Genomic DNA, 57,671 nt, shown 5'->3' with positions numbered 1-57,671 from the left:
ATTCTGTCGTGCCAAACAAAGCTGTGCCTTCCAATGTATCAAAGGTCAAAGCCAGGAACGTATTGGTGTAATCTGCACTACGCTTCTCCATAAGTTCAAGAAGATCCTTAATCAACGCTTCATCTTCGGCCTCTTCATCCAACAAGCCCAGTTTGGCACGCATTCCCTTGAGCCAATCATGATGGTACAATTCAGAAAATTGTGCGATAGCATCCTGAGCGAGTTGCACGGCCTGTTCTTCATCTTCATGCAACAACGGCAGAAGCGTCTCGGCAAAGCGAGCCAAATTCCACCCGGCAATATACGGTTGATTACCATAAGCATAGCGACCTTGTCTGTCAATGGAGCTGAATACGGTTGAAGGATTGTAAGCATCCATAAAGGCACACGGACCATAATCGATGGTCTCACCACTGATTGCCATGTTATCCGTGTTCATCACGCCATGAATGAAACCAACACGCTGCCATTGGGCAATGAGTGCCGCCTGCCGTTTAATAACTTCCTGAAGGAGCAAAAGATAACGATTCTCAGCTTGAGCAACCTCAGGGAAATGTCGATTCAACGTGTAATCAGCCAACGCCCGAAGATCTTCAATAGACCCCCATCTTGCTGCGTACTGAAAGGTTGCTACCCGGATATGACTGGAAGCCACACGCGTTAAAATGGCACCTGGCCGCTCTGTTTCGCGGATAATGTTTTCTCCTGTTGATACCACAGCCAGACTGCGTGTTGTTGGGATACCCAGTGCATACATCGCTTCACTAATAATATACTCTCGCAACATGGGCCCTACAGCAGCACGTCCATCTCCTCCACGAGAGTACGGTGTTCTCCCTGAACCTTTCAGCTGGATATCCACTCGCTCGCCCTGTGGCGTAATCTGTTCACCCAGCAGCAAAGCACGCCCATCTCCAAGCATGTTAAAATTGCCGAATTGATGCCCTGCGTAGGCTTGAGCTAAAGGCTCGGCCCCTTCCGGAATCAGGTTACCTGCAAAAATTTCCGCTCCTTCCTCACTGTCAAGAGACTCCACATCCAGACCCAAGCTGGATGCAAGCAGTCTATTGAAAATAATCAGCTTTGGTGATTCAACAGGCACTGCGCCCTGACTTGTAAAAAAGGGTTGCGGCAACTGCGCATAACTATTCTCCAAGTTCCAACCTTTGTTCAACGTTTCTTGTTGCATGGTGATCACAACTCCTTTTCTGCACCAGGGATATCCCTTGGTTATATTGTAGCCTTGTGAACCAATGCTCATTTATGTAGTCGCATGGAAATTCAATTCAAGAGGTTGTTGACTTAAACGAACATATTAAATGTTCTTGATGAAACTTTAGCATATTTGCATGTCTTTTGCATTCCTCATGAATCGTAAGCACCAAAAAATCCAAGAGGTTTCTTTGCCAAGTGGGGTCATTCCCTTTCACTCCACTTCCCAGAAAACCGTCTTGGATCTATTCCGCTTACTTACTACTAGATGACACGTCTGTTATTACAAGGATTACGTGTGTGCTTCTTGAGCCTGTACAGGCTGTACTGGCAAGCTCTCTTTTTTCAGAGCAAGGTTAAAGAAGACATTAAGCAGGATCGCTGACAGGCTTCCCGTAATGATACCATCGCTAACAATAATCCGAATACTTTGAGGAAGCTGGGCAAACAGATCGGGTACAGCAGTAACACCGAGCCCAAGTGAAACGGAGCAAGCCACGATCAATAGATTGGATTGTTTGCCAAAGTCGACGTTTTGCAGCATTTTGATCCCGGATGAGACGACCATTCCAAACAGGACAACAGTTGCTCCTCCGAGGACAGCACTTGGAATAATGGTTGCAAAAGTAGCTACCTTCGGAATAAGTCCGAGAAAGACCAGTATACCTCCGGCTGCAACAACAACATTGGTCGTTTTCACTTTGGAGAGCTGAACCAAACCGACATTCTGAGCAAATGTATTATATGGAAAAGCATTAAAGATGCCACCCAGAACAAACGCGAGACCTTCTGCGCGATATCCCCGTGCCAGATCTTTTTCGTTGATCGGTTGATCACAGATTTTGCTCAAAGCCATAAATACACCTGTTGATTCGATGATAACCACCGTACCTACAATAATCATTGTAATAATGGGGCCGATTTCAAAGGTAGGCCATCCAAAGTAAAAGGGTTGAGGTAAATGGAACCAGGAGGCTTCCTGTACAGAGGCAAAATTCACTTTTCCCATGATGGCTGCGATGAGGGTGCCCACGATAATACCAAGGAGAACAGCCAGGGATTTAACAAACCCGCGAGCATATCGATTCAGGATTAGAATGAACAGTAATACACCAAATGAAAGCGCCAAATTGTCCAAACTTCCGAAATTCTCACTGTTTGCTCCACCCGCCATGTTTTTAATTCCCGTTGGAATCAGCGCAAGACCGATGATGGTTACCACTGTACCGATCACAACTGGTGGAAACAATTTGACAATTTTGCTGAAAAATACGGCAAAGATGACGATAAATAACCCGGCTGCGATGATCGACCCATAAATGGCGGGAATTCCGTACTGCGATCCAATTGCAATCATCGGTGTCACCGCTACAAAAGAACTTCCGAGCACCGCTGGCAAACCAATACCCAAATACTTCCCTTTCCGAGCCTGAAGCCATGTTGCAACCCCACACGTTAACAGGTCAATGGATACCAGATATGCCAACTGCTCTGCAGTCAGATTTAGTGCTCTGCCCACAAGCAAAGGCACCAGAATTGCTCCCGCATACATCGCGAGTACGTGCTGAATCCCCAGTGAAAAAACTCTCATCTTTTTGGTTTCTTTCATCCCACGTTGCCCCCCTGAAATTAGAATCAACCAAACCGCTGCAAAATCATATTATGTTGATTCACATTATATAAACTATTCAGGGAAGTTCCATGATTCATAACATAGAATTGTGATAAGAGATAAAGAGCCCAACTAAAATTGGGCGCGTTATACAAAAGGTACTCTTAAACGGTTTATGTCGCGTTAAATTAGTTGACACAGAAAAACGAAAATACTCTTCACACTCAGAAGAAGAGAAACATGAACTTTGGATTTAACTTCAGTGATTCATGTAAATTCATGTTAATGCATAATGTTAGAACATCATTTCTTTCATATTCTCAGCTTGTCGAGTTAAGAGGCTTGATGTTAAAACGTTGCTCCATTACCTCTCCGTTCTGGTGAACCCTCTCCGTAAAAAACACTTCTTCTCTGTTCATCAGAACAACGGATGAAGCTCTGGTCCCATAGTCGAATTTCTCACTTCTAACAAAGATGGGAGAAAGCAAACGTTCCCACTCCAATGGAACACCTGTATGGGGCAAAAGCTCATCCACTGAAGGGTCTGCCATTTGCAGCAAACCTAATATTTGTTCTGTCAGGGTAGCTTCGTCCTCACCAAGGATGATTTTCTCCAGCCCTTCTTTCCCACGTTTCACCTTGGGCCAATCTGTATTAATCAAGTGATTACTAATCCCGTATATTCCCGGTTTCAACTTCATCACAACATTACCCACATTAGAATAATAATAGAGGTCGTCAGGATCACCTACTAACAAATTGTAGCCAGGATAATCATTGCGACTTTGCTCCGCATGTTGCATATATTGCTCAGGTGTGGACGTCCCCTTTAAAAAATCAGCAACCAGATCTCCTCTTGAGCCCTTGGCATGTACCTCTTCATTTGGATCCCGATAATTCGTGATAGCAGCCAGACGCCCCTCTGTGGTTACGCCCATCCAGGTTCCCATTTTCGACAAATCCCGCCCAGCCAATATATGAGGATGATCTTCCCAATAGTGTGCTTGAGCCGTAGGTCTGTGATAGAATTCATCCCTATTTGATCCCAATATAAGCGGATACTTTGGATGCATGTTGTAAGCAAATAAAATTAAACACATGGGAATCTTCAACTCCTATATTGGTTAAACCTCTGATTTCGCGCCTTTAAATAGCATAGTCAACTACAATTACATCTTCCACCCAACCATCGAGGGAAGCTACAAATGCCTGATGAGCAGGATGTGGACCATAGGCGCGCAATGCCTCCTGATCTTCAAACGTCACTCTCAATCCAATCGTGTAACCTTGGATACGATCCGTTTCTTCCGTTGCATTGATCCCTGCGGTCAGCCCGACAATCCCCGGTATTTGTTCCTGTAACGCGAGCAATTGATCCACCCATTCCTGCTGTTTAGCTAGTGTGGTTTTATCGCTAAATTTAAAAACAACCAAATGTTCAAACATCTTGTTTTTCCTCCTATGTCCATTCGAATAGTAATGCAATTCCGTTAAATAAAGTTAATTCAACAATTCCAATCCACCCATCATATAAGGGACCACTCTGTTGGCTAATTCAGCCGGAGATTCCTGCCCGCCTTCAATATTCCATCGATATGTCATGCCATAGATCGACCAACTTAGCGTGGTTGCCGTAATTTTCAGCGTTTTGGGATCTACATCACCCGCTACTTTGCTCAATAATTCAAGAAGGAATTGCTCCAGTTGAGTCTTGATGTTCTCTTCAATAATTGGTGCAACTGTCTCATATTTTTTGATGCAACCATTACTTGAGACGTGATAATCACATAATGAAAATATAAGTTGCTGTATGGTTTCGGCTGATAACCGGGCATCCGGGTCCACTCTTTTCGTCACATATTCCATAAAAGCATCCGCTAAAAAGGCTTCAAGCAGTGCATATTTATCCTGAAAATGGGCGTAGAATGTAGCCCTGTTAATTGTGGCTTGTTCTGTAATGTTTTGAATCGTAATACTGTTGAAATTTTTAATATTCAATTGGTTTATAAACGCATCAAGAATTAATTGACGCGTGCGGATTACACGCGGATCATTCGAGTTTGGAGACAATACACCAGACATGTCCCAATCCTCCTTTGTACACAAAATATTTGGTTAGACTCCTTCATTATAGATAAGTGTTAATTGTTCAACAAGTGAAAGTAAGTGCAAAGACACCATACAATAATCCGTGTCTTTCGCTTAAGCAACAAAATGCTTCGATTGTTGGTTGAGCATGCCTATACACCTTGTTAAGATTGCACTTGTACCCGCTTGAAGGTGCATAATAATGGAGGTGCTTAGTTTGAGTAATCAACAACATAACGTTATTTCTACGGAGCTTCTGTTCCAACCATACACTGTTCAAAAGTTAACCCTATCCTCGCGCATCGTCATGTCCCCCATGGCTCGTGCCTTCTCCCCGGATGGTGTGCCAGGTCCCGATGTAGCTGCATATTATCGCCGTCGTGCCGAGCATGGTGTTGGACTCATTATTACAGAGGGTGCAACTATTGAGCATCCGTCCGCATCAAGTGAGCCTAGGCTCCCTCATATGTATGGAGAAGCAGCTCTTCACGGCTGGGCTGAAGTAGTCAAACAAGTCCATGAAGCTGGCGGCAAGATTTTCCCGCAAATTCTGCACTTGGGTATTACCCGCCCTTCTGGATCTCAACCTCACCCAGAAGCTGAATCTCTTAGTCCATCGGGAGTTGATATGGAAGGTACTCAAGTAGGTGCGCCCATGACGGAGGCAGAGATCGCAACTGTGATTCAAGCTTATGCAGATGCAGCAGCCAATGCACAAAGCATTGGTTTTGACGGAATTGAGCTTCACGGTGCACACGGTTTTCTGATCGATCAATTTTTCTGGAAAACAACGAATAGGAGAACAGACCGCTATGGCGGTGACCTACAGAAACGAACTCAATTCGCGGTTGAAGTTGTAATGGCAGTTCGTGCTGCGGTAGGTCCTGATTTCCCTATCGCGATGCGGATTTCCCAATGGAAGATGAATGATTATCAAGCCAGACTGTTCGACACCCCCGAACAACTGGAACAATTCCTTCATTTGCTGGTTGACGCAGGTGTAGATATCTTCCACTGCTCGACACGACGCTTCTGGGAGCCCGAGTTTGAAGGATCTGAGCTTGGATTTGCAGGCTGGGTGCGAAAGCTAAGTGGTCAAACCACCATTACCGTCGGTTCTGTGGGTATGCCAGATGAGCCTGAAGCAGGAGCAGATAAAGCAACACATCCAGGTATGAGCGAGCTTATGAAGCGTTTCGATCAACAGGAATTTGATCTGGTGGCTGTGGGACGTGCGCTTCTTGGTGACCCGGCATGGGCAGTTAAAATACAGGAAGGCCGCGTATCTGAAATTCACCCTTTTACACCTGAAATACTCGCTACGTTACACTAAGAACAATTACTTATTGTTCCAGAGATTTTTTCTCCACTATATATAGGTTTGAACTCATGAATCAACTATACTTAGCAAAGGGCTCGCTTTCCCTCCGGGATTGCGGGTATTTTGTTTTTAGAGATATCTGTCCGACCAAACACTTCGAGCAATAGCAATATCGTTCAAGAAAATTCCTTCTTTGCAACCTATAATGACGTTAACATACCAGAAAGAAGGTGCATCATGACTCGGGAAGTCCGGACTGTCGTATTTGATACCGATCTACAGCTAGAAGCTTATCAATTTGAAGGCATTATGCAGAAGTTTCCCAATCATTTTCATGACTATTACGTCATTGGATTCATTGAACAAGGCAAGCGACACCTCGTCTGCAACAACGAAGAATACATGCTGAATAGCGGAGATATGATTGTCTTTAATCCACATGATCCTCATGCCTGCGAACAGGTCGATGGCAGAACCCTCGATTATCGCTGTATCAATGTCCAGCCTGAGGTTATGCGAGAGTATGTGAGAGAGATTACTGGACAAGCTTACTTGCCACGGTTCACATCCCCCGTTCTCTATCAAAGTGAACTTGTGGGTTCCCTGCACGAGCTACATCAGATGATTCTGGAAGAGCAATCCGATTTCTGCAAAGAAGAATTGTTACTCTTACTACTGGATCAATTGCTGCGAGATTATTCGGATGCTGAACCACCTGTTTCCACACAGGATGTGACCACAGAGATCAGACGCATATGTGATTACATAGAAGCTCATTACATGGAGAGCATCTCACTGAACGAGTTAGCCGATTTGACGGAGATGAGCAAGTACCACCTGCTGCGTTTATTCACGCGCCAGAAAGGGATATCACCTTACCGTTACCTGGAAACGATTCGCATTAATCAAGCCAAACGTCTGCTGGAACAAGGTCTGCTTCCGATTGAAGTAGCCGCACAAACAGGATTCAGTGACCAGAGCCATTTTACGAATTTTTTCAAAAAACTGATTGGCCTGACACCCAAGCAATATAGACGTATTTTCAATCATGATTCGGAGTTGAAACGAACCACCACTAACATCATATGACAAGTCATCTTGGTCATCAAAACACTAAAGCCTCTACCGGACATTTACTCGCTTTGTTTACTATACTGATCTGGGGAACTACCTTTGTCTCGACGAAGGTTCTGTTGATTGACTTTACTCCAGTGGAAATTTTATTTTTCCGTTTCCTGATCGGGTATTTGGTACTGTTATTGATCTATCCACGTTCACTGCGGATCGCCTCATTCAGAGAAGAATGGTTATTTATTGGAGCAGGACTATGTGGGGTGACGTTATATTTTCTTATTGAAAATATTGCTCTGGTGTACACAACAGCTTCCAACGTGGGTGTTATTGTCTCCATTGCCCCGTTCTTCACTGCCGTGCTCGCACATTTCTTCCTGGATGGTGAGAAGTTAACGCGCCGCTTTATCATCGGATTCGGGATTGCCTTGAGCGGCATCCTACTTATCGCACTGAACGGCAGTTTCATTCTGCAACTGAATCCGATAGGTGATCTGCTTGCTTTCATAGCACCTGCGGTATGGGCGATCTACTCTGTGTTAATGCGGAAAATTGGCCAGCTTCGTTATCACACCATTGGCGCGACTCGCAAGGTATTCTTCTATGGCCTGATCTTCATGCTGCCAGCTCTATTCGTGTTTGAATTCCACTTGGAACTCGGACGCTTCACAAACATGACCAATCTCTCCAATATTCTCTACCTCGGTCTGGGTGCCTCCGCGTTGTGTTTCGTGACCTGGAACCGGGCCGTGAATCTTCTCGGAGCTATCCAAACGAGCGTATATATCTATCTGGTGCCTGTCATTACTGTTGTGTCATCTGCACTGATTCTTCAAGAGCAGATAACCTGGGTGATTGTACTCGGTGCGTTCTTAACCCTATTTGGCTCTTACATTTCAGAACAAAAAGGACACAAGCTTAACAACAAAAACACTAATCCACATAGGGGTTAGTGTTTGCTTCATTTTTTACTGATATAACTGGACATCATGGTTGACCACCGTTGACATGCAGCAGAAGTCATTCATTTTATCTCATTCAATTGAGACAGCAGAATCTCCAGTTCCTCTTGCTCCAGATGACGCCATTGCCCCCGCTCCAGTTGATCCAGCGTAATATTCATAATTCGCACGCGCTCCAGCTTCAGGACTCGGTACCCCAAGGCTTTGCACATTCTGCGGATCTGCAGGTTGAGACCCTGTGTCAGAATAATACGAAATACATTGTCACTTTGCCTATACACTTCGCAGGGCTTGGTCACCACGTCCAGAATTTCAACGCCATCAGACATGGACTTTACGAATTCGTCAGTTATGGGTTTGTCTACAGTCACTACATATTCTTTATCATGATTATGCTCCGAACGCATCATCTTGTTCACAATGCCTCCGTCATTCGTAAGCAAAATCAACCCCTCAGATGCCTTATCCAGCCTGCCTATCGCAAATATGCGAGAAGGATAATTCATATATTGAATGATGTTCCCCTCCACATGTTCTGCTGCTGTGCAGACAATACCAATGGGTTTATTCAGAGCAATGTAGACAGGTTCGCTGTCATTACGAGGAATCTTCTTCCCATCAATAAGTACCACATCGTGAGGTTCAACTTCCGCCCCTTTTTCACATACCCTCCCATTGATCGTTATTCGTCCAGCCGCAATTAAACGGTTCGTTTCCCTGCGGGAGCAGAATCCCGTTTCACTTATGTATTTGTTAATTAACATGTGTCACCACTTCTCATCTATAGTATTGCCACTGGTGCTTAGAGTGCTGGTATGTTCATTCGCATCGTGCAATGAGTTAGTACCTTGTACTGATTTTCATTCCACATCATCTCATTTATACTGAAACGAAGCAATAAATTGTTATATAAAAACACATACAACGCTATATATGAATGCCAAAATACACTCTGAAAGGAGCCTCTCATGTACAAAGTTACTCGATTTACAGTTGACCCCAATGATCCAAACCAAGACTCTGGCATGTGGATTGGTGGAGAAACTGCATACGTTTCCGACTGGCCGCTCAACCCTGAGGGTCAGCCTTTATTACATCTGTTCTCCATCAATTGCAATACACTTTCACAGCAGGTCCATATCCCTTCCTTACCAAAAGATAAATATATCTCGGTCTTCTCGACCTACTCCGCCTCCGAATACTTTCTGGATCTGGTAACCTATACGGGAGATGAGCTGGAATGGAACGAGAATATTCTTGCCGGGTGCACTTATGTCACAGTATCTTCGCATCCACTCACTTCCGTATGTCCCGTTCCACCCATTCCGCTAAGTGGCGTACGTTTGATTGAGATGGAATTAGACGATCAGGAGTTCCCTGCATTTTCATTTTTCTCTCCCACTTTACCAAACGGTGTGAAAGGAATTGACCATTTGCTAGAGGAACATCAACTGGTGTGTCAAATATATTCCGGAGATTTTCCTGAGCCTTATCGGGATATATTGGGTCTTCCCGATGCAAACGGTTATTTATTTTTGCGAAGTGGTCCCGCGTCTGCGCACGCACCATTCGATGGGATTTTCTTTGTGCAAACTGCTTAATGGCGATACGTTGAGGTCAGGTATCATCATATAAAACGGTTAATCAGAACGTTTCCCGTCTACTCAGACAGGGAACGTTTTTTTATATATGCACGTTTTACTATTCTCGATCAATATAGATGCCAAACCTTGTTAAAAGGTCATATGGATTGGCTCATATTTATCCTTTCGACACGAAATCGTTTTAGAAAAAATTTAGTACGATAAATATTTCTCTTCATCAAAATTTAACATTATTTTACAACAAAAAGCATGTACATTTGGACAATTATGGTATACGTTATATATGAAATAAACATAAATTACATAATATAAAATTTATATCCAACTAGGAGGCGGGCTTTTGAAAAGAATATTCGCTCTAAGCTGCGGTTTTTATCTGTTAATCGGCATAACCAGCGTTGTGCTCGGTGCACTTCTTCCTGTTTTATTGTCACATTATGAGCGCAGTTACAGTGATGGCGGATTTTTGTTATTTCTGCAGTTTCTTGGATTTCTTGTCGGTGTAATCGCAGCTCCTGCCCTGACAGCCCGTATCGGAAGAAAAGCGATGCTGACCCTTGCCCTGATCTGTATTGTAGCCGCCTATATATTACTCGGTTTTCTGCCATCCTGGTCTGTAGTTCTTCTTCTCACGATTATCGTAGGTTTCGGTTCAGGTATCATCGAACCCTCTGTAGGTGCATTCACGATCGAATTCACTGAGAATCAAAAGGCGGTCGCCATGTCCAAGCTGGATGTCTTCTTTGCTCTTGGAGCACTTCTCATCCCGGCTGTCGCTGCTTTATTCATCTGGATGGATCTGTGGCATCTTACGTTTTATACGGTGGCCGTGTTGTCACTGATTCTCATGTTGCTGTGGATCACTATGCCGCGGCCAGCCGCACTGTATCTGGAACAGGCTGGCGAGAATACAGTGGCACATGCAGCAGGTAAAGCCCAATATTCGAGAAAACATCTGGGTCTGCTGACGATCTTCGTCATCTTCTTTTTCATCTACATGGGATTGGAATTGGGATTGATGAACTTCCTGCCTTCCATTCTCGTAGAACGATTGCAGCTTCAGGAATCCGTCGCATCGCTGAGTGTCTCCATCCTATGGATTGCGATGATCATCGGTCGTCTTTTCTCCGGGAAAATAGCGGAAGCCGTCAACTATATGCCTTTCCTGATCTGGAGTACAGTCGGTACGTTTTTGTTCACATCCGCTATGGTATTTGTAACTGGACAGTGGGCAACGTATGTGCTGATCTTCGGAACCGGTCTGTTCATGTCAGGGCTGTTCTGTATCGCACTAGTCTACGCAAATGTTCTGATTCCCGGTATGACCGAGCGGACAACCAGTATCCTGATCGCATCGGGTGGTATTGGAGGTGCCATCTTGCAGTATGTGACTGGATGGAGTATGAGTACAGGGCCTGTCGTGAATACGATCTGGATTTTGGCCGGATTCTGTCTGATCCTGCTGCTCACATTGATGGTCTCTCATCTATGGACTGTAAAAAATAATGCAGTACGTGCTGCTCTCGCACAACATAGCAAGGAAATGTAAACATCGTTTCTTAAGGGAGGTGATGCCCGCATCATCCGGGATTGTTGAGCTTCGTTCGAGCTAGTACACCATTATATTGGAGGAAATCGTATGCAAACTTTAACCAACAACCGCTTCATAGCCGGAAAAGGGATTAAGTTGATTGACGATTCAGGTGTTGAATACCTGGATGGCGTGTCGGGAACATTCAATCTGTCACTGGGCTATAATCACCCACATGTAGTCAGCAAAATTCAGGAACAAGTCGGCAATCTGACGCATATGTCTTCCTCCTTCACCGAACCGTACGTAAATGAAGTACTTGATCACTTAATCGAATATGCTCCAAACGACATTAATGCCGGATGGATGCGGGATATCACTGGTTCAACTGCCAACGAATGTGCAACCAAAATTGCACAGAAGTATACCGAATCGACAGACATCATCAGCCTGTATCTATCCCATCATGGGCAGACCCAATTTGCCACCGGAATTTCAGGAAATGCCTTCCGGCGGAAACGCTTCCCCAATTCGGCTGTGGCTAACGCTGTCCATGTACCTGCCCCATACTGTTATCGTTGCCCCTTCAAATCCTCAAACGGAGACTGCGGCTATCAATGCGTTGAAGCTATATCAGATGCGATAGAATATGCAAGTTCCGGCTCAGTCGCCTGTATGATTATCGAACCCATTCTCGGGAATGGCGGCAATATTATTCCTCCTGCCGGATATTTCAAACGTCTGCGTAAACTGTGTGATGAATACAATATTATTCTTATTGCCGACGAAGTGCAGACAGGCATCGGTCGTACCGGAACCATGTTCGCCAGCGAACTGTTTGATATCCAGCCTGATATGATTACCCTTGCGAAAGGTCTTGGCGGAATCGGCGTACCTGTTGCTGCGGTATTAATGCAATCCCGGCTGGATGTGCTCGAAAAGCACGAACACTCCTTCACCTCAGGAAGTAATCTGATCTCCGTAACCGCTGCCAAATCCACCTTGGAAGTGGTATCCGAACCCGGGTTTCTGGATGCGGTGAAACGCAAAGGTGAAATTTTGGGTGAATTGCTACAAGAATTGGCAATGAAGTACCCAAGTATCGGTGAAGCTCGTGGTGTCGGGTTAATGTGGGGTTTGGAGATTGTAGGTGACGGTAATGAACCGGATACGCTCAAAACCAATGCCATTGTTGACCGCGCTTTTACAGATGAGCATCTGATCTTGAGAAGTTCAAGATATGGCTTCGGCAACGTTGTTAAGGTCCGGCCTTCCCTTACCACAACCGAAGACGAACTGGTTGAGATTGTAGAGCGGCTGGATTCAGTGCTCGCCAGCGTTAATTAAAACATTTCAATGCAACTGTTCGAAGTGGTCGTTTCGGTTACGAATCGTTCTTATGATCGCTGTTATCCACGGATTTTCTTGATTTCCCTTTCCCAAGGGAAAAATCCATTGATAGCATATGCTTCCGAAGCAGCTTTCTTTCAGAAAGCTTTGAGGCGAACACTTCGCTTCTCCAGAATCGATTTCGTCCCCTTCACTACTTTCGTATCTTGTCTGAAACTGTTTTAAGATGAATCGCTATATTTATATTTTATATAATTACAAGGAGGTTATATCATGCTTGCATTGGTATATAAATCGGCTTGGGATGTGGCGCTTGAGGAACGGCCTGTCCCGGAAATTACAAGAGATAATCAGGTGTTGGTTCGTATTCGAGCAACTGGTGTATGCGGTACCGATCTCGGTATTGTCAGCGGCAAATATCATGCGGTTCCTTCTGTCATTCTCGGTCATGAGTCTGCCGGGGAAGTCATTGATGTTGGCTCTGCGGTAACGACATTACAACCGGGCGACCGTGTTGTGATCGATCCTACCTACTATTGCGGACAGTGTGACATGTGCAGAACAGGCAGACAAAATCATTGCACACATAAGTCTGTTACCGAGACAGGTGTGAGTGCTGACGGGACATTTACAGATTATTATGTGACCGAGGATCGTTTTTTGTACAAATTGAAGGACCATGTGAGCTATGAAGAAGCAACTTTGACGGAACCACTCAGCTGTATGCTGACGGGGATTAATCAGATTCATCTACTGCCGAATTTCAGAACAATCATCCTCGGTGCAGGCCCGATTGGCATTCTGTACAGCTACGCGCTCGCTTCCAAAGGGGTTACCGGCTGTCTGGTCGACATCTCCGAAGAACGCTTAGCCATTGCCGGTTCCATTGCACCTGATCGTTGGGAAGTTCATTCATCCTTCGAAAATGCCATAGAATCACTGTCACCCGCAACCCAGCAGGTCGATATGATCGTTGATACAACGGGCGTTGTGGGCACACAAGTACTTTCCCAACTCGCCAGCGGCGGTTACCTGATGCTGGTTGGTCTGAGAGATGGAAACACATCCTTCAATCCCAAGGAAGTTGTGGACCGCAGTCTGAAAATTATTGGTTCCATCGATTCTCTGGGGACATTTGCTACCGCACATTATATGATTGAACAAGGGATTATTCCGGCAAAAAAAATCATCACCCACTCCTTCCCGTTGGAGGATTACGAAGAGGCATTCCGTACACTTGGCTGCGATATTCAGGGACGCACACTTCAAGCCTCTTCACATGCCATTAAAGTTGTGCTGCAATCCAGCGGTTCCAGTTTCTAAAGTGGAAGGTTAACCATGAATGGATTACATTAGAGACATATGTTTACACAATCCTGGAGGAGGAATACAACATGGCAGCAAACAAAGAATCTAACGGACTGGGAGCACCCAATGATGACATCATTCAAGCGGTCATTTTTGACATGGATGGTGTACTAATTGACAGCGAACCGATTTATTTTGAGATTGAGCGCAGCTCTTTTACCCATTTTGGAGCAAGGGTGACTGATGAAGAACATCATACCTATGTTGGAGTTACGCTGGAATCCATGTGGCAGCAAGTACTGGACAAACATCAGCTGACAGCTACGCTGGAAGAAATATTTGCTTATCATCAGCATAATGTGATGCAAACCATGCTTGCCCATCCGAACTTGACGGCGATGCCTTCCGTGGAACGCTGGTTAAGTTGGCTGCACGAGCAGCACATCCCCATAGCGGTAGCTTCTTCCTCTCCACGTGCACTGATTGATTTGATCATGGACAAAACCGGACTTGGACAATACTTTGAGGTGCGAATGACAGGTGAGGAAGTTACAAACGGCAAGCCGGCACCAGATATTTTCCTGACCACCGCTGAGATGATTGGTGCATCCCCTTCGAATTGTCTAGTGATCGAGGACTCGCGCAATGGTGTTCAGGCCGCCAAAAGTGCAGGCATGCGCTGTATCGGATATCGCAATCCGGGATCAGGCAATCAGGACTTGTCCAAAGCCGATCTTCAGATTTCCAGTTACGATGAGTTATGGACATTGAAGGATACACTGCCCTTTGAAGGCAGATTGCCAAGCTTGTCAAAGTTTCGCTGAGAAGATTGTAATAAAAAGATCATAATTTCGGAATGTATTTAGAAAAAAAACAACCCAAACGGCTTCAATTCATTCGAATTGGAGCTGTCTGGGTTTTGCTTGCTGCAATGGGTGTTACATGAGGACACATGCTGTATTTCAACTAAACCGAAAGATCGAGACTTCCACCCAGATTGGGATGAGGAGCAGGCACTGACTTCAACATTTCTGCCATCTGCTGGCCTTGCTGCTGTGCCATGTCTTTCGTAATCGACATCACTTGCAAGCTTGCCGACTGCACTACTGAAGCTTGGCTCATCGCCATTGATAATGCTGCAATATCCATGTTCTGCACTCCTTTCACTTTCTGATTACATAGATGTACTTATTATATATCGGTCAGAAGGGAGGAATTGTTAAAAGGTCGATTAAAATGTATACGGGAATCCATTCCATTCATTCATACCCTCCCTCAGCTTCAGGCAATTCCTTATATCGTTTCAACGATCTGTTGAATGAACTTCCGCAGTTTCAACAGCTGATCTGCCTCGCTTGTGACATCACAATGTTGATCCGACCACGTAAGAGACTTCATTTCTCCATCTACAGTAATTTTCCAGTTTCTTCATTAACGGAGCATAAAAAGGGGATGCCATAAGTCATGAGCATGACTGAGGACATCCCTTATTAAAGTTATTTTATTCTAATGAACCTGGCACACGCTATTCGCTCAGATTTGCACAGGTCTGTGGTGTAACGAATCACAGAGACGTTATTTCATCAAGTGGGTCGATTTTTAGATTCTGACACCCTGATATGATGAAATAACGTTACTGAGGTTCGTTTAAGTTTGCCATTCACGTCTAATAACTGTTCGACGTACTCAACGCAAGTTCGTTTATTTTAACTTCCGGGTTACTTACCACCTGTTGAATCATGGAAATAAAGTGTTTTTGAATCTGTTCAACGGTAGATGGGTCATACACATTGGCATTGTACATCAATATGATCTTCATATTTTCATGAGGCTTGACGATCAAAGTAAAATCAAAACTATTGTGTTCTGTACCCCCAACATTCATAATCTCAAGCGGTGTTTCACCTTTCTGACCCAGACTCTCCATTCGGTTCTCTACCGGGAAGTTCTGATACACAACAACATGGTTAATCAGAGATTGTTTTTGCTTGGTCAGATTTTGAATATCATATAACGAATACGTATCATATGCATGTGACTCCACAGCTTGTGCCTGATTCCTTTTCATTAGAGATATAAATGACTCATCGGCCTGAGCCTGGATACGAACAGGAATCGCATTAATAAATAATCCTATCATACTTTCGATCCCAGGAATGACAGGAGGTCTGCCCGATACCACACTTCCGAATACAACATCGTTGCTTTCATTGTATTGCTGCAACAATACACCCCAGACCGTCTGCACTAACGTATGGAGAGTAACATGTTGCTGTTCCGCAATCTGTTTCATTTGCTCGATTAGTACATCATCCAAATAACAGTTTAACGTTCTGGAATCCTGTCTTTCATGTTTCGGTTTGATTTTTTCTCCAGGCAATTTCGTTTGTCCTTCATAACCCTTCAGGTAATGAGTCCAATACGTTATTGCACCTTGATGATCTTGCTGTTCCAGCCATTCAATGAATTGACTATATGGGGTTAATAGAGTCACTTGAGGCTTTCTATTTTCCCGAATCGCAAAATAATTCTCAAATATCTCTTTGCTTACCAGAGACATACACCAGCCGTCCATCAAAATATGGTGAAAACTCCATATGACGCGGTATTCCTCATGGTTTGTTCGTAAAACAGACATACGTATTAGCGAATCTCGTTGTAAGTCAAATCCTCTTGCCTTGTCCTGCTCGATATACTCGTCAACATACGTTTTACGTTGCAGCTCACTTGTGCCAGCTACAACTTCATAGTTAAATTCAAATTTCTTCTCTTGATACACAATTTGAAGAGGGATGTCCACGAAATCACTGTAAAAATTAGTTCTTAATATCGCATGCCTTTGCATTAATTGATCCAAACTTTGCGCAAAAGAGGTAACATCCAAATCTCCATGCATATCAAACATGATTTGTACAAAGTAAGCGCCAGAAATTGGATTTCGTTCACTTTCGTACAGCATTTCCTTCTGCAATGGTGTAAGTGGGTACACATTTTCGATTCGACCGATGTGCCCAGTTTGTTCCACGATTTGATCCAATTGATCAATGGTTAATGACTTGCATGAAATATCACTTGGCGTCAGCTCGGTTTGTTCCTTCGTTACACAATGTTCAACGACTCTATTAAGACCTTCCTTATAGAGAAAAGCCAATTGCTCCATCGTTTCCCGGCGATATTGTTTTGAACTATAGTTGATGGACAGCGACAACCGACCCTCTGTAACAATGCCATTGATATTCAGCACAAATGGTCTCTTGTTGTTTTCACTTACAGATGGCCCGCTGGAATAATGCGAGAATTTAATACCATCTTGGCCCGAATCCTGATTCACCTGTCCCATATAGTTGAAACTAATTTCGGGATTTTTCTCTAACTTGAATTCTTCATCTCCATGTGACAAATACCTCGAAATCCCGTAACCAATGCCTTTGGTTGGAATCTGACGCAGTCCTTCCTTAACGGTCTTAATCTTCCTTGATAAGTCAGCCCCGGACTCCATCGTAATCATAACGGGGTACATGCTCGTAAACCATCCCACTGTACGCGTAATGTCCAGCTCTGGCAGGATGTCTTCTCTACCATGCCCTTCCAGATTTACGAGGATTTCTCCCATGCCTGTCCAATCATGAACAGCCATTCCTAATGCGGTTAGCAATATATCATTAATTTCCGTATGGTACGCATGATGTGTTTGCTTTAATAATTGCTCGGTTTCCGCTGCGGTCCAATGAATGGTGATCGTTTCACTATCTTTGCCAATCGTCTCATCACAATCCATATCTTTAGGCAGCGGGCTTAGCTGGGCCTGCTCCACTCGACTCCAGTATTGATTGTCTTGCTTCATCGCCGGGCTGTCTGCAAATGTAGACAATTGTTCTGCCCATTGTTTAAACGAGGTCGTTTTTTGAGGAAGCCGAATTTCTTCACCTCTCAAGAACTGGTCTTGCCCTGTCTGAATATCTTCATATAAAATACGCCATGATACCCCGTCTACCAACAAATGATGAATGGCAATAAGCAGGTGATCCCCTTCAGCACATTGGAACAACCCAAGTTTGATCAAAGGTCCGTGAGACAGATCCATACCACTCTGAATTTCTTTTGCTTTATTTTCAATGAACGATGCAGGATTTGCTTCTGTTTTGAGGTCAACGATTTCAAGGCTGTATAATCCATCTTCGTCTGCCCCTCGATTCCACGCTTCATATCCGCCCTCAGGCGCTTGTCGATAAAGGATGCGGAGAGCATCATGCTGTTTCACGATCTTATCCATGATGCTGTGAATGAAGTGGTCATCAAACCCTTTTTCACGAAAGAACATCATTTCCTGATTGTAATGATGTGCGTCCACCATATTTTGATCAAAGAACCAGCGCTGAACAGGTGTCAGCATCACTTGTCCCGTAACTTCCCCTTGGTCAGAAATAGTGCTCACGGATGTCACGTGTTCACTCAACTCCGCTACTGTCGGATAGGTGAAGAAATGCTTCATTTCCACTTTATACCCTGCTTGAAGCAGTCGTGAGGAAACTTGAATACATTTAATCGAATCGCCCCCGAGTTCAAAAAAATGATCTGATGTGCTAACCTTTTGAACACCAAGCACAGCTTCCCAGGCAGCGACGATCGCTTGTTCTACAGCGTTCTGCGGCGCCATATACTCGGTCCCTTTTTGCATATGTTCTTGTGGAGATGGCAATGCCTTACGGTCAACCTTCCCATTGGAAGTTAACGGTATATGCTCTAATTGAACAAAATAAGACGGGATCATATAATCCGGAATTTCATGAGATAATGCCATTCTGATTTTCTTCGCTGTCAGTGAGCTGTCGCCTTTCCAATACGCACACAACTGCTTCGAACCATCCTCATGCTCACGGGCAATAACGACCGCTTCCTGAATGGAGTCTATTTGCAAAAGCGCAGTTTCCACTTCGCCAAGCTCAATTCGGTAACCGCGAATTTTCACTTGATGATCGATTCGTCCCAGATATTCAATATTTCCATCCGGCAGCCATCTTGCGGCATCTCCTGTGCGATACATTTTCCCTTCTGTAATCCAGGGATGATCAACAAATTTCTCTGCGGTTAAATCAGGCCGGTTCAGATAACCTCTGGCAAGGCCCTCACCTGCTACAACTAATTCTCCCTGAACACCGATCGGTTGAATGCGTTGATGTTTATCCAAAATATAGGTCTGCAACGTTGGGATTGGTTTTCCAATATTGCTCTTTCCAGCATGTATTTCAATGTCGGTTATTTCCTTATACGTTACATGAACCGTTGTTTCGGTTATCCCATACATATTAATTAACTGGATAAATGGATATTTAAGCTTCCATTCCTTCAATAACACGGGATTGAGGGCTTCTCCTCCAAAAATCACTTTTCTTAATTTCAGATCTGCTGCATGACCTGCCAGTTCTTCCTGAAGAAGATGATAGAAATACGTTGGCGTTTGATTCAATATCGTCACTTGCTCGATTTTTAACAATTGTAGAAATTGTTCCGGACTTTTTGCCGTCATTTGAGGTACGATAACCAGTTTTCCGCCATAGAGCAATGCTCCGTACATTTCCCATACCGAAAAATCAAAACAAAAGGAATGGAATAATGTCCATGTATCTGATGCATTAAAATCAAACAAATTTTTACTATTGAACAACAATCGCACCACATTTTTATGTTCAATACATGTCCCTTTTGGTTTACCTGTCGTTCCTGAGGTATAAATTACATATGCCAGGCCTGTTGGTGCAGCAGTCATTACCAAGTTGGAATGATCTTCATTATAGGACTCAGGTAGATCCAGGCAAACGACCTCTCCTGCAAAAGAGATGCATTCTTGCAAATGACTTTGCATTAATAATACATGTACACCCGAATCATCAAGCATGTAGTTTATACGATCCTCCGGATATTCAGGATCAATCGGCACGTATGCGCCACCCGCTTTCAAAATCGCAAGGATTCCTACAACCATGTCTAGCGAACGATCAGCGGTGATCCCGATTAACTGATCATTTTGAATGCCTTTAGCCTTCAACGTTCTTGCCAATTGGTTGGCTTTCTCGTTCAGCGTTTGATAGGTTAAATGTCGATCATCATATACAACCGCAACGTTTTCGGGAGTTCTTGCTGCTTGTTCCTCAAACAGTCCATGAATTGTCTTGTCCATTGGATATTCAGCCATAGAATCATTAAACTGTTCCAAAATTTGTGTTTTCTCCTGTGTTGTAGTCAAGTCAATGTCATGGATAGGGATAAGCGGATTGTTGGCCACTTGCTCCAACATCTGAATCAAGTGACCTTGAATGCGTTCTACGCTTGCCCGGTCATAGACGTTAGCATTGTAATAGAACATACATTTCATGGATTGGCCTGGTTTGATAATCAGGTTAAAGTCATAATTTGTTTGTTCATCTGCTTCTACATTCGTAATCCGAAGAGCTGTCTCTTCCTGATCCCCAAACTGTTCCATAATGCCCTGTACAGGATAATTTTCGAATATCAGGATATGATCAATCAAATTTTGCTTTTGCGATGTTTCCGCTTGAATCTCGTATAACGGATACGTGTCATGTGGATGCGAAGCGACAGCATGTTCCTGATTCCGCTTCATAATCGCTGCAAATGTCTCGTTACCTTGAGTCTGAACGCGTACAGGAATGGTATTGATGAATAAACCAATGATTCGCTCAACTCCAACAATCGCCGCAGGTCTGCCCGACACCACGCTTCCGAATACAACATCCTCACTGCCGTTATATATCTGTAGCAACATTCCCCAGGCTGTCTGCATGAACGTGTTCAGCGTCACCTGATTCTGACTGGCCACTTGTGCGAGCTGTCCGGTTAATTCCTGACTAAGTGTACAAATCATATGCTCTGAATGATATTCATCACTCTTCGTAATTGAATGTTCTTTTGGCAAAGTGGTCTGCTCATCATAACCTTGCAGATAGTCACGCCAGTATTTCAGGGATTCTTCATGATCTTGGTTGTCCAGCCATTCAATATAGTGTTTGTATGGAATTGTACTCTTTGCCTCCAGTTTTCGTTGTTCCTGAATAGCAAAGTATCCATCAAACAACTCCTGGATTACAAGAGACAGGCACCAGCCATCCATCAAAATATGATGATAATTCCAAATGAAACGATAGGTTTGGTCATGCGTTTGCAAGATCGAAATACGCATTAACACATCCTGAGACAGGTCGAAACCTTTTATTTTATCTGCTCTTGTATATTCTGCCACGTATGCTTCACGATCTTTTTCATTCATCTCACGCAAATCTTCGTATGTTAGCCCATTCCGTTTATGACGGTATACCACTTGCAGAGGTCCATTATTCCATTTGCTATGAAAATTTGTTCTGAGAATCGAATTACGCTGCATCAACTGATCCAGACTCTTCGTAAATGCTTCCACGTCTAACGGACCATGAAGATCCAGCGTAGTTTGAAGGAAATACGCTTCCGATTTTGAATGAAGCAAATGATGAAAGAACATTCCATTTTGCATCGGTGACAAAGCATATATATCTTCGATTTCACCAATGTGTTCCGATTCTTGAACAAATCCTTCTAATTCTTCAATGGTAATTCCTTTTAACGTTAGATCACTTGGTGTACATTCCGGCTTCTCTTTTGTCACACAATGCATCACGATTTCTTGCAGATGATCTCTAAAATATGTTACCACTCGCTCCATCGTTTCTTTTTGATATTGGGTGCGACTATACCGAAGGGACAACGTCAATTTGCCTTCCACAATTAAGGCATTCATATCGATAAGAACATTTCTTCTGTGATTGTCGCTTGCTGTTGCTCCGCCTGGATAGGGAGAGATCTGCATCCCGCTATTCTGAAGATCCTGATCAAATTGACCCAAATAGTTAAAGCTAATTTCAGGATTCAAGATAAAGGGCGTTTCTTGCTGATGTGCACTTAAATATCGTAAAATACCATAACCAATCCCTTTTTTAGGGATTTGACGAATCATTTCTTTGTTTGTTTTGATGAAAAGAGACATATTTGAACTTGCTTCCATATCAAGTACAACCGGATACTGGCTCGTAAACCATCCGATCGTTCGTGTAATATCGAGATCCGGTAAAATTTGTTCTCTTCCATGTCCCTCCAGATTGACCAGCACTTTATCCATGCCTGTCCATTGGTGAATAGACATGCCTAATGCATGGAGCAGCAAATCGCTAATCTCCGTTTTATACGCACGATTCGCTTGTTTTAATAATTGCTCCGTTTCTGCCGCTGACCATTCCATCGTGATTTCTTCGCTGTCTTTTTCCAGTGCATGATCCGCTTTAAAATCTGTAGGTAACGGCTTATAGGTTGCTTGTTCAATTTCATTCCAATATGCAATCTCTTGCGTTATCGCATCACTGTTCGCATACAACTGAAGCTGTTCTGCCCATAATTGGAATGAAGCCGTTTTTTGCGGTAGTTGAATCGATTCTCCATCACTTAATTGTTCATAGCCCCTCGATAGGTCTTCGATCAAAATTCGCCATGAAACCCCGTCGATGACGAGGTGATGAATAACGATCAATAGATGATCTCCGTCTGCACATTGAAATACGCCCAGCTTCATCAAAGGTCCACGTTCCAAAGTGAACGTGCTTTGCATTTCATTTGCCTTCTTCTCGATTTCTCGAGACGGATCTGCTAATGACTTGAAGTCCATCACTTCAAGTGTATATAAGGATTCCCTTGCCAACCCTTCATTCCACGCTTCATAACCCTGTTCTGTAAGACGATATACTGTACGAAGTGCATCATGATGCTCACTCAATTTATCGAATACACGGCGAAGTGTGCCTTCATGAAAACCTTCTTTCCGGTACAACATCACGGACTGATTATAATGATGGGCGTCCACCTTGTAATGCTCAAAAAACCAATACTGGATTGGAGTCAGCATCAATTTTCCAGTGATGATTCCCTGTTCTGACAGGGTACTTATGGGTTGAACATAGGGAATCAAGCTTGCTATGGTTGGATTTTTAAACAGATGATCCATCTGCACCTGGTAACCTGCTTGATATAATCTTGAAGAGACTTGAATGGATTTAATCGAATCTCCTCCAAGCTCGAAGAAATTATCCAAAATCCCGATGTTCTCTACCCCAAGTACCTCTTCCCAGATCGATACAAGTTGTTGTTCCACCATCGTTCGGGGTGCTTCGTACTCCATGCCCTTCAACATATGTTCTTTGGGAGCAGGCAAAGCTTTGCGATCGATTTTCCCGTTAGACGTGAGCGGCATCTGATCCAGCTGTACAAAATAGGACGGAATCATGTAGTTTGGCAACTGCTGGGACAGCGCCTCCCGCAGTTCCCCGATCGTGATTGCATCCTCTCCTACCAGGTACGCACATAATTGTTTGGTTCCCGTTTCATCTTCTCTGGCTATGACGATGGCCTCTTTTATCTGGGTACTATTTAGAAGAGCCGTCTCCACTTCACCAAGTTCAATCCGGTGTCCACGAATTTTCTCTTGATGATCTACCCTTCCTATATACTCTATGTTCCCATCGGGCAGCCATCTTGCGAAGTCACCTGTCTTGTACATTTTTGCTCCCGAAACAAATGGATCATCCACGAATTTCTCCGCCGTCAGATCTGGACGGTTCAAGTAACCTCTGGATAGCCCTGCTCCGGCTACACATAATTCTCCCTGAACTCCAATAGGCTGCAATTCATTCCGTTCTCCTAAAATGTAGACTCTATTGTTCATAATAGGCTTCCCGATTGAGATATTTTGACCTGCCGACTTGATCGACAGAACTGTGGATACAACACTATTTTCAGTTGGACCGTATTCATTACAAACTTCGATGCGTGGATTGATGCGCTGCAATTTGTGTATTAAGGCAGGAACAATCTTCTCTCCCGCAGCCACCACATTTTTCATGGATGCCCAATCTTCCGCGCTTACTTGTTCCAATAGCGTCATCAAGAAACTGGGTGGACTTTGGATGTGCGTGATTTGCTGTTTTTTGACCATCGTATTGATGGCTATAGCATCTTTACACTGTTGCTGGTTTAACAAATACACTGTCGAGCCAGATATCATCGGACCAAAGAAATGAGTAATAAATGAATCAAAAACGAAAGGATTCAGCATTAATACCCGATCATCTCCGGTAAAATGATAAAAATCCGATTTCCATTGCAGGGAATTCACAATGCTGGCATGTTCAATCATTACGCCTTTGGGATGACCTGTTGTTCCAGACGTGTAGATCATATATGCCAAATCACTGGAGATCGCTCCATCGTCCAAATTTAAATGATCCTCATAGTGATTTATTTCAGAATCCAGAATGACACATGTCCCTGCAAAATGTTCAGGCTTCTGTATATGACTTTGATGCAGCAACCAAGCCACTTTTGAATCCTCAAGGATATAGTGAATACGATCTGCCGGATATTCCGGATCGATTGGGACATATGCCCCGCCAGCTTTTAGAATACCGAATAAACCTATGATCATCTCAAGTGAGCGCTCTGCCATAATGCCAACGAACTGCCCCTCCTGCACCCCCTTAGCTTGAAGTAATCGGGCCAATTGGTTGGATTTTTGATTTAACTCTCTGTACGTTAACTGTCTATTCTCAAATACAACTGCCGGATGGTCCGGTGTTCGTTCCACCTGTTCTTCAAATAATTGATGCATCGTCTTGTTCTGTGGATACTCAACCCTTGTATCGTTAAAGTCATATAACAGCTTGTTTCGATGAAACTCTGATAGCATATCAACTTGACTTAACTCCAGATCAGGTTGGTTCAGCACAATGGAAAACAATTGGTCAAGATGCTCTACAATTTGAACCATATAATCGCGATCATAACGATCATCATCATAAACTAATCTTAACTGAATGAAGTCGTTCTCGAGATCAAAGTGGAACATCGTCGCCGCTTTTACGTTATTTTCATCAAGGGCAGGATGAATTTCATTTAACGAAACCAAGGTATGAATTAGAGGTACATGGTTCGAATCATACTGAACATTTAAACGTTCAACCATTTTTCTGAAAGGGATTCGTTGATGTTGAATGGCTTCAGTTAAACTTGCCTTCACTTGATTAAATAAGGATTTGAATGACATCACATGATTGATATTATTTTTTAAGACAAGAACCTTATTCGAGAGCGATAGATCATTGTTCTTTTCTTCCATCGTTGGTATGCCAATAATCATCTTGGTTTCATTCGTGTATTTATATAACAGACACTGAACTCCCGTTAATAAGATCGTATAGATCGCCATAGGAGCATTTCGCGACATGGACTTGATTTTATATGAAACATCGGCTGACAAAGACTTATATATATCATTCTGGTGCTGCGTATCGTCTGGGTGTTTGGAGGTTGTCTTGCAATAAGGCAAATGAACAAGATGATCATCATCTTCAAATCGGCTTGCCCAATACGATTCCTGTTTCTTAAAAATAGACATACGGCACCCCGATCACTTGTATTTTTAATTTAGCTTAGAAGAAATCTACTTCAATTAGATCAGCCAGCGTATCCCCCTCTATTAATTCTTCAACCAATTGAATCTTCTTGATTTCAATATGAGGGTCGTTGGCAATGGTTGTTAATATGACCAACAGATTTTGTGACATCGCTTCAATCGTTGTTTTCTCAAATAAAATCGTACTGTATTCAAAGGCCACTTCTAACTTGTGTTGCAATTCGGTAACATATAACGTTAAATCGAATTTGGATACTCTCGTATTTGGGGCATAAGGCTTACAGGTTACTCCATCCATCTGAATCTCTGAAGCATCTGTATTCTGCAATACAAACATAGTGTCAAACACCGGATTCCGCCGAGCATCTTTGGTTACATTTACTTTCTCAATCAATTCTTCAAACGGATAATCCTGATTCTCATAAGCGTTCAACATATTTTCTTTCACTTCCAGCAGATACTCCGTGAATGTTTTATCCGCGGCAGGATAATTTCGAATAGCCAGTGTATTCACAAACATCCCCATAACCGGCTCCAGCTCAGCATGTGTCCTTCCTGCAATCGGCGTGCCTACAATGATATCTTCTTGACCGCTGTATTTAGATAATAGAATCGTATAGGCTGCTAATAGAATCATATATAACGTTGTTCCTGTCCGTGCTTCCATGTTCCTTAAGCCTGAAAAGATGTCTTCCTGCAAAACAATGTCCAATACATCTCCCGCATAGCTTAGGGTTTCAGGTCTTTCGTAGTCTGTTGGCAGATCCAATAGCGGGATACTTTCACCAAACACAGTAAGCCAATACTTCTCCTGCTTTTTCATCCGCTCACTATGAAGTTGCATTTGCTGCCATTCAGCATAGTCCTTATATTGAATTCGAAGAGGAGACAGCTCCTCTCCCTTATAGAACTGGCTAAGTTCAGTCATCAGAAGATGCACGGATAGTCCGTCTGCAATGATGTGGTGGAGATCTACCAGCAATACATGACGCTCCTGGTGAAGTTCAATAAGTCCCACCCTCATAAGAGGTGCTTGCCCGAGATCAAATGTGCGAACAAACTGTTCAATTCGATCTTCGATCTCTACTTCCGTTGACTCGATCAATTCAATTCCAAAGTTAACTTTAGGGTATACGATCTGTTTCGGTTCTCCGTGTATGACTTTGAATCCAGTCCGAAGCGATTCATGACGATGAATCAATTGTTGGAATGCTTCTTCCAATCTGGTCCGATCAAGCGATCCTTCCAACATAAACATACCTGACATGTTGTACATGAGTTCCTTGCCAGCTTTGATGCTCATAATGTACATTCTCATTTGCGCCGAAGAAATAGGATAATATTCTTTTTCCTCCACTTGAGGAATGGAAACTGATACTTCCTGTTCCATTTGTTCAATAGATTGAGCCATCTGTTCAATGGTCTGCCATTCAAAGACGTTTCTTACCGATATGTGGATATTCAGCTTTTGATTGATTTTGGCGGCCAGCTTGGTCGCACGTAAAGAGTTGCCTCCTACATCAAAAAAACTGTCTTTTACACTGATTTTTTTCACGGCAAGCACATCCTGCCAAATAGGCAGCAACTGTTTTTCCACCCCAGTTCGGGGTTCTATATATTCACTTCCCGTTTGTATGTTTTCTTCTGGACTCGGAAGAGATTTGCGATCGATTTTCCCGTTCGATGTCAGAGGCATGTGATCCAATTGTATAAAGTAGGCTGGTACCATGTAATTCGGCAACACCATAGAGAGGCTTTGTTTTAACTCTCCCACCGTCAGCGTGGAATCCGCTGTAAAGTATGCACATAATGATTTGTCCCCGTGATCATCCTCATGTGCAACGACGATAACCTCTTTCACACACTCTAGATCTAACAGTGCTGCTTCTACTTCTCCTACTTCGATCCGATATCCGCGAATTTTAATTTGGTGATCCATTCTTCCCAGATACTCGATATGGCCATCGGGAAGCCATCTCACCAAATCTCCCGTTTTGTACATTGTCGCTCCCTGGACAAACGGATCACGTACAAATTTTTCTGCTGTCAGCTCAGGTAAATTCAAGTATCCTCTACCAACCCCATCACCAGAGATACATAATTCCCCTACGACGCCTACAGGCTGAACTTTGCCATGTTTGTTCAATACATACAGGCGATTATTTCCTAATGTTCGACCAATCGGTAGGTGAGCTCGTTGATTCGCTGTATCCAGGTGTTCTGGAAGTACACGGTATGTCGCAACATCCACACAACATTCTGTTGGACCGTACACATTAACTATGGCTGGCGGCGTTATATGATTGAGAGCAAACAATGATGTGATTTCATTTACACTTTGCTGAGAAAGAGCTTCACCGCCAATGAGCATATATTTTAGCGATATGCCTTGAACGTTTTTTGCCTTCGATAGTAATTTCAGGTGTGCAGGCGTACCGTCCGTCAAATCAATTTGGTGGTGCCGATAATAATTCATTAAATCTTGTCCATCCAGTACCGTGTCCTTGTCTACAATAAACAAGGCATGTCCTGACAGCAGTGCGCCAAAAATCTGCTTCACAGATGCATCGAAATAGTAAGGCGCAAGTAAAGCGACATGCAAACCGCTATGCTGATCATCTATAACTTGACTGTACAACGCTTTAACCAAGTGATGAACCTGACGATGTTCGATCATTACACCTTTTGGCATGCCTGTTGTGCCTGAAGTATAGATCACATAAGCCAACTGCTCGGAATTCCCTGCCGGTTCCAGATTCGACAGATTAGCTGCATAGATTTCTTCATCGTCCAAATCAATCATTTTTCCATTAAACGATACCAACTGCTTCAAATGCTTTTGTGTAACTAACAATGTTGCCCCCGAATCATGCAGGATATAGCGGATACGCTCTTCAGGAGAATCCGGATCAATCGGTACATACGCCCCGCCTGCTTTTAGAATGCCAAAGATGCCAACGATCATATCAATCGAACGATCTGTCAGCATACCTACAAATTGATCCTGCTGCACTCCCTCAGCTCTAAGCGTATATGCCAACTGATTCGCCCGTTCATTCAATTGACGATACGTCCATTGCTCATCTCCAAAAGCGACGGCTAATTGATCGGGTGTCCGTTCCACCTGTGCTTCGAATAACTCCTGAATGGTCTGTTCCCGGGAATATTCTATGTTGGTATCATTAAAATCATATAAAAGAACGTGCTGCTCAGGTTCAGACAGCATTTGAATATCGGACAAGGCAATATCAGGTTCGATCACAATGTCTCTGAGGATGTTGAACAGATGTGTTTTCATCCTGTCGATGGTATCCCGTTCAAACAGCTCCGTCTTGTAATTAAAGTGCATTTCCAGACACTCGTTATCATCCTCAACGATGAACATCAGATCATACAGCGATACACCGACATTTAATTCTCTAACTTTAAAGCTGCAATCCTGTTCTTGCCGTTGATTCAACGCGGTATTTAAGAAGATATACATTGTATTAAAAAGTGCTGTCCCGGTTGTATCCCGATGCGTGTTTAATTTCTCTACAAGGTTGTCAAAAAGATAGTCCTGGTTATCCAATGCATCCAGGGATTGTTTTTTAATTTCCTCGAGATAGGATCGAAACGACTTATTCCCCACCGGCTGTGTTCGAATTGCTACCGTCTGGATAAAGACACCTATCATATTCTCGACATCCGGATGGTTTCTTCCTGATGTTGGTGTACCTACAATCATGTCTTCTTGATCCGTATATTGATGAAGCAGCACATTATACGCTGCCAATAACATCATAAACATCGTAGTTCCCGTTTGTTTCGCAAGCTTCTCCAGCGACTGCTTCAAGTGTGCGTCCAACACAAATGACAATCTAGAACCTGCCGAAGTCAGATGAGGTGTCCGAACAAAATCAGTAGGCAGATTAAGGTTCGGGAGTTCTCCTTTGAATTGATCCAGCCAATATTTTTCTTGCTGCTTATACGACTCCCCCGCCAGAAATTCTTTCTCCCAAGCTGCAAAGTCTTTGTATTCAACCTCAATGTCCGACATGCTTCTTCCGTCATACGCATCAATCAATTCATTCGCAAGAATACCAACGGAATATCCGTCCGATATAATATGATGCATCTCAATGAGGATCTCTGCATGATCATCGTCTATACGAATGAATTCGGCACGTATTAACGGCGCTTTGGAGCAATCAAATGGTTTGGCAAACGTCTTAACATGTTGTTCGAATGAAGCAGAGCTTTCCTGAGATCGTTTCACTTCAAAATCAATCGTTGGAGCAATACGCTGGTAAAGCTCTCCATCCATCAGATGGAAACTGGTGCGAAAAGCTTCGTGACGGTGCACGATTTGTTCCAATGACGAAATCAATTTAGCTTCATCGATATTTCCTGTGACCGTAATATGGCCGCACATGTTCTGAAACACACTATTCGGCTCAAATTGATCCAAAAAGTAGATCCGCTGTTGTGCAGATGATGTCTCATAGAATTCCTTGACGTCCAATGCCTTAATCGGAATGAATGTTTCCTCGTTCTCGCCTGTAATCAGACTGGCAAGCTGCTTCAGACGTTGGTTTTGGAAGAATTGAACGATTGAAATTTTGTGTTGAAACTGCTCATGTACCTTGGATAGCATTACTGTCGCCTTGAGCGAGTTACCTCCGAGATCAAAAAAGTGATCATGTCTCCCCACTTGATCGAGGGATAATACGTCCTCCCAGATCAAAGCCAGCTTTTTCTCTACGTCATTTACTGGAGGCTCGAATATGGCTGCATGATTAACGTGAGGAAGACGCTCCGTAACAAACCGATTGTACATTCCCTGTAATTGGTCCTGTTGCTCGGATGAGAACAACGTCAAAGACGAAATTTCAGCCTCTGGATGACTCACCATTTTTTGCAGCAAACCCTTAAATCCTTCAGACCACAATTTCATCATCTCAGGTCCAATAAGCTCGGTATTGTAATCAAAATCCAGGTACAATTCATGGCTAACATCCGTAATATTAAGAAATAAATCGTAAGAAATATGTTTGATCGGATACGACTTGAATCCAGTCTTGATATTTTCAAATTGAAGATGATGAATCGTTCTGTCCATATTAAATAAAATCCGGGTATCCCGTGCAGGCATATGAGCAAGCTGTTCGGATACGAGGGTCAATGGAACATGCTGATGCTTCATGACTAGAGCCAGCGTTTCCTTGAGCTGAAGAACATGGTCTACAACGGATTGCTTCGTTAACAAGGCATGGTGAACAGGTACAATGTTGACACAGTTGCCAATCAGCGCATTTTTTCGCATATGAGACTGACCCGCTGTAGGCACGCCGATGACAAGGTGAGACTGCCCTGTTAGTTGATGCAAATATAAATGAAACGCTGCAAACATCGTTACAAACAAACTGCTCTTATTATTTATACTTAACGTTCGCAAAGACTCTGTTAATTGATGATCCAACTTGATGGAATATCTTTCACCGTCATATCCCTTGGGCACATCATCGGACGGTGCCGTTGGAAGTGTAATGTTGGGATAGGATAAGGAAAATTGTTCTTTCCAGAACTGGACTCCTTCGGTAAATGAGCCTTTTTCATGTTCAAGTCGTTGCCATCTTAAATACTCACGGAATGGAGTGGCTTCAGGTAATTGAACCGAAACTCCTCGGACCAGAGCAGAATAGGTATGTTCCAACTCTTGAATGAATACAGCAATAGACCAGCCATCTACAACAATATGATGAAATGTCAGCACCATAAGGTATTGATCAGTTGCCTTTTTAAGCAAGGTGATTCTAAATAGAGGTTCCCAAGACTGTAAATCGAAGGCTTCATTTGCATCGGCAGATAACCAATTGGAAATTTCCCGTTCTTGATCCTCACCCGCATATGCCGAGAAATCTAACCATGTACATTGAAATTCCATTACGGATCTGATTTGTTGTGTTTCACGATCAGCATGAATGACTGTTCTCAGGGCTTCATGACGCTGTGCGATCTGATTCACGGCCTGATCCAGTGTGGAAGGCTTTATTCCACCTGTCATTTTTAAAATAACACTCTGATTTAATGCAGCATTCGCATCTTCCCCATGTAATGAAGTTAACAATAATTGTTTTTGCTCTAAAGAGAGCGGATATTCCGAAACAGGCGATTCACCAGGGATAAACCCCCACTCGCGTAGTTCATGGATCGTCTCTTTCACGATTCTGATTATCGTATCCATGTCACCCATGGAATGCACAGTTGATATAAAACAGTTACGGCCTTCCCAAATATATAAACCTTTATAGATTAAATGGTAGAAGAATAATTCCATATCTCCAAATGATATAAATCGAAATAAAGATCCATAGTTCACCATTTGCATCGGTACATTCGCTGTTTTGAAAAACGCATTTAATTCTTTTACAAGATAATCTGTTTTTTCATTTAATTCCTTATATAAAGTTTCTGCTTCAGATTGAAGATACTGTAATACCGTTAACATCACTCTCATCGTAAGAGGGTGTGTACAGAAGGTTCCACCGACAAACGTTTTCTTATCTGCGTCGGAAGGGTAAGAACTATCACCAAAGTTCCAGGTTCCACCATCTACCGGATTCATAAATTCAGCTTTACCCGCGACTATGCCAATAGGCAGCCCGCCACCGACCACTTTCCCATACGTAACCAAATCTGCTTGAACCCCAAACCAATCTTGTGCCCCACCCAGACCAATTCTGAATCCAGTGATGACCTCATCGAAAATAAGTGCAATGCCAAACTGTTTCGTGATCTCTCTAAGTTCCCGTAAGAATTGTGTTGGTTGCATATCAGGTCTTCGACTTTGCACCGGCTCTACAAGCACAGCAGCCAATTCATCACCCAAGTTCTGAATCATTTCCAGGGATTGCGGATGGTTATAATTAAGAATAATCAAATCATCCATTGAGCTTTGTACAATACCAGGAGCCATAGGCAGCGCAGACGATAAAGCATCCCCAGGATTTGCTACACCCAACACGCCGTCATGTGTACCGTGGTAAGATCCTGAAAATAATACAACTTTGGAACGCCCCGTTGCTGCCCGCGCTAAACGAAGTGCAACCATGACAGCTTCTGTTCCTGAATTATAAAATGCGACACGCTCTACACCCGTTAGCTCGGAAATTTTTGCTGCAACATCTCCTGCCAAATCTGACATAGGGCCCAATGGAGGCAATTGTTCCTGGAGGCTGTCTGCTATTACATTTTGAATAAACGCTGGATTATGACCAAATAGATTTACACCAAATCCCATTGTCAGGTCCAAATACTCGTTCCCATCCAGATCCCATAACTTAGATCCCTCTGCACGCGTTGAAATGATAGGATACACCATTTCCTTCCAATACGAGCGAAATCCGGATACATTGCGATTATTCGCATGAACCAAACGTGTTTGGCCTGTTTTTAATTTGGAGCCTTTGGTTCTTGCGGTATACTTTGTTACAAACTGTTCAACATACTGGTCCTGAAGCGGTGATAATCCGCTCTCTTCATGAATTTTCAACGATTGATAGGGTATAAAAGGTTTTTTTTCTTCCTTCGATTCCGAATCCGGTTGGATCTTTTTGGGTTGATTGGTTTTATTGATTTCATTCATTACCGGTGAAACTTGAACTTTTGGGGTTTCATGATGTTTCATTTCCGGAAGCGGGGATTGAATTGTATTCACTTGCTCACCTAACAGCACATTCAAACTTTTTAATTGGGACTCCATGAGCTGAATGGCAGACATCACAATTTGTTCCGACACATTCCCTGATGTTTTTGCCGTGTTTATATTGTTCACAGATGCCAGATTTTGTTGTTCAGTATGCTCCTGAACTGTTTGATTGTTTATATTCTCAGATACATCATGTTGTTTTATATTCTCTGACACATACTTAACTAAGGAATTAATATTTGTAAGGGTTTCAAAAAACATTTCCATCGGGATATTCAAACGGAACAGCTCTGAGATCTCCTTCTGAATCTGCACAAGAATGATGGAATCCAGTCCCATTTGGAGAAAATGAGCTTGATGATCCAGCTCTTCCAACTTCAAACCAGATGCACGACTGATGCTTGTTTTAATCATTAATTCAATATCGTTTGTATTCATCTCCATTTGAACCTCATTCCTCTCTGACCTATGTCCCGCTGGTATCGTGTGTTTGACTTCAATCCAACAGCGCTTCTGCTCAAATGGATATAGAGGCAATGGAATTTTCCGAATGACTTCATGATTATAAAACCTTTCCCAATCAATCACTGCCCCCAGTGTAAATAACTGACCGAGTTCATTTAAAGATTCTGCCTTTCCCCGAGCATAGAGATGATCGCTAACAAGCGTTTTGTCTTTTTTGGCATAACCAAAATAAACATATGGCAGTTTACCCTCTCCGCTTGCAATTCGTTTCAATTTTTCAAGTAATTCTTGTGTACTCGTGACTACGATGGCAAGCCGATAATCCAGATTAGCCCTTCCCGTACTGGCTGTATAACAGATTTGTTGAATGGAAACATCCGTGAGATCGGTTAGATATTCATGATACGTTCTGACCAATTCATCCAGCGCCCGTTCCGTGGCAGCAGACAGAACAAATAGACTAGGCTCTTGGGACATTTTTTTATCTACGGTTGGGGAAGGAACATATTCTTCGAGAACCACATGCGCATTCGTGCCACTGAAACCAAAAGAACTAACCCCGCATCGCAAAGGACTCTCTTTTTCACCAAAAGCCATTGATTCCTGATTCACATAAAAAGGTGAAGCTTCAAACTTAAGCAGGGGATTAGGCTTGTCAAAGTGAACCAATGGTGGAATCTTTCTATGTTGAAACATAAGAATAGATTTAATTAATCCAGCGATCCCCGCCGCTTCAAAACCATGTCCAATGTTAGCTTTGGCAGATCCGATCGCACAAAATTGTTTCCGATCCGTATACTTCTCAAAAGCTTTACGCAAAGCATTGAACTCAACCGGATCACCTAATTTTGTCCCTGTTCCATGTGCTTCAATAAAGTTAAGCGTATCAGGAGAAATGCCGGCTTCTTTCCATGCCTGTTCGATCACATTGGTCTGAGACTCCGGGTTAGGTGCTGTGATTCCTACCGTCTTGCCATCCTGATTAATCGCACTTCCCTTAATCACACCATAGATATGATCCCCGTCCTTAATCGCTTGCTGCATTGGCTTCAACATGACCGACCCAACACCTTCGCCAAATCCCGTGCCGTTGGCATCTTCGCTAAACGTTCTCGTCAATGCATCTGGAGATTCCATATCCAGTCCGATACTTATCGGTAATAATGCCGTTCGAATGCCTCCTGCGATTGCCATTTCACAGTCTCCTGCGAGCAATCCTTTACATGCCATGTGAACAGCAACAAGTGAGGAGGAACAAGCGGTATCAATCGTTAAGGCCGGGCCTTTTAAATTCAAGAAATATGCAATTCTGCTCGCCAGTACAGATGGTAAATTTCCAATGATATAATTTTTGAGTTCTGCGGGGTAACTCGCCGTCACGAGCCGTTCGTAATCATACCCAACTTTGGAATACCCCACGTACACGCCCACATTTCTTCCATTGATTCCTTCCCCTGCATACCCAGCGTCTTCAATCGTATGCCATGCCGTTTGCAAGAACATCCTTTGATTCGGGTCCATAAATTGTGCAGTTTTTGGGGTTATGCCAAAGAAAGAATAGTCGAATTGATCAATCTGATCCAAGTAACCACCCTTGATCCATTGAACTTCGCTCATTTCACTTCGCATGGATTGTATATAATCCGCTGCGTCTTTTATCCGACTTTCCGGGTAGTCCCGAATGTTATGCGTTCCATTTTCCAAAACACGCCAAAAATCGCTTGCATTTGATGCACCAGGGAGATTCAAAGACATACCGATAATAGCAATATCTTTGGATGGCGTATGATCCTCTTGAGTTTTGTTGACTTGCATGGTCTCGCTGTAGCCTCTAGCCAGATATGCTGCCAATTCAGTTATCGAGGGATAGGTAAAGAGGTCCGTAACAGCAAGCTCTTCTCCGTATTTTTGTTCTATACGTTCAGCGATTTGGGCCAGCTGTAATGAAGTTGCACCCATATCAAAATAGCTATCCTCAAGTTCAACCTTTTTCCCAACCAGCACTTCAGAAAATAGTGAAGTTAATTCACGTTCTATGACTCGAACCGAAACAGCAGCCTTTCCCTTTGCCTTGTCATTGTCATTCTTGATCCAGTCATGGATGAATGCAGATTCTGTTGAGAATTTGCCTGCTTCATACTGCTTGGCTAACTGATACCGCTGGATTTTCCCACTTGTTGTTTTGGGTAATTTTTTGATGGGCAGTACCTCTTTGACACTCCATCCCCCATGTTTATATAGATGTCTTTTGATTTCTTTAACAAGCGTCAAGAAGTGTTCGATCTTTTTTTTGTACACGACAAACACAATAATTTCTTCACTTTGACTATTCGAATCATACACACCACAAGCAGCAACTCTTCCGAGTTCAATATCATCTAATTGTATGGCGACACGTTCAATGTCATGGGGATATACATTTTTACCATTGATAAAGATAATGTCTTTTTCCCGCCCTGTTACAACCAGTTTTCCATTCATGATGAAACCCAGATCTCCTGTATTCACCCATCCGTCGTGCGTTAATAACTTCTCCGTTGCAAGTGAATTATTATAATAACCTTGGGTGACGTTATCCCCCTTGATTTGAATTTTTCCAATAACCAAATCGGGAACACTGTTCATTTCCTCATCGCAAATTCTAACATGGCAATAATCAATTGCTTCGCCAACGGCAACAAATGATGCTACATGTTCAGCATGTTTCTCGACTTCGATGACACGCTCCCCTAAGTTCAGATGATCCCGGTGAACGTACACCGCAGTAAATTCTTCTTCTACCTTGGGAAAGGAGACGGCAACAGAGGCCTCTGCTAATCCATATACGGTAAACATGGCTGTTTTCTTTAAGTGATATGCTGACAATACATTTAGGAATTCATCACACACTTCGGGTAATATAGGTTCCGCCCCATTATAAATGACTCTGACAGATGACAGATCCCATCCCTCCGCTTTGTCTTCGCGAAAGAAATTCAGGAAGTATTTATAACCAAAGTTAGGAGAAGACAGTATGGTTGCTTTGTGTTCATTTACTTTTTTCATCCATAGAATCGGTTTACGAATAAATAATTCCGTTGGGAGCAAGTACTGATGAATTCCTGCCACGAGGGGTACGAGATGAAATCCAATCAAACCCATATCATGGGTAAGGGGCATCCAGGAGAGAAAACTATCGTTTGAACTAATTTGTGTGCCATTAATAGCAGCACAAGTATTATAAATCAGGTTTCGATGGGTGAGCATGACGCCTTTGGGATCACCAGTTGATCCAGAAGAAAATTGAATAAATGCCAAGTCATCAGACTGAGGTTCAACTATATTATTAATAGATTCATAATGGTATATGGTGTCTTGGATCAGATCCGTTCTGACTTCTAATTGATGATGGAAATCAAGCATGTCATGTTCCAAAACAAATCTCTTCATTTTATCCAGCACCTTCTCAGATGCAATCATGAAAGGGTTATTTAGCAAATTCCAAATACGGCATACTTTCAAGTTTTGTTCTTCATCTTCACCAATACTTACAGGGATAGGGATCATTCCACCGAGTATACAAGCCCAGAATGCGACTAAAAACCGTTTGTTTTCTTGAATCTGAAAAATAATCTCTTGTTTAGGTTTAATTCCGATGGCTTGTAGATAACCTAAATACCCTTGTGCCTCAGTAAATAATTGATGATAAGATATAAAAGTTTCACGTTTGTCCGCATCGATAAAATGAATACCGCGGTCGGTTATTTTACCTCTGTCGCGGATAATATCCACTAGTGTTTGAAACTGATTAGTATACATATCTCTCCTCCAAATGAATCATCTCTAACATGCTTATCTAATTATTTACACATATTTCAAGCAAAATTTTACCATAGAAATATATGTAAAATCAATCAGTTTATTGTTACTATATGGTAAAAAATAGAGATTGATTTGTGGGTTATTGACATATTTATTACCAAATATCTGAAGCTTCAACAAGTTCAGATGCATTAAAGGACAAAAAGACTACCTTATAAAAAGGCAGTCTGTTGCTGTAATATAGATCTTGCAAAAGCACAGATCGAGTACTAGATTGCATCAATCAACGCGGTTCCATCCAATGGAATATTTTTTGCTATAATAATGGAATGACATACCTGTAGAGCATCATTTATCTCTTCTTCACTAAGTTCATATTCATTGTTGTTTACTTGTTCCTTTGCCCGTTGTAATTGGTGAAACAATGGCTCAACCGTTTGGGTATAGGATATTGAATCTGTATTATAATTCCTTGAAATGAGTGCGGTTACTATTAGTTCTGATAACAACTTTTTACGAATCGTTAACCGCTTATTTTTCCTTTCTTGTGTATTTGTAAGCATTAGTAAATCAGAAGGCTGACTTAGCGAGTACGGTACAATACGCTTCGTTATTTTACTCATAAGACTAACTAACACATGTTTAGAACCCAACTCTATAACTTCAGTGACTCCCTGTTTAATCAAATAGTTCATCGACTCTAACCATCTTACAGGCATCGTCATCTGCATGTTTAAATAATCCACGACAGATCGATCAGACTCATAGGGTGCTGCTGTAACGTTGGAAATAACCGGGTATTTTGCATGGGCATATTGATATTGATCCAATTCAACTTTGAATTGTTCTGCTGCGGTTTGCATCATGGGAGAATGATAGGGACCACTTACATTGATATACGAATGTTTCGTTCTCAGGGCTTCTGTCCTTTTAATAATTTCTTGTATAGAGTGCCGATGTCCCGAAATGACAAACTGCTGGTCAGCGTTCATACAAGCCACACAAGCAGGGCGCTCGATCGTGGAAACTTGTTCACATATGTTTTGAAGTGTATCTAAATGAATACCTGAAATGGCGGCCATGGTACCTTTCTGATCCGGGTCTGCATTGTGCATAATGATACCCCGTTGTCTTACCAGTTTAATGGCGTCATGAAATGATAGAACACCTGCGCAGACCAGAGCCGAATATTCTCCCAAACTATGCCCAGCCAAATAAGCGGGTTCCATCCCTATTTCTTGCATATACACCTGATATGCTATGACACTAACAGTCAAAAGTGCAGGCTGAGCATTCATCGTCATTGTCAAATCATCCATGCTACCTTCAAAACATAACTTTCTCAAATCGAAAGAAATGGCATCACTGGCTTCTTCAAATAACTTCTTAGCCACATCGAAGTTATTCCAAAAGTCTCTACCCATCCCAACCATCTGAGAACCTTGCCCAGGAAACAACAGAGCTACATTACTCATCCAGCATCCTCCATGTATCAACTTTATATTTCATGCACTTCAACAAACGAAAACCAATAAATTCCTTGTTTGCAAATTTATAATAAACTTTCATTAGGAGTTATGCAATAACAAAGTCAAAAGGAGGGGCATCTATTTCTATTAACGGAAAAAAATTCGTGCTTCTTTTTTGGCTCCTTAATGCAAATAGACACCCCCATTGAGGAGATGCCTGTTCCATTCTGATCTGATCATTTAAGACTCACGATTCTCCTTACCTGGAATCCTAACTTGGCATACAGAATTTTCTTTGTTCATGGTGATCAGCTGCTCCATTAAGTCTGATGCCGTTGTAACTTCTTTCATCCGAATCCCCTCACCTTTCTACGGATTTACACCTACTGCGAACGGACGTGCCCCCACCGGAATAGTAGCAATCACCGTATTTGTTTCGCCATCGATCACAGAAATGGTATTGTCATCTTGATTGCTTATATAAACTCGATTAGTTAACGGATTGGCGCCCGCTCCGTTTGGATTATTCCCGACCGGAACAGTAGTAATCACGGTATTTGTTAATCCACTAATTACTGAAACATTATCCGTGTCTCGATTGGGTACGTAAATGGCGTTTGTGGAGGTATTAACCGCTACTTCAGCTGGCGTAACGCCGACCGGAATGGTATCAATGACGGTATTCGTCAATCCATCAATAACGGAAACCGTATTACTGGTTAAATTCGATACATAAATACGGTTGGTGGCTAGATTGACACCTACACGGAATGGATTGACCTGAACGGGGATTGTAGCAATCACCGTATTCGTTTCTCCATCGACCACAGACACCGTATCAGAATTAAAATTAGCTGCATAGATGCGATTGGTTAAGGAATTGACACCTACTCCAGTTAAAAAATTGAGCCCCGGAATAGTGATCGCATCAATCACCGTGTTAGTTAATCCATCAATGACGGTTATATCTTCAGTTGTGTCCAATGAATTAAAATTTGCCGTATAAATAGCATTGGTCGCTATATCGACCCCTACGTCACTTGGCTCGCTCCCAACCGGAACAGAAGCAATCACTGCGTTGGTTATACTATTAATGACGGAAATGGTATTACTGCTTCTGTTCGCAACATAAATACGACTCGTTAATGGATTGACATCAATCCCTGCAGGATTCGTCCCCACAGGAATGGTAGCAATCACCGTATTCGTAGCGCCATTAATGACGGAAACATCGTTACTATTAAAATTGGCTACATATATGCGGTTGACTGACGTATTATCCCCCTCTATTTCAAGTTCGGAAGAAACTAATCGATGTGCAGCAACAAGCTGGCCGGTTTCATTTTTGCCCCACACGGAAATCTCTGTCTGCTCTATAGCTACACCTTCAACTGTAAAAACAAATTCAAATGCATCAAGATTGGCAAAATAAGTTCTTGTCACTACCTGATCCGGATCAATTGAAATCTGTTCGCTGACATATAAAGTCCTCGTAGAGGTCAGATTATACCCTTGTACCAAAACAACGGATCCATCCAGAGAATTTCTGTTATCAATTTTAACGGTAACTTGTTGTGTTGGCCGTACATCACTGACGGCATTATTCTCGATAGGTCCGGTTGATAGAATGGCCATTTCGATTCTCTCCTTCACTTAGATGTTATGGTTTGATTAGAACCCTTTTGTAAAAATATAAATTGATCTGTTTAAACCAAAAAAAGACCCTGCAATAATATATGCAGGGTCTATAATAAGGTTTGGGACAAAGGGTGTACGTATTAACCGTTTTGATCTCTCTCACCTTGTCTTCTTTATCAAGTGATCAATCCATACTTCACAAAACTATGATACAATCCATCTTCCTCGACTGTTCCAGTAATATCATCTGCAATGGCTTTCAGACCTGGCTTTGCATTACCCATGGCAATTCCGATGTTACAAAATTCCAACATCTCGGCATCATTCATGCCATCACCGATGGCAAATGTATCTTCTTGGGACATGCCCAGATGCTTCAGCAGATCGGCGATCGCAATGGCTTTATGAATGCCAGGGATCATCAGTTCACCACTCCCTTCACCAAAGATCGGCACAGTGCACTGAATGACTTCGAATTTCCCTTCAAACTCTTGCTTGATCCGCTCAAACGGGATGGCTGAGCTCTCCAAGAAACATACTTTGTTCACATCATCCTTGTACAGGTCGGCCTCACCATACGTTAATCCGGCAATAAACGGGTGCGGCTTTAGCTCCTTCTTCTCTCTGGCTACAGGGTCATTCTCCACATCACCATAGATACGGCGTTCCAGGTGAGGTTGAAGATTGCTACTCGCATACAATGCCGAATTGGATTCAAGGTAAAAGTCAATGCCGTTTTCATTGAAAAAATCGACCATATGTCGAACATCTTCCGCTGTTACCCTTTTGTGATATAACACGTCCTTGCCAAACTCCACATAACCCCCACCTGCACCAATCAGACCATCGAATCCGACATCCCAGATGGAATCATAAATTTCTGCTTTGGATCGGCCTGTACATAAATAGAGCAGATGTCCGTTCTCTCTGGCCTGTTTACAAGCCTTCTGTGCTGACAACGGAATACTTCCGTCATCGTCGACCAATGTGCCATCAATATCAATAAAAACAATTTTTCGCTTCATTTCTTGCATCTTCTTATGCCCCCATCATGTATCTCGTATATGTCTATGTTGTTGTATACAAGAGTTATAGTATCATCAATCAATTTTTCCAAAATGTGGTCAGAATTTCGGTTCTGTTACAATGGTTACTTACATGCCAACTTGTCCATATGTACGGTTTGCCAATCATCATCCTGCTCAGCAATAACCGTAAACCCTTGGCGTTTCCAGAAATCTACGGCTCCTGCCAAGAAGCGATGTGTATGCAAATACAGCGTCGTATAGTGCATATCCTTTACCACGTTCTCCAATTCGTTCATCAACATCGAGCCAATGCCAAACCTACGATACGCGGGATCTACATAACACTTTACTATTTCGGCAGCCGATCGAGCTGCATATCGACCTTCCACAGCTTCGATACGTCCATCATATGGTAATACCCCAATAGAACCGACGATGCCCGCATCCTCCATCATTGCAACAAGAAAGATCGAACCATCGGAGTCCAGATAATGTTCTCTAAACTGCTCGAAGTCTACAGGCAATTTCGTATGTTCCATCATCGGAAACACTTCTCTGCGTACACGCATGGCAAAATCAATGGCATCATGAATCTGGTGTGACTGAACTGGTGTGACTGTCGGTATACTCTGAAGTTGTGTCAATAAAACCACATTCCTTATCCTCTGTATTAGGAGCTACCTCTCGGCCCTGCCTTAAATCTTGTTCATGCCAAAGCGGCTCTCTTCCTACCATCTTACCGAATTTATCCCTTCCTATCAATCTATCTACACTACTATCCAAATTGCAAGAGTGCCCGCGCAGTCTGATAGAGTTCGCATACGATAAGGCGTGTCACAAATCATATTGGAGGGATAAACGCTCATGTGGTTATGGTTAGGTGTTTTTGCTTTCATTTTGCTAGTAATCGGGTTCGTGTATCGTTATCTGGACCAACTTGCCGAGAGCAAGTTTCATCCTCACGCTCCCAAGCAGCTCTTCGTCAAATTCAAGGAAGGTACAACCGAGGATGAGATGCACACCCTTCACAAAAAAGGGAGATGTAAGGTCGCTGAGACCTATGAAGATTTAGGATGGTACCGTGTGGAATCCCGCAAAAAAATGCACAGAATTCTGAAACATTACAAAGATCATGAGCTTATTGAACATGCAGAGCCGAATTACCTCGTTGAGGCATCCTTCACTCCCAATGACCCTTTCTTTCCTTATCAGTATAACCTGTCCAAAATCAATGCACCCGCTGCATGGGATATTTCGCAGAGTAACAGCTCTGTCAAAATCGCCATTATCGATACCGGCGTACAGCTGAATCATCCAGAATTGGCCTCCAAGCTCCTCCCCGGTTATGATTATGTTGATTATGATAACATCCCTGAGGACGGGAACGGCCACGGCACCCATGTAGCCGGGATCGCTGCCTCCGTTACAAACAATGGAGTGGGTATCGCAGGCGCTGCACCACTCGCATCCATCGTTCCGCTCCGGGTGCTGGATAACAACGGGCAAGGAACGATAGGTAATGTCGGTAACGGGCTTGTCTTTGCTGCCAATAACGGTGTACAGGTTGTTAACCTGAGCCTTGGTGGGCCGATGGGAAATGCTTTCCTTCAAGCTGCCGTACAGTATGCTTGGAATCGAGGAGCTGTGATTATTGCTGCAGCCGGTAACGACAACACTTCATTCCCAATCGTACCCGCCTCGTATCCCAACGTGATTGCTGTCGCTTCAACCAATCCCTCCGATCTCAAATCCAATTTCTCCAACTATGGTTCCTGGGTGGATATGGCTGCACCGGGTGATACCATTCTATCCACATACCTGGGTGGTTCCTATGCCTACCTTAGCGGGACATCCATGGCTGCCCCTCATGTGGCTGGAGTGGCTGCACTTCTCGCTGCACAAGGGAAAACAAATGCTCAAATTCGGGATGCGCTGTGTTTCGCTTCTGATCCGGTATCAGGCTCCGGGATCTACTGGACATATGGTCGACTGAATGCTTATCAGAGCTTGCAGGTGACATAATACATCCACCTACTATCGCTCATGATTGCACACAGGGCATATCCTTTCCATTTTTCACAAATAAAAAACGAAGGGGCATCTGTAAGTAAGATGCTCCTTCGTTTAGTTAAAAAGTATTCGATGTTATACTTTTGCTGCCCAAAGCTCTATTTCAATTTTAATCTCTGGTAGACCTAACGCCGTAATATATCCAATCGTCATTGCAGGATAATCCGTACTAAATAATTGTCCCCACTCGGCATATAAGAAATCCCAATCGATTTCCTCGGTTGCCCATACGTTCACTTTGATAATATGTTCAGCATCTAAGCGCTCAAATTCGAGCACTGTTTTAATATTATTAAATGTATTCGTGACTTGCTCATTCAGACTCTCTGGAAAGAGTCCATTATGATCTGCTCCAATTTGACCCGAAGTCACAAATAATTCTGCATTCCTCGGGATTCTTGTAATATGCGTGTACTGACCTACAGGAGCTGGCATATTTTCTGGATTTGTTCTAGTAATTTTGTCAATATTCATCTGGATTACCTCATCATTCTTAAGATTTTTCTGCGTTATTTCCTAGTTTTCCTCCGATTTTGGGCAGACTTCACCCTTGGAATAGATTCTAGAAAAAGACAGCAGTGGAGTATCCATATCCCGAAGATATAAACGCAAGTGATTTTTTCTTCATGAGTGGATGCTCCTCCCTTCTTAAGTGACAAGATTCTCTTAATCTCTTTATTATATCTGAAAGCCACATCATGGGTCAAATTCATCCCCTCATAAACAAAGAGCAATCCCGTAATAACGAGACTGCTCTTTGTCTATTCTATAGCGCCGGAGACCTTGTATCAGAAATATTGTGCGCCATTACTCGCAATGACATCTTTGTACCAGTGAAAACTCTTCTTTTTCACTCTGCGAAGTGTGCCCGTGCCATCATTATTTCGGTCTACATAGATATAGCCATAACGTTTCTTCATCTCTCCGGTACCCGCACTGACCAGGTCAATCGGTCCCCAGCTTGTGTAACCTATGAGCTCTACACCGTCTTGAATCGCTTCAGCTATTTCGGCAAAATGACTATTCAAATATTCGATGCGATAGTCATCTTCAACGGAGTCATTGTCTAACAACACATCGGTTGCACCAAGTCCATTTTCTACGATAAACAAAGGTTTGCCATAGCGGTCATGCAGTTGATTAAGCGTAATTCGAAGCCCCTTAGGATCAATGGTCCACCCCCACTCGGAAGCTTGCAGATAAGGGTTCTTCACCGAACCAAATACATTGCCTTCTGTCGAATCTTTCAAAATCTCAGGGTCTGTACTGGTGCACCGGCTTGCATAATAGCTAAAACCGATATAATCGACCGTGTTCTGCATCAAGATCTCTGCGTCTTCCGGTTGCATGTCAATCCAAATGTCATTTTCCCTGAAAAATCTTTTTGTATAACCTGGATATGCTCCCTTCGACTGCACGTCGATGAAGAAGAATGACTCGCGATCTTTCTCCATGGCTTTCCATACATCATCCGGATTAGAGCTGTATGGATACACCATTCCAGCGGCTAACATACATCCAATCTGTGCATCCGGAATGATCTCATGACAAGCCTTAACAGCAAGTGCACTCGCTACCAATTCATGATGTGCTGCCTGATACAGAATCTGATCTTTGTTTTCACCATCCTGAAGGACAATGCCCGCTCCAATATACGGAAGATGCAGCAACATGTTGATCTCGTTAAACGTCATCCAGTATTTCACTTTATTCTTATATCGATTGAACAAAGTCGTCGCATATTTCTCAAAGAAACCAATCATCTTACGATTCTTCCAACCGCCGTAAGTTTCGACCAGATGTACAGGTACATCGAAATGGCAGATCGTCACGACAGGTTCAATGTTGTATTTTAATAACTCATCAAAGACATCATCATAAAATTGCAAGCCTGCTTCGTTTGGCTCCGCTTCATCACCATTAGGGAAAATCCGTGCCCAGGCAATGGAAAGCCTGAGGCACTTAAATCCCATTTCTGCAAATAACGCAATATCTTCCTTATATCGATGATAGAAGTCAATGGCTTCATGTGAAGGATAGAATTCCCCTGTTTTTGGTTCATACGAATCCAGGTTACCCAGAGCTATATTCCATCGATTGGCACCAGTCGGAATGAGATCTACCGTTGTTAAACCTTTGCCACCTTCCAGATAAGCACCTTCCAATTGGTTCGCTGCGGTTGCTCCTCCCCAGAGAAAATTCTCCGGGAAGGCTGTAAACTTTTCATTCATTGAGGAGTTCCTCCTTAACCATCCTTAGTTTCAATTAGCTTAATACCGTGATCAATTTATCTTTCTCATGAACGGATGCATCTTTTGTTCCTACAACGTCCAGATAATTTGAAGTATTAGTCACAATGATCGGTGTAACCGTCTCATACCCTGCATCCTTAATCGCTTGCAGATCAAACTCAACTATCAGGTCACCTGCGTTAACACGGTCTCCATCTTTCACATGAGTTGTAAAATGTTGACCTTTCAGCTTTACCGTATCCTGTCCAATATGGATCAGCATCTCTACACCATCATCGCTTACAAGACCAATAGCGTGTTTGGTACGATATACGGTTTGAACGACACCTGTGATCGGAGATACCACTCTACCACTGGTTGGACGAATTGCAATCCCTTTACCCATGTGCTCTCCTGCAAACGTTACGTCATTAATTTCGTTCAGTGCAACAACTTCACCAGCCATTGGGCTGACGATTTCGTATCTGCTGTTCGGATTTGGATCAAGTACTGGTGCTGGAGCTGGTGTAGCTTCCACTTTGTCTTTGAATCCAACCACGTATGTCAGAATAAAACCAAGGATGAACGCGATACCACATGCAACCAGAGCCATATAGAATCCGGAATCAACGCCTGTTGCCTTATTAATGAAGCTTGGGAAACCGAACACACCCAGTCCACCAAAGATGTATAATTTTGAACCGGCCAATCCCAAGATACCGCCACCGATACCACCTGCAATACAGCTCATGATAAACGGTTTTTTCAGTGGAAGTGTCAGACCGTAAATTGCTGGCTCGGTTACACCGAAGATCCCAGAGATGAAGGCCGGAATACCTAAAGATTTCAATTTCGTATTTTTGGTTTTCAGTATAACCGCAAGTACAGCACCGATTTGGGCAAAGGAGGCAGCGAAAGACATGGCAATTACCGGATCAGCCCCAGAAGTACTCAAGTTAAGAAGCATGACTGGCACGAGTCCCCAGTGGAGCCCAAACAGTACAAACACTTGCCACAAACCACCGATAATCAAACCTGTAACAACTGGACTTAAATCGTAGATGCCTGTTGCTCCTGCACCAATCAACTGTCCTGCCCAAGTCGATACTGGACCAATCAGAATGAATGTTGCCGGAACGATAACGAGCAAAGTAAAGAATGGAACAAGGAACGTGCTAACAACTTTAGGAATAATATTTTTAAAGAATCTTTCAATTTTAACAGCGAAGAATGTAGCAATAATGATTGGAATAACCGATGTTGAATAACTCATCAGAATAACTGGAATACCAAGGAACGTAATGTGAATCGGTGATTCAATTAATGTACCCGCAAACAGGGTGTACAATGGATCTCCAGCAGTCAGGCCGGACAGCGTAGGATAAACTAATGAAGCACCTATCGCCATACCAAGGAACGGTGAACCGCCAAATTTTTTGATTGCCGTGTAACCAAGGAAGATCGGGAAGAAGTAGAACAGACAGTCACCCGTTGCATTCAACAGTTGGTACGTTCCAGAAGTGTCTGTAATCCATCCAAAGGATAAAAACATGGCTGTGAAACCTTTGATCATACCTGTGGCAGCCAGCAAACCGAGTAGTGGTGTGAACACACCGGAGATCATGTCGATAAATCGGCTGAACAACCCTACTTTTTTGCCTGAGTTATCCGTTTCCTCTTCAACTTGTCCTTCACTTGGGAAATTCCCTACTTTAACAACTGCTTTATATACATCCGGCACTTCGTTGCCGATAACAACTTGATATTGTCCACCACTTTGCATGACGGTAATAACACCTGGCAGATTTTTAAGTTCTTCCGTTTTGGCTACGCTTTCATTTTTCAGTTTAAACCGCAGTCTTGTTACGCAATGGAATACACTGTTTACGTTCTCGCGACCACCTACACGTGACAGAATGTCCTTAGCCAATTGATCGTAGTTGCTCATTGTAATTCTCCCTCTCTAAGTAGACTCCCCATGACTTTTGAAACAAATAAAACCTGAACCACTGAACATACACAACATACCGGATCGTCCGGAAATCAGTCGTGTTATTCAGCAATTCAGGTTTTGCCCTTAACGGTTGCAACCCTGTAAGGCTGTACACATTGGTATTTAATTATTTGGATAACGAAGTGGTTGCATTCCATATCCTCTGAACTGAGGATGGTCGGCATTGCCTGATTGAACAGTTACAATCCGATTAATGTATGCGCTTACTTCTTAAATTCATCATAGTACATCTGAACTACGTTTGCAACACTTATTTTTATTAATTTCACAAATACATTGGAGTGACCGAAAATGAAAAAAAAAGAGACCAATTCGAAAACATCAAAGTGGTCTCTATATAGCTAATGTTCAGATTAATAAAATACGCATTAAAGCAGAATTAACCTATAACCGTAACCAATTTATCCTTTTCTTGCACTTCACGACTTGTTGTAGCAACCACGTCCAAATAATCAGCCGTATTAGTTACAATAATCGGTGTTACGGTCTCATAACCCGCCTCAATAATGGCCTGCAGATCAAATTCAACGATCAGATCGCCAACATTCACACGATCCCCATCTTTCACATGTGCAGTGAAATGTTGACCTTTGAGCTGTACCGTATCCTGACCGATATGGATCAGAATCTCTACACCTTGATCATCTACAAGTCCAATTGCATGTTTGGTACGGTAAATCGTCTGTACCACACCATTAATCGGGGATACAACTCTCCCACTGGTTGGGCGAATAGCAATCCCTTTACCCATATGTTCACCAGCAAATGTAGCATCATTAATTTCTTGCAAAGGAACTACCTCACCTGTCATCGGGCTGGCAATTTCGTAGCGATTGTTGGGATTAGGCTCAAGTGCAGCCTTCTCTTCTTTTACTGGCTCTGGAGCCTGTTTGGCAGCCTCTGGATTAGCAGGATCTTTGAATCCTACAAAATAAACGAGAACAAAACCTAGTACAAAAGCAATGATAGTGGCAATCATGGCCATCCAGAATTCATAGTTGATCCCCTCTGTGGGACTAATCAGCGCTGGAACACCAAAGATTCCTGAAGCAAATACAAATATTTTGGAGCCTGCAAATCCAATAATACCCCCAGCGGTTGCAGAAGCAATACAACTCATAATAAATGGTTTTTTCAATGGCAAAGTAAGTCCATAAATAGCAGGCTCAGTTACACCAAAAATCCCGGACACAAAGGCAGGAACACCCAGTGATTTGAGTTTGGTATTTTTCGTTTTAAGCATAACGCCAAGAACGGCACCAATCTGAGCAAAGGAAGCAGCAAACATCATCGCCAGAATCGGATCTGCTTTCAGTGTGGACAGATTAAGCAGCATGATTGGTACGATACCCCAGTGTAACCCGAAGATCACCAACACTTGCCACAATCCACCAACAACAATACCGGTTACCAACGGACTCAAGTCATAGATGCCCGATACCCCGGCACCAATCAGTTGACTTGCCCATGTCGCGATTGGACCAATCAAGAGGAATGTTACAGGGACAACGATCAGAATTGTAAAGAATGGCGTGAGGAACGTTCTCACAACAGAAGGAATGATCTTTTTGAAGAACGCTTCTACCTTTGCTCCAAAATAAGCAGCAATAATAATTGGAATGACGGATGAGGAATAACTCATCAAGATAACGGGAATACCCAGGAACGTGATATGAATCGGTGATTCAAACAATGTGCCTGCAAACAGCGTATAGAGCGGTTCCCCGCCACTAAGACCTGATAAGGTCGGATATACAAGTGATGCTCCGATGGCCATCCCGAGGAATGGAGATCCACCGAATTTTTTCATAGCTGTGTAACCCAGGAAGATTGGGAAGAAGTAGAACAGACAGTCACCTGCAGCATTCAACAATTGATATGTTCCTGAAGACGGTTCCAACCATTCGAGAGAAGTAAACATGGACAGGAAACCTTTGATCATCCCTGTTGCAGCAAGCAATCCGAGAATTGGTGTAAATACACCTGAGATCAAGTCGATAAACTGACCCAAGAGACTCTCTTTTTTACCGGAAGATTCTGAATCATCACTTGAGACCGGTTCATCCGCATTCATATTACCCACCTGTAACAAGGCTTTATACACATCAGACACTTCGTTACCCACAACGACCTGGTATTGCCCCCCACTCTGCATTACTGTTATGACTCCAGGCAGATTTTTGAGTTCGTCTGTTTTGGCATTATTGTCATTTTTTAATTTGAAACGAAGTCTGGTCGCGCAGTGCACCACGCTGTTAATGTTCTGTTTTCCACCAACACCAGATAGAATATCCTTGGCTAATTGCTCGTGTTTCATGAAGTTGTTTTCTTCCTTTCTGGCTAGACACGGATTCAAAGCATATTGGAGAGAATAAAAAAACCTGAACATCTGAATGTATGGAACATCCGGTTAACGGTATGTTCAGTCATTCAAGCGTTCAGGTTTTGCCCTAGTGGTTGCAACCCTGCAAGCTGATCTATGGGATTATTCAGAAGTTGCATTCACAACTCTCTCAATATGAATCGTTAAGTACATCAATTCTTCGTCAGTTAGTTGATACGTGTAGTTGCTTTCAATGAATTTCTTGATTTTCTCCGAGCACTTGTGCGCTGCTGGATACTTTTTCTGAATCATCAGGAACAGTTCATCATCGTTGTTGCTCTTGTAATGTTTTCCCTTCACCAAACGTTGGGCGAAAAACTTCAAATGCGTCACAAAGCGATAAAATGTCAGTGAGTTCTCATCAAAATCAATCTTGAAATGATACTTGATGATTGTCAAGATTTCTTGCATGACCTGCGTCATACTCTTGATGTTGGGCATTTCCTCGTTCAAAGCTGCATTGACAAAGTGAAGTGCCATAAAACCGGCTTCGTCCTCGGGCAAGATCACACCAAACTGATCACAGATCATATTGAGCGCTTCCATTCCGACTTCATATTCCTCTTTGTATAACTGCTTTGTCTCCCAGATTAAACCGTTGCGTATGGGCAGATTCTTGCGATACCGCTCAATGGCAAAGTGAATATGGTCTGTGAGATGTAAGTAAATGCTCTCATTTAATTTCTTGCCAAGTTTTAATTTGGCGTAAGCGATGATTTCCTCGGATACTTTCATGTATTCCAGAGGAATGCTTGAGATTAATGCCTTGAAGTTTTCCTGAATATCTTCATTCTGTAAAGTAAATATCTTGTCGATATGCTGCTCGGAAACCATATCACCCGCCCGCTTCTGATAAGCAATCCCACGGCCAATGATAATAACTTCCTGTTCGTCATTCATTGCAACTACAGCATTATTGTTCAGCACCTTCTCGATTTTCACTTTATCACTCCAATATACAGAAAAAGACAAACCAATCCCTTTTCTCAAGGTATACGGCTTTGCCTGATTCAACAGTTACAACCCGATATGTTGTACGCGCTTCCCTCATAATATTACAAATTTCTACACAGTGCAACAAAAAGTTAAGTTTGAATTAAGAGTATTCTGCAATTTTAAGCAATAAAGCATACATTGGCATCTTGAATTAAGTTCTCTGTTGAGATTACTTTAATAAAATATTTAACTCATTTATAAAAACTCATCTTCTTCATCTAAGTCTTTCTCGTTATTTTTTATTTTTCTAAACGTTGTCATACTCTTAGGTAGAAGCGCTCTACCCTTTGGGGTTAATTTTAAAGATCTACTTAAAAACTTTGACTCTACCATATCTTTTAAGCGAGCCCTATCTGAATCCCGTAGCTCCTCTGCACGTGGATGGACTTTTTCAAACTTATCGTTTGGATCTTCGCTAAACCAATAATAATCCTGTGGTGTAACTCCGTTTGTTTTTTTTGCAATCTCCCAAGGATCGTAATATTCTAATCCTAAATTCTCAAGAAGTTTATCTCCTCCTTCTCTCTCAAAAGGGAACACTCGCTCGCTTATCCAGTGCTCAACTTGCTTAATAGTTGGACGATGTTCTTTCTTAGGCTTCAAATTTTTTGAATCATAGTCTAATGGAAATAACCCCAGAGGGTATCCTAAACTTGAAGGAATACTCTCAGCTGAATCATGAACTGGGTGATAAGTAACTAACCCATTACGTTCTAAAAAAGTCCCTATTATGGTGTCTTTGTAACGTATATAATACTTTTTCGACATGAGTAATCCCCCTCTTCACTACCTGTTTCATTATTTCAATCCTCTCATTCTCAAGCACCCCTTGAAAGCTGTCAATCTTGTCAAAAAAAAGTTGTGAATCTTTACTAATCTCCAAACCTGCGGCGGAGTGCAAATGAACAAGTCCTAAAGCTCCCAGTAAGCTTCCAAAGGGTTTTCCCCTCACGTAACCACAAACATCCATCTCATCTTCACGTATTGCCTCAATTGGATGTTCTGCCAAAAGACTCAAGCTATGATCATAAAGCGGTGCAGGTCTAACAAGACCGTCTTGATCTTTTATAAATCCGAAATTCTGATGATGACGATCTGTATTATGCACAATATAATCAAACATTATCATTTGATCAATAGCTTTTCGACCCATAAAATCGTGAGCTTTACAAATATCTTCGTGTAAATCAGGTCCTTCTAGGTCATTACCATGCAGTGCTCGACAGCTATACAATTGCTCGCCAGCATCAAGAAAAGATTGGGATACAGATGCCAAAACTTTTCCTGCCATCCTTAATGATTTATTAAAACTTAAACCTTTAGGGACATCTGTTACATCAATAAATTCCTGTTCCTCCGACAAAAAAAGATTCATATCAACTATAGCCAGTATATAAGGAGCAACATCAAAACCTAGTTCAGATCCAATATCAGAAGCGATATGCTCTGCTATAGGTTCATTATTGCTAAAATATGTACCACCGTGATGCTTTCCTGTTTTAACAAATAATTCGCCTAATTTACCGTGTATCACTGTAAATTTCGAATAAACACCTCCTGAACCATAAGCTCCATTATCAACAGTTTGAATCCGACTTTTTGGAACAAATAAATCCCAAATCCCGAATTTTTCAAGATCCCAGTCCCCAATTATAGTCTGTTTTCTAAAAAACACTTTTTCTTTTTTCATGAAGCCCACCTCGATTAACCATTTAGAGTAGTATTATTTTATGGTTTCAATTCCTACTTATGAAACAATCTAAGAATATAATATAACATTTAGCTGCTATTGCTTAATCAATTAAATTGCAATTACATAATGAGTTTGATGTAAAACTAATAGTCGTTATCAAAAAAACAATGTCATATTATTTTACTTACACTGACTAGAGCCTACTTCTCCAGTTCCGCTTCAATTTTTCGATTAATCATGTCCATTTCTTCTGAATCCAAACGATCGACTTGAGTGTATTCTTTATCCAACTCGTACTCTTGCGCCTCGCCTTTGTTCATTAACCCCAGATGATTCTTGATATCCCGGATATCATCACGCATATGCATCGTCTGGCGGTATTGGTCTACAACAAGTGCAAAAATAATACCCCCGGCCACTATTGGACCAAATGGAATCAGATAACATAAAACAAGTCCTATGAGCAAAAATATAACAAAGTACATGATGTAATGCCCCTCTCATATAAAGTATCTACTCTGCTAAGATAAACGTTTCATAGATTACAAATTAAATCGTTCCTGAATTAACTTTGCCACCTCATCCGGGCTCTTGTGTGTGTTCTCAATCCTTATGTAGTGCTCATGTGTGATTTCCCCCGGTTCCGAGTTCAATCGATATTTCTTCATCGTATCAAGCAAATCTCGCTCAGACCAGGCGATGTCTCGCTTTGTTGGCTTATGTAACAGGCGATGCGGACTTTTATTGCGCTCCAATCTTTCCGATGGATCAGCCTCCAGTTCCACATAACAGACCTGTCCTCCATTAGATTCGAATAACTCGCTGATCTGACGGATGTACTCTCCGTCTTTCGCCAAATCAAACGCCCATACAAAAGTAAAAATCAGACCCGGCAAATCACTCTTCGCCACTTCTTCAAAAATCTCCTGACGGAACAGACTCACCAGTCTTTTGCCTTGTGGTGTACCATAGCTGAAATAAGGAGACACCAATTCAATGGTCATATGGTTATGAAACAATTTAAGCTTTGTTATCTTCTCCAGTTCTTGCCCAACCGTCATTTTGCCCACAGCCTGCGGACCAAAAATAATCACTAATTTCATTTGATCACTCCTGACAAGGTAGTGTTCATTCCATTAATTCAATTTTATGGACATTAAACTCTATAATACCTTCTTTAGGGCAAATAAAAAAGAGGTTTCAAGTGATTCCCTCAACGCGTGAGGGCTTGAAAACTCTTATCTTTAATTAAATATATTTATTTTAACTTAACGTCCAATCAGTACCCATCCCCACTTCATCCGCCGCAATCCCATCGCGCAGATCCATGAGATCAGGAGCGCCACAATATAAGATAGTATGATGCCTACGCTGAAGTGCCGAGCCAGTTCATCTGTGAATTCACGTCTCCAGAAGAGCAGTACGAGTGGATGCATTAAAAATACACCGAACGCAACTGTACCCAAGGAGTCCAGAATACGCGTAGCTTTACGAACCTCGGTATGTTTTCCTGTGCCGATTCGTTCACTAAAGATCAGTAGGAGCAGGCAAGCTGACAAGGTAAACAGATTTCGGAACAGGAACAGCACGGTATAGGTAATAAGCGGGTATGCAGCAAAAGCGGTTTTGATATAAGCATTACCATATATAAAGATGGCACCTCCACCTAACAACGCAGCTATGAGCATATAACGGTGAGTATACAGTTTGTTCAATGCCCACTCAAAGTTCAACCCAACCCATGCGCCAAATCCAATCACGATCAGATAACTGGGTAACAAACTTCCTGTCCGTTCGAAGTGAAACTGCAAATGTAGTGCATAGAAGATCGCTTGGCCCGCAATAAAGAATAATGGCAAATAACGATTAAACAAACGATGGCGTGTAAGGGACAGAAGCCACGGAAAAACGATATAGAATTGAAGAATAATCAGAAAAAAGTACAAGTGCGTATGAGCGGTTCCCATCACTAATTGTTTGGCAAATTGAACACTATGGGTCAAAGGTTCTTTGCCCGCAAGCAACTGTTTAATGACAAAATAGATAAGGGACCACACCACATAGGGAACAAATACATTAAATAAACGCTTCTTATAAAAAGCGAGCATCCAACCTTTCTCATTCACCTTGGAGCTGTAGTTGTAGAACAAGACCAGGGATGACAGGAACAGAAACGCTGGAACGGCAAATTGCAAAAACGTGTTCCAGAAGTAATACACATCATGATCTAATGTATGCTTGGGGTAATGCGCAACTGCTGTTGAAGTTGCATGAATAGCTACCACTGCCATGATGGCAAAAGCACGAAAGAGATCCAGATACTCAATTCGCCGGGGCCGATTAACCGGTTGATTCATAAAGATAACCTCACTTGTGCCTGATATGGGATGATAGTTTCCGGCCGCAATCCAGATTCTATGCTTCATTTTAATCAGCACACGAGGGTAATACAATCATAATCCATATTATTTTCGTTTTATTTCATCATTATTCTGCATTATTCGACATTATCTATCCAGAATCGTTCAACAACGTTGCCATTGGACTCCACATAGTCTTCATCCCGAATGCCACCATTTCGAAGGATAACCCTTCTGGAAGGCTCATTAACCGCATCACATACGACCAATACTTTAGTGATTCCAAGCTCTCTCGTTTTCTCCAAAGAAAGCCTGAGAATTTCGGAACCATAGCCATTGTGCCGCTCTCCTGGACGAATACCATATCCAATATGTCCTCCACTGTTGAACAATTTATCATTAAGCTCATGCCTTATATTCACAGCACCCACGATTTGTTGACTCTCCGTGACCAGCCAATATGTACTGTCTTTGACCCAGCCCTCCGGGATGTCGATCCCTTGTTCATTACGCTGCAAAAATGCCAACATCTCATCGAAGACATAAGGATCTTTGGAAATGACCCAAGGAACCATCAATTCTCCACTTCTGACCCAGTCTTCATAAAATGCCAAATACGCATCCTTATAGGCTTTTGATGGTTTAATTAATCTCACGTGTTCTTTCCCCATGATCATTACATCCTCCCAACAGATATTGATATTGCCACGTTCTCTCTTCCAAGACACGACGTTCTTTTTCTTCCATCAAAGAGTCATAAAAGATAGCTTTCACTGCATAGGTTGCGGCATGTACCGCATGGCCTTTGACATGGGCCGTTGCAGCTGCGTGTCCCGCCGCACGAGATGCAGCAGAGGCAGCGACATGATCGACTTCCCGTGCAGCAGCATGAGCTGCAAAAGCCGCCTTTCGTGCATCAACCATGGCAATCTCTCCACGGATCCAACCTCTTCCTGCATCAATGGCATCACGGGCGCGAAGATCCTCCGTCTTCTTCTCAAATATATACAAGACACGTGCCGCACACTCCGCAGCCCAACAGGCCAATGTATGGTGATCCTGTTGCTTAGCCAAATCCTCTATTTCACTACGTAAAGGTGCATCTTTGAATGCAGGTTTTGCCATGGTCATGCTCCTTTCATTGTTCAAATACTACAAATTCACTCTCAGACAAGTTCGAAAAAGGACCTGCGTGTGTGCAGATCCTCTTCAAGTGTACCTTTTACCGCTTATTCTATCATTATACGGGCTCTGTCAATGCAGACTGTTGAACATCCTGATCCTTCTTAGCGTCTGTGTCTTTGTAAGTGAATTGGTAACTCCCAGATCCAAGTGTGACTTCAACATCGTCTCCAATGTTTTGAATATCCTGAACTCCACTTATCTGATCCAACGGTTTCCCTTGTTCCAGAACGATCTGTGCACCTGCTCCAGGAAGACGTACCGTACCTCTCGTGTTGGCGGGAATATGCACCCGTATATCCATTTTACCATCCGCCAACCGGTGCCAGCTTGAAGCAACATGACCATACATCGTCTCCAGACTCGCTTCCACCCAATCCAGTCCAGGTCCGGGTTGCGGCTCGATATGCACCATTCGGAATCCTGGCTGATGTTCATCGGACCGAATGCCGGCAACGTAACGATACAACCATTCTCCAATCGCTCCGTACGCATAGTGGTTAAATGAGTTCATATCAGCACTCCAGAGACTGCCATCCTCTTTGATCCCATCCCAATGTTCCCAGACGGTCGTTGCGCCTTGAGTCACCTGATATAGCCAGGACGGATAATCCTCTTGAAAAAGTAATGTATATGCCAGGTCGTGAAGACCTGCATCACTCAATACCGGATTCAGATAAGGTGTACCCACAAAGCCTGTAGTAAGATGATTGCCCGCCTCTTTCACGAGTTTTGCCAATTGATCGACAGCACGAGTTCGGGCAGTGGCGTCCAGCAGGTCAAATTGGAGCGCAAGAACATGTGCTGTTTGCGTAGGAACAGCAATTTTGCCAGCCGGAGTCACGAATTCATTTCGAAACGCATGAACAATGTTTGTATGCAACTGCTTGTAATATTCAGCATCATCTGTCTTTCCAAGGACCTCAGCCGCTTTTTGAGTTAACGACACCGAATAGGCATAGAAGGCAGATGCCACATAATCTGTGTCCGTTGCGCCAACATAACTATCAGGCTTGGAGTCCAGTCCCAGCCAATCGCCAAAGTGGAATCCCGTGTTCCACAGATACGGATTGTCACCCTGCACAT

General features: G+C 42.7%; 35 protein-coding genes (2 of these 35 running past the window's edge). 9 read left to right on the top strand and 26 right to left on the bottom strand.

What is annotated here, in order from left to right; all coding sequences use genetic code 11:
- From MHB71_RS06925 to MHB71_RS06905, 5 genes are all read right to left on the bottom strand, one after another.
- Positions 1–1,189, bottom strand: partial view of a YdiU family protein gene (locus tag MHB71_RS06925; RefSeq protein ID WP_340029152.1) — the 5' portion only. It extends 281 nt beyond the left edge of the window; 1,189 of the gene's 1,470 nt are visible here — the first part of the coding sequence; the start codon lies at positions 1,187–1,189; the stop codon falls past the left edge of the window.
- A gap of 315 nt (positions 1,190–1,504) precedes the next feature.
- The gene (locus MHB71_RS06920) at positions 1,505–2,821 is read right to left on the bottom strand and encodes a nucleobase:cation symporter-2 family protein (RefSeq protein WP_340029151.1); all 1,317 of its coding nucleotides are present in this window, start codon (positions 2,819–2,821) and stop codon (positions 1,505–1,507) included.
- A gap of 323 nt (positions 2,822–3,144) precedes the next feature.
- Positions 3,145–3,924, bottom strand: a complete 780-nt coding sequence (locus tag MHB71_RS06915) for an NRDE family protein (RefSeq protein ID WP_340029150.1) — start codon at positions 3,922–3,924, stop codon at positions 3,145–3,147.
- Between the two features lie 46 nt (positions 3,925–3,970).
- The gene (locus MHB71_RS06910) at positions 3,971–4,270 is read right to left on the bottom strand and encodes a Dabb family protein (RefSeq protein WP_340029149.1); all 300 of its coding nucleotides are present in this window, start codon (positions 4,268–4,270) and stop codon (positions 3,971–3,973) included.
- A gap of 54 nt (positions 4,271–4,324) precedes the next feature.
- Positions 4,325–4,906 (bottom strand): TetR/AcrR family transcriptional regulator, encoded by a 582-nt coding sequence (locus tag MHB71_RS06905; RefSeq protein ID WP_340029148.1) that lies wholly within the window; start codon positions 4,904–4,906, stop codon positions 4,325–4,327.
- A 223-nt stretch (positions 4,907–5,129) separates the two neighbouring features.
- Here MHB71_RS06905 and MHB71_RS06900 point away from each other — a divergent pair, with 223 nt between their 5' ends.
- The 3 genes from MHB71_RS06900 (at position 5,130) to MHB71_RS06890 (ending at position 8,257) form a co-directional block, all read left to right on the top strand.
- Positions 5,130–6,245, top strand: a complete 1,116-nt coding sequence (locus tag MHB71_RS06900; RefSeq protein ID WP_340029147.1) for an NADH:flavin oxidoreductase — start codon at positions 5,130–5,132, stop codon at positions 6,243–6,245.
- A gap of 225 nt (positions 6,246–6,470) precedes the next feature.
- Positions 6,471–7,322, top strand: a complete 852-nt coding sequence (locus tag MHB71_RS06895; protein ID WP_340029146.1) for an AraC family transcriptional regulator — start codon at positions 6,471–6,473, stop codon at positions 7,320–7,322.
- A complete protein-coding gene (locus MHB71_RS06890) occupies positions 7,319–8,257 on the top strand; it encodes a DMT family transporter (protein ID WP_340029145.1) in 939 nt (312 codons plus the stop codon). The genes MHB71_RS06895 and MHB71_RS06890 overlap by 4 nt, the downstream gene beginning before the upstream one ends.
- 71 nt (positions 8,258–8,328) lie before the next feature.
- Here MHB71_RS06890 and MHB71_RS06885 read toward each other — a convergent pair whose 3' ends face one another.
- The gene (locus MHB71_RS06885; protein ID WP_340017719.1) at positions 8,329–9,030 is read right to left on the bottom strand and encodes a pseudouridine synthase; all 702 of its coding nucleotides are present in this window, start codon (positions 9,028–9,030) and stop codon (positions 8,329–8,331) included.
- Between the two features lie 204 nt (positions 9,031–9,234).
- On the opposite strand from MHB71_RS06885, the gene MHB71_RS06880 reads away from it, so the two are divergent.
- From MHB71_RS06880 to MHB71_RS06860, 5 genes are all read left to right on the top strand, one after another.
- Positions 9,235–9,867 carry a DUF1963 domain-containing protein gene (locus MHB71_RS06880; protein ID WP_340017720.1) on the top strand — a complete coding sequence of 211 codons (633 nt, stop codon included), beginning with the start codon at positions 9,235–9,237 and terminating at the stop codon, positions 9,865–9,867.
- A gap of 343 nt (positions 9,868–10,210) precedes the next feature.
- Complete coding sequence (locus MHB71_RS06875; protein WP_340029144.1) at positions 10,211–11,419, top strand: MFS transporter; 1,209 nt, start codon at positions 10,211–10,213, stop codon at positions 11,417–11,419.
- Between the two features lie 90 nt (positions 11,420–11,509).
- Entirely contained in the window at positions 11,510–12,748 is a 1,239-nt protein-coding gene (locus MHB71_RS06870) for an aspartate aminotransferase family protein (RefSeq protein WP_340029143.1), read from the top strand.
- Between the two features lie 276 nt (positions 12,749–13,024).
- Positions 13,025–14,074, top strand: coding sequence for an alcohol dehydrogenase catalytic domain-containing protein (locus tag MHB71_RS06865; protein ID WP_339177221.1), 1,050 nt, complete (start codon positions 13,025–13,027; stop codon positions 14,072–14,074).
- A gap of 71 nt (positions 14,075–14,145) precedes the next feature.
- Positions 14,146–14,883 carry an HAD family hydrolase gene (locus MHB71_RS06860; RefSeq protein WP_340029142.1) on the top strand — a complete coding sequence of 246 codons (738 nt, stop codon included), beginning with the start codon at positions 14,146–14,148 and terminating at the stop codon, positions 14,881–14,883.
- Positions 14,884–15,025: 142 nt separating this feature from the next.
- On the opposite strand, the gene MHB71_RS06855 is transcribed toward MHB71_RS06860, so the two are convergent.
- The 7 genes from MHB71_RS06855 to MHB71_RS06825 all read right to left on the bottom strand — a co-directional run bounded on the left by MHB71_RS06855 (position 15,026) and on the right by MHB71_RS06825 (position 42,300).
- Positions 15,026–15,208: a YjfB family protein gene (locus MHB71_RS06855; protein ID WP_017687882.1), complete on the bottom strand. Its 183-nt coding sequence runs from the start codon at positions 15,206–15,208 to the stop codon at positions 15,026–15,028.
- 517 nt (positions 15,209–15,725) lie between these two features.
- Positions 15,726–25,547, bottom strand: coding sequence for an amino acid adenylation domain-containing protein (locus MHB71_RS06850; protein WP_340029141.1), 9,822 nt, complete (start codon positions 25,545–25,547; stop codon positions 15,726–15,728).
- Positions 25,548–25,581: 34 nt separating this feature from the next.
- Positions 25,582–37,518, bottom strand: a complete 11,937-nt coding sequence (locus MHB71_RS06845; RefSeq protein WP_340029140.1) for an amino acid adenylation domain-containing protein — start codon at positions 37,516–37,518, stop codon at positions 25,582–25,584.
- Positions 37,519–37,790: 272 nt separating this feature from the next.
- Positions 37,791–38,996 carry an ACP S-malonyltransferase gene (fabD, locus tag MHB71_RS06840; protein WP_340029139.1) on the bottom strand — a complete coding sequence of 402 codons (1,206 nt, stop codon included), beginning with the start codon at positions 38,994–38,996 and terminating at the stop codon, positions 37,791–37,793.
- A 363-nt stretch (positions 38,997–39,359) separates the two neighbouring features.
- Positions 39,360–40,625 (bottom strand): YncE family protein, encoded by a 1,266-nt coding sequence (locus MHB71_RS06835; RefSeq protein ID WP_340029138.1) that lies wholly within the window; start codon positions 40,623–40,625, stop codon positions 39,360–39,362.
- Between the two features lie 179 nt (positions 40,626–40,804).
- Positions 40,805–41,662: a Cof-type HAD-IIB family hydrolase gene (locus tag MHB71_RS06830; RefSeq protein WP_340029137.1), complete on the bottom strand. Its 858-nt coding sequence runs from the start codon at positions 41,660–41,662 to the stop codon at positions 40,805–40,807.
- A gap of 116 nt (positions 41,663–41,778) precedes the next feature.
- Positions 41,779–42,300, bottom strand: coding sequence for a GNAT family N-acetyltransferase (locus MHB71_RS06825; protein ID WP_340029136.1), 522 nt, complete (start codon positions 42,298–42,300; stop codon positions 41,779–41,781).
- Between the two features lie 220 nt (positions 42,301–42,520).
- Between MHB71_RS06825 and MHB71_RS06820 the strand changes: the two genes are divergently transcribed.
- Positions 42,521–43,678 carry a S8 family peptidase gene (locus MHB71_RS06820; protein ID WP_340017726.1) on the top strand — a complete coding sequence of 386 codons (1,158 nt, stop codon included), beginning with the start codon at positions 42,521–42,523 and terminating at the stop codon, positions 43,676–43,678.
- 123 nt (positions 43,679–43,801) lie between these two features.
- Here the strand turns inward: MHB71_RS06820 and MHB71_RS06815 are convergent, their stop codons facing one another.
- The 13 genes from MHB71_RS06815 to MHB71_RS06755 all read right to left on the bottom strand — a co-directional run.
- Positions 43,802–44,200 carry a RidA family protein gene (locus tag MHB71_RS06815; RefSeq protein ID WP_340029135.1) on the bottom strand — a complete coding sequence of 133 codons (399 nt, stop codon included), beginning with the start codon at positions 44,198–44,200 and terminating at the stop codon, positions 43,802–43,804.
- Positions 44,201–44,514: 314 nt separating this feature from the next.
- Positions 44,515–45,957, bottom strand: a complete 1,443-nt coding sequence (locus MHB71_RS06810) for a 6-phospho-beta-glucosidase (RefSeq protein WP_340029134.1) — start codon at positions 45,955–45,957, stop codon at positions 44,515–44,517.
- A gap of 34 nt (positions 45,958–45,991) precedes the next feature.
- On the bottom strand, positions 45,992–47,905 hold the full coding sequence (locus tag MHB71_RS06805; protein ID WP_100527334.1) for a beta-glucoside-specific PTS transporter subunit IIABC: 1,914 nt from the start codon (positions 47,903–47,905) through the stop codon (positions 45,992–45,994).
- 445 nt (positions 47,906–48,350) lie between these two features.
- Entirely contained in the window at positions 48,351–50,288 is a 1,938-nt protein-coding gene (locus MHB71_RS06800; protein WP_340029133.1) for a beta-glucoside-specific PTS transporter subunit IIABC, read from the bottom strand.
- Between the two features lie 168 nt (positions 50,289–50,456).
- Positions 50,457–51,296 (bottom strand): PRD domain-containing protein, encoded by an 840-nt coding sequence (locus tag MHB71_RS06795; RefSeq protein WP_036613486.1) that lies wholly within the window; start codon positions 51,294–51,296, stop codon positions 50,457–50,459.
- 249 nt (positions 51,297–51,545) lie between these two features.
- Positions 51,546–52,118: a hypothetical protein gene (locus MHB71_RS06790; RefSeq protein WP_340029132.1), complete on the bottom strand. Its 573-nt coding sequence runs from the start codon at positions 52,116–52,118 to the stop codon at positions 51,546–51,548.
- Positions 52,057–53,040 (bottom strand): hypothetical protein, encoded by a 984-nt coding sequence (locus MHB71_RS06785; RefSeq protein WP_340029131.1) that lies wholly within the window; start codon positions 53,038–53,040, stop codon positions 52,057–52,059. Before MHB71_RS06785 ends, MHB71_RS06790 begins: the two co-directional genes overlap by 62 nt.
- Before the next feature lie 203 nt (positions 53,041–53,243).
- Positions 53,244–53,528: a hypothetical protein gene (locus MHB71_RS06780; RefSeq protein WP_340029130.1), complete on the bottom strand. Its 285-nt coding sequence runs from the start codon at positions 53,526–53,528 to the stop codon at positions 53,244–53,246.
- 57 nt (positions 53,529–53,585) lie between these two features.
- The gene (locus tag MHB71_RS06775) at positions 53,586–54,146 is read right to left on the bottom strand and encodes an AAA family ATPase (protein ID WP_340029129.1); all 561 of its coding nucleotides are present in this window, start codon (positions 54,144–54,146) and stop codon (positions 53,586–53,588) included.
- A 165-nt stretch (positions 54,147–54,311) separates the two neighbouring features.
- Positions 54,312–55,400: an acyltransferase gene (locus MHB71_RS06770; protein ID WP_340029128.1), complete on the bottom strand. Its 1,089-nt coding sequence runs from the start codon at positions 55,398–55,400 to the stop codon at positions 54,312–54,314.
- Between the two features lie 140 nt (positions 55,401–55,540).
- Positions 55,541–56,080 (bottom strand): GNAT family N-acetyltransferase, encoded by a 540-nt coding sequence (locus MHB71_RS06765; RefSeq protein ID WP_340029127.1) that lies wholly within the window; start codon positions 56,078–56,080, stop codon positions 55,541–55,543.
- Positions 56,046–56,528: a putative immunity protein gene (locus MHB71_RS06760; RefSeq protein WP_340029126.1), complete on the bottom strand. Its 483-nt coding sequence runs from the start codon at positions 56,526–56,528 to the stop codon at positions 56,046–56,048. Before MHB71_RS06760 ends, MHB71_RS06765 begins: the two co-directional genes overlap by 35 nt.
- 115 nt (positions 56,529–56,643) lie before the next feature.
- On the bottom strand, positions 56,644–57,671 hold the final stretch of the coding sequence (locus MHB71_RS06755; protein ID WP_340029125.1) for a family 78 glycoside hydrolase catalytic domain. It continues 1,693 nt past the right edge of the window; the window shows 1,028 of its 2,721 coding nt (coding positions 1,694–2,721); its start codon lies off the right edge, out of view; its stop codon occupies positions 56,644–56,646.

This window comes from Paenibacillus sp. FSL H7-0940, assembly GCF_037979415.1.
Taxonomy (GTDB): Bacteria; Bacillota; Bacilli; order Paenibacillales; family Paenibacillaceae; genus Paenibacillus; species Paenibacillus amylolyticus.
This window is presented reverse-complemented; position numbering and strand designations above follow the sequence as displayed.

What these genes read in the sequence shown, in the direction of transcription:
- MHB71_RS06830 (WP_340029137.1), bottom strand. Translation starts at nt 41,662, where the DNA reads ATGCAAGAAATGAAGCGAAAAATTGTTTTTATTGATATTGATGGCACA.
- MHB71_RS06895 (WP_340029146.1), top strand. Translation starts at nt 6,471, where the DNA reads ATGACTCGGGAAGTCCGGACTGTCGTATTTGATACCGATCTACAGCTA.
- MHB71_RS06785 (WP_340029131.1), bottom strand. Translation starts at nt 53,040, where the DNA reads ATGAAAAAAGAAAAAGTGTTTTTTAGAAAACAGACTATAATTGGGGAC.
- MHB71_RS06865 (WP_339177221.1), top strand. Translation starts at nt 13,025, where the DNA reads ATGCTTGCATTGGTATATAAATCGGCTTGGGATGTGGCGCTTGAGGAA.
- MHB71_RS06820 (WP_340017726.1), top strand. Translation starts at nt 42,521, where the DNA reads ATGTGGTTATGGTTAGGTGTTTTTGCTTTCATTTTGCTAGTAATCGGG.
- MHB71_RS06855 (WP_017687882.1), bottom strand. Translation starts at nt 15,208, where the DNA reads ATGGATATTGCAGCATTATCAATGGCGATGAGCCAAGCTTCAGTAGTG.
- MHB71_RS06860 (WP_340029142.1), top strand. Translation starts at nt 14,146, where the DNA reads ATGGCAGCAAACAAAGAATCTAACGGACTGGGAGCACCCAATGATGAC.
- MHB71_RS06835 (WP_340029138.1), bottom strand. Translation starts at nt 40,625, where the DNA reads ATGGCCATTCTATCAACCGGACCTATCGAGAATAATGCCGTCAGTGAT.
- MHB71_RS06775 (WP_340029129.1), bottom strand. Translation starts at nt 54,146, where the DNA reads ATGAAATTAGTGATTATTTTTGGTCCGCAGGCTGTGGGCAAAATGACG.
- MHB71_RS06890 (WP_340029145.1), top strand. Translation starts at nt 7,319, where the DNA reads ATGACAAGTCATCTTGGTCATCAAAACACTAAAGCCTCTACCGGACAT.
- MHB71_RS06760 (WP_340029126.1), bottom strand. Translation starts at nt 56,528, where the DNA reads ATGGCAAAACCTGCATTCAAAGATGCACCTTTACGTAGTGAAATAGAG.
- MHB71_RS06800 (WP_340029133.1), bottom strand. Translation starts at nt 50,288, where the DNA reads ATGAAACACGAGCAATTAGCCAAGGATATTCTATCTGGTGTTGGTGGA.
- MHB71_RS06780 (WP_340029130.1), bottom strand. Translation starts at nt 53,528, where the DNA reads ATGTACTTTGTTATATTTTTGCTCATAGGACTTGTTTTATGTTATCTG.
- MHB71_RS06810 (WP_340029134.1), bottom strand. Translation starts at nt 45,957, where the DNA reads ATGAATGAAAAGTTTACAGCCTTCCCGGAGAATTTTCTCTGGGGAGGA.
- MHB71_RS06805 (WP_100527334.1), bottom strand. Translation starts at nt 47,905, where the DNA reads ATGAGCAACTACGATCAATTGGCTAAGGACATTCTGTCACGTGTAGGT.
- MHB71_RS06850 (WP_340029141.1), bottom strand. Translation starts at nt 25,547, where the DNA reads ATGTCTATTTTTAAGAAACAGGAATCGTATTGGGCAAGCCGATTTGAA.
- MHB71_RS06790 (WP_340029132.1), bottom strand. Translation starts at nt 52,118, where the DNA reads ATGTCGAAAAAGTATTATATACGTTACAAAGACACCATAATAGGGACT.
- MHB71_RS06765 (WP_340029127.1), bottom strand. Translation starts at nt 56,080, where the DNA reads ATGATCATGGGGAAAGAACACGTGAGATTAATTAAACCATCAAAAGCC.
- MHB71_RS06770 (WP_340029128.1), bottom strand. Translation starts at nt 55,400, where the DNA reads ATGAATCAACCGGTTAATCGGCCCCGGCGAATTGAGTATCTGGATCTC.
- fabD (WP_340029139.1), bottom strand. Translation starts at nt 38,996, where the DNA reads ATGAGTAATGTAGCTCTGTTGTTTCCTGGGCAAGGTTCTCAGATGGTT.
- MHB71_RS06910 (WP_340029149.1), bottom strand. Translation starts at nt 4,270, where the DNA reads ATGTTTGAACATTTGGTTGTTTTTAAATTTAGCGATAAAACCACACTA.
- MHB71_RS06905 (WP_340029148.1), bottom strand. Translation starts at nt 4,906, where the DNA reads ATGTCTGGTGTATTGTCTCCAAACTCGAATGATCCGCGTGTAATCCGC.
- MHB71_RS06845 (WP_340029140.1), bottom strand. Translation starts at nt 37,518, where the DNA reads ATGTATACTAATCAGTTTCAAACACTAGTGGATATTATCCGCGACAGA.
- MHB71_RS06880 (WP_340017720.1), top strand. Translation starts at nt 9,235, where the DNA reads ATGTACAAAGTTACTCGATTTACAGTTGACCCCAATGATCCAAACCAA.
- MHB71_RS06920 (WP_340029151.1), bottom strand. Translation starts at nt 2,821, where the DNA reads ATGAAAGAAACCAAAAAGATGAGAGTTTTTTCACTGGGGATTCAGCAC.
- MHB71_RS06870 (WP_340029143.1), top strand. Translation starts at nt 11,510, where the DNA reads ATGCAAACTTTAACCAACAACCGCTTCATAGCCGGAAAAGGGATTAAG.
- MHB71_RS06885 (WP_340017719.1), bottom strand. Translation starts at nt 9,030, where the DNA reads ATGTTAATTAACAAATACATAAGTGAAACGGGATTCTGCTCCCGCAGG.
- MHB71_RS06815 (WP_340029135.1), bottom strand. Translation starts at nt 44,200, where the DNA reads ATGAATATTGACAAAATTACTAGAACAAATCCAGAAAATATGCCAGCT.
- MHB71_RS06915 (WP_340029150.1), bottom strand. Translation starts at nt 3,924, where the DNA reads ATGTGTTTAATTTTATTTGCTTACAACATGCATCCAAAGTATCCGCTT.